The organism is Flavihumibacter sp. UBA7668, assembly GCF_002483205.1.
GTDB lineage: Bacteria > Bacteroidota > Bacteroidia > Chitinophagales > Chitinophagaceae > Flavihumibacter.
Window position 1 is genome coordinate 137,951 of the sequence record NZ_DLHM01000005.1, and the last position, 57,671, is coordinate 195,621.

Sequence of the window (57,671 nt, forward strand, 5' to 3'; positions counted from 1 at the left end):
GTATCTGACACCTCTCTAACGTTTTCCTAACACCTCTCTAACACTGTTCTAACACCTGTCTGACACTTAATAGGAACATTCAAAGTCGGCCAGGTCTAGCGCATCCCAGTAGGATAGCCAGTAATCGATTACATTGGCCTGTTCAATATATCCTTCCGTACGATTGTAGAAGGAACGCACACCAAAGCGGCTGAAATCGCCGTAGAGAACAGCACCTCGAACCGGAGCTAAGCCACCCCAGCTGCGAACCACACTATAGCCAAATCTTGTTTCCACAACAAAAAAATCACAATCGAATCCACTGTATACCACTACTCCTCTTTCTTTATTCAACCATACAGATTCATCAATCGGGGGCCGGGGATCAACATAGGTACGCGTACAGGAGGCAAATACCAGCAATACGGGTAAAACGAAGAGTAGCATTTTATTCATGGCCTTGAGTTTTATACATCATAGACCAGATAGTGCGATTCGGGATTAACAAGGGATTGTTAAAGTAACAACCAGAGCGATCAACGCCGCTCCTTAAAAAATCGCTTCATTAATTCAGCAGACTCCTCCGCCAAAACACCCGTCCGAATAATTGCTTTCGGATGAAAGGGTGATTGCGCCCCGGTAATGCGCGCATGGCCATTTTTTTCGTCCGCCGCACCCCATACCAGCTTGCCTAACTTGCTCCAGTAAATAGCGCCGGAACACATCAGACAGGGTTCTACCGTAACATAAAGTGTGGCATCCGGCAGGTATTTCGCTCCCAAAAAACTGAACGCCGATGTCAATGCAATCATTTCGGCATGGGCAGTAGGATCATTGAGCTGCTCCACCTGATTGTAACCCCTTGCAATGATCCGATCATTGATCACCACTACGGCTCCAACCGGAACCTCGCCTGCATCATAAGCCTGTTGCGCCTGCAGCAATGCCTGTTTCATAAAATGTTCATCCGATAACATACCATGAAGATAGTTATAGAAATTCGATCTCTTTTTCAAACCGATTGTTGTAATTTGATTATATGACCACCGAATCAACGATTGAAGCAATTCAAGCCCTCCGAACACAGTTTAACAAGGGTGCATTGTCCAGTTATGAAGCCAGGATTCAACTGCTGCGACAATTGCATGCTTCCATCCTCGGCCATGAGGAAGAAATTTATGCTGCCCTTCAAAAGGATCTTCACAAATGCAAAGAAGAATCCTGGGTAACAGAAATCGGAATCGTACTGTCAGATATTGATCAGGCTATCCGTAACCTGAAAAAATGGATGCAACCAAAACGAGTTTCCACCAATCTCGTCAACCTTCCTTCTTCCAGTTTTATTTATCCCGAACCATTAGGTGTGGTGCTGGTTATCGGCCCCTGGAATTATCCCTTTATGTTATTAATGGGGCCAATGATCGGAGCAATTGCCGCCGGCAATACGGTTGTGGTTAAACCCAGTGAGCATGCCCCTGCAACAGAAAAAATAATCGAAAAAATTATCCGTGATTCCTGCAAGCATCAGGAAGTGCTTTTTGTTTCAGGAGAAGGCGCTGAACTGGTTCCTGAACTTATGCAGAACTTTCGCTTCGATCATGTTTTTTTCACCGGCGGAACAAAAGTGGGTAAAAAAATTTATGAAATGGCTGCATCCCAATTGGTTCCGGTTACACTGGAACTGGGTGGGAAAAGTCCCTGTATTGTAGAGGCTGACGCAAATATTGAAGTGGCAGCCCGCCGGATAACAGTAGGTAAATTTTCCAATGCCGGACAAATTTGTATCGCTCCCGATTATCTGCTTGTGCACCATAGTGTAAAAGATAAACTTGTTACAGCCATAAAAAAATCTATCGTACAATTTTATGGCGATCAGCCCAAAAATTCACAAGAGTTCTGTCGGATCATTACCCCTGCACAATTCCATCGCCTTAAAACATATCTGGATGGCGTAACAATTTTACATGGTGGTTCAACTGATGAAAAAGAGTTGTTCATTGAGCCCACCTTGGTGGATGCCCCGCCGCTCCATCTTCCTTTGATGCAGGAAGAAATATTTGGTCCCATTCTTCCCATATTCAGCTTTAGCGCAAAACAGGAAGCAATGGAACTAATTCAACAGCACCCAAACCCTTTGGCATTTTATGTGTTTACTTCAAGTAAGTTAAAAGAGGAAGAGTGGATAAGAACAGTTCCGGCAGGAACCGGATGTATTAATAATACAGCCTGGCAGTTTGCCAATCCATCCCTTCCTTTTGGAGGTAGAGGCGATAGTGGAATTGGTTCTGCTCATGGAAAATTCAGTTTCGATCGCTTTACCCATTTCAAAGCAGTAATGAAAACACCCACCTGGTTTGATCCATCGTTGAAATATCCGCCGATGAAAGGAAAATTAAAGTTGTATAAAAAAGTTATCTGATGACCAATAAAAATGATACCATGACCGGCCGCCAGAAAATACTTCAAAAGGTTTATCCTTTTATAATGAAATTGGGAAAATGGCTGGGTACAAAAGCATCCGTGCACGAAAACGCCAACCATCAGCAACCTATTACGCCTCCCTATAACCGAACGGTTCAATTGAACTCCGGAAAGGAAGTTTCACTTCAGGAATTCAAAGGAAAAAAAATATTGCTTGTAAATACGGCCTCCAATTGTGGCTATACCGCTCAGTACCAGGAATTGCAGGAATTATCAGAACAATTTCAGAACAAGCTCGTCATCATTGCATTCCCAGCCAATGATTTTAAAGAGCAGGAAGCAGGAAGTGATGCGGAAATTGAACAGTTCTGTCAGATTAATTATGGAGTGAAGTTTCCCCTGTCAAAAAAATCGAAGGTAATTCCCGGTAAGGAACAGCATCCGGTATTTCAATGGTTGTCGAAACCCGAAGAAAACGGCTGGTGCAGACAGGCTCCGGAATGGAATTTTTCCAAGTATCTCATTAGCGAAGATGGCGTACTGATGCGTTATTTTGCTCCCGGTGTTTCACCACTTGACCCACAGGTTATGGATGCCATCAGGCAATAGGGCATCAACCACAATCATAGCTCAGGTTATTCATTTCCACCTGGCGACGTTCAAAAACATAACCGGTATACACACTGATGATCTCATCCAGAACAGCATCAATTTCTTCCACTGTTTTCAGCGTCACCAATTTAAAACGGTACTCTTTTATATTGGGTAAACCTTTTAAGTAATTATTGTAATGCCTGCGCATTTCATTGATGCCTGGTACCAATCCTTTCCATTCAACAGATTTATGCAGATGCCGACGGATCACTTCCACCCGTTGTTCAATAGTTGGTGGCGGAAGATGTTCACCTGTTGCAAAAAAATGCTTGATTTCATTAAAGATCCAGGGATAACCAATGGCAGCCCGGCCAATCATAATTCCATCTACACCAAAACGTTTTTTATAATCCAGCGCCTTCTCCGGAGAATCAATATCCCCATTGCCAAAAATTGGAATTTGAATCCGTGGATTTTCTTTAACGCTGGCAATATGCGACCAGTCTGCTTCTCCTTTGTACAATTGACTTCTTGTACGCCCATGGATTGCCAATGCTTTAATACCCGTATCCTGCAAACGCTCGGCCACTTCACCAATATTAATAGAATCGAAATCCCAGCCAAGCCTGGTTTTTACTGTTACCGGCAAATTGGTGGACCGAACACAGGCTGCAGTTAACCGCACCATCAGATCAATGTCTTTTAATACGGCCGCACCTGCTCCTTTGGTAACCACTTTTTTAACCGGACAGCCAAAATTGATATCGAGTAAATCGGGTTGAACTGCATCAACAATCCGGGCACTCATTGCCATAGCCTCTTCATCTCCTCCGAAAATCTGGATGCCAACCGGACGTTCCGTTTCATAGATGTCCAGTTTCTGGCGGCTTTTGATGGCATCCCGAATCAGCCCTTCACTGCTGATAAATTCCGTGTACATTAGATCCGCTCCGTTCAGTTTGCAAACTGCCCGGAAAGGCGGATCACTCACATCCTCCATTGGAGCCAGAAGGAGTGGGAAATCTGGGAGTTCAAGTTGTCCAATTTTTACCATACGGCTATCGAAAGCGGCAAAGTTACGCCTAAAATGGCCAGTTCTGCCTAAAATATCGCATCTTGCAGACGTAGTATGAACACTTATTTGAAGTACAAGCCCGCCTGGTTACAACTCGTCGTTTTCGGCAGTCTGACATTCGGGACTTATTTATCACTCGGACTGGTAGCATTTTATGGAATAGCACATGGGCTAGGGGTTTCGCTGGAGGATATCCAGCAATTGAACTTCGATAAACCAGGTGTTATTTCTGCCATGAAATGGTTGCAGGCAGTATTGAGCATATCCATCTTTCTAATACCCGCCATTATTTTTGCCTACCTGAGCGATCGCCGTCCGCTACCTTACCTGGGACATAAAACACCTCAGCCCGCTTCCTTCTGGTGGCTGGGTATGGTGTTAATGCTGCTTGCATTTCCTGCAGCATCCTGGCTGAATCAGATTAATCAGGAAATGAGTCTGCCGGCTTCCATGAAAACGGTGGAAGCGTCCATGCGTTTATCAGAAGACAATGCAGTTAAAATAATGAAGGCATTCCTGCAGATGGATGGTCCCGTTGACCTGATTGCGATGCTGCTGCTGGTTGCAGTATTACCTGCAATTTGCGAGGAATTTTTTTTCAGAGGTGTTTTACAAAGGCTCTTTATTCAAATCAGTCGCCGGCCCTGGGTAGGCATTATCATTACGGGGATATTGTTTTCAGCATTCCACGGACAGTTTTTCGGATTTTTCCCAAGGTTGTTACTCGGTATTTTGCTGGGTGCCATTTATTGGTACAGTGGAAGTATCTGGCCTGCAATTCTCGGTCATTTTGTGAACAATGCAGTTCAGGTAGTGATGGTTTATCGGGATAAAACCTTTATTGAAAAAGAACCTGTCATACAACCACTCTATGTTATTTTAAGTGTGCTGGCAATCATTGGAATCCTCTGGTATATGAATCGGATTACTCATACACATTTCGGAGAATTGTATGATACGGATGATGATCTTATTTTACCATCCCAACGAACGGACTCTGATCTATAACCGAATAATCTGGTATGGCATTTAATTGGAAAACATTCTGGACAAGGGCAACTACCGCATTGATCTTTGTAGTTGTAATGCTAACCGGCTTATTGTGGAATCAGTATGCTTTTTTTCTGTTGTTTACCATCATTCATTTCGGATGTTGGTTTGAATACCAAAAACTGATTGCAAAATTCGAACCCCGTTATGCCCAGATCACTAATTTTCATCGATGGGGAGTTCAGTTGGCCGGATGGTGTTTTATGCTCTATTTTACAAGTGATCAGTTTGGATGGGGTTCCCTCTCGCTGCATGCCATTGGCTGGTGGATCGGATTACTATTTTTATTCATTCTCCCCATTACGGAATTGTTATTCTCACGCAATATTGAACTGATTGCTATTCGATTTTCTTTTCTGGGTATACTTTATATATCACTAAGCTGGGGGCTTCTGATGGACATCAGAAGCCTGCCTCAAATTGGCTGGATCGCGCCACTGGCTATCATTTTCACTATCTGGATCAATGATACTATGGCCTACCTGGTTGGCTCTATGATAGGCCGGACACCTCTCAGTTCGATTTCTCCAAAAAAAACCTGGGAAGGTACCATCGGTGGAATAGTTTTGGCAATTGTAAGCATTTCTCTGTGGGCCAATTACCTCCATCAGCCGGTTTACCATGCTATGGCAATCGCTGCAATCGCTGCAATCGCAGGCACTTTTGGAGATTTACTGGAGAGTAAACTCAAACGACTGGCCGGCGTTAAAGACAGTGGTCAGATAATGCCCGGACATGGAGGTTTTCTGGACCGTTTCGACTCGCTTTTACTGGCTACACCCTTTGTTTGGTTGTATATCCGGTTATTTTTAATCGGGTAAGGATTATCTTTGCCGATATGGAAATGATCCTGCAGCAAATTGAAGCGTATAAAGAGGAAATCAATGCCCTGAAGATGAATGGGCCCGCTTCACTTGAAGAATATCGACTTAAGTTTCTAAGCACCAAAGGAATTGTAAAAACACTCTTTGGTGAAATGAAAAATATTCCCGCCGACCAGAAAAAAGAATTTGGAGCTGTATTGAATTCTTTCAAACAGTTTGCCGAAGAAAAATATGAAAACTGGAAACAATTGCAGGAGGATCAGGCTGAGCAGGCGCCTGCCGGAATTGATTTTAGTTTGCCGGGTGATCCTATGCCGGTTGGTTCCCGCCACCCCATTAGCCTGGTTAGCAACGAAATTGTAGGCATCTTCAGAAGGCTTGGATTTTCTGTTGCTGAAGGCCCTGAAATTGAAGACGACTGGCATAATTTTTCTGCACTTAACCTGCCGGAAAACCATCCCGCACGTGATATGCAGGACACGTTTTACCTGAGTCAGAATCCCGACTGGTTATTGCGTACACATACCAGTAATGTGCAGATCCGGGAAATGGAAAAAGGAAAACTTCCGATACGGATTGTAAACCCGGGTCGCGTTTACCGAAATGAAACCATTTCAGCCAGAGCCCATTGCTTTTTCCACCAGATTGAAGGACTTTATATTGATGAACATGTATCTTTTGCTGATCTGAAACAAACCCTTTATTTCTTTGTTCAGGAATTATTCGGAAGAGAGGTGAAGATCCGTTTTCGCCCATCCTACTTTCCTTTTACAGAACCCAGTGCGGAGATGGATATCAGTTGCCTGATCTGTCACGGTAAGGGATGTAATGTTTGTAAACATACCGGCTGGGTAGAAATACTTGGTTGTGGTATGGTTCACCCACAGGTCCTGGAAAATTGTGGAATCGATTCCAATAAATACACGGGCTTTGCATTTGGAATGGGTATCGAACGCATAACCATGCTGAAATACCAGATCAATGATCTGCGCCATTTTAGCGTAAATGATGTTCGTTTTCTCCAGCAATTTACCGCCAGTATATAAAGCGTACTGAAATGAAAAACCGTTCTCTGGTAGTATGTGGAGCCGGAACCATGGGTGCCGGAATTGCGCAGACAGCTGCACAGCACGGTTTTCCTGTACTACTGTTTGATCTTTCTTCAGAAGTGATTGAACATGCCAGGGAACAGATTTATCAACGCCTGGAAACCCTGGAACAAAAACAGAAAATCACCGCAGCAGCTCTTCTTTCAATTAAAGATTCCCTTCAGTTTACAACCAGTGTTGCGGACTGTAAAGCATCTGTAATTATTGAAGCGATTGCTGAAAAACTGGAAATAAAAACAGCCTTATTCAGTCAACTTGCTGAAATAAACGGGGGCGATAGCATCTATGCCTCCAACACTTCTTCCCTTTCTGTTGAAGACCTTGCGGCTCGCCATCCATTTCCTGATCGGGTGGTGGGTATGCATTTTTTTAATCCGGCAGCCTTAATGAAACTGGTTGAAGTGGTTAAAACATCTTATACCAGCGAAACCGTAGTTCATGCAGTTGCTGAGCTGGCTACTGATATGGGAAAGATTCCGGTGATTTGCAAAGACTCCCCAGGTTTTATTGTAAACAGGGTAGCGCGACCTTTTTATATTGAAGCATTGCGAATGGCAGAAGAAGGAGTACCGATTGAATTGATTGATCAGTTAATGGAAGCAGCCGGATTTAAAATGGGACCATTTAAACTGATGGATCTGATCGGTAATGATGTGAACTATGCAGTTAGCTGCAGTGTCTATGAACAATTGGGCCAGCCCGAACGCTTGCGCCCCTCCATCATACAGGAACAAAAAGTGAAAGAAGGCAAACTTGGCCGAAAAACAGGAGCCGGCTATTACACGTATTCAACATGATCGTTTCAGACTCCCCTTCAAATAAATCAACCGTACTGGTAACCGGAGCAACCGGTTTTTTAGGTGCTTATATTATTAAGGAACTCATTCGCAATGGATATCCGGTTCGTGCTATTAAAAGAGAATCCGCCACTTTGCCATTTTACATTGAGCAGGAAATTCTGCAACAGGTGGAATGGGTGGAAGGAGATATCCTGGAAATTGGAACATTGGAAGATGCATTGCAGGATATTGAACTGGTTATACATGCAGCAGCAATAGTTTCTTTTCATAAACAGGACCGAAATCGAATGTATGCCACCAATATTCAGGGAACTGCCAATGTGGTGAATCTTTCTATTGAACAGGGAGTACGACGGCTTGTTTATGTTAGCTCGGTTGCAGCATTGGGAAGAACAGCGAATGGGGAGGAAGTGAATGAGGAAAAAAAATGGGCCGATAGCCGGCTAAATACACACTATGCCTATTCCAAACATAAAGCTGAAATGGAAGTTTGGAGAGGAATGGCAGAGGGGTTGGAAGGAGTTATAGTAAACCCAAGTACCATCCTCGGTTATGGCAATTGGGATAATAGCAGCTGTTCCATTTTCAAAAATGCAAACGAAGAATTTCCCTGGTATACCAATGGTGTAAATGGTTTTGTTTATGTGGAAGATACTGCAAGAGCAATTGTTGAATTGCTTGAACATTCAGTTACAATGGAACGGTTTATAATTAGCGGGGAAAACTGGAGTTTCAGAAAATTATTGGAAACGATTGCTTCCGGATTGAATAAAAAACCACCTTATCGGGAAGCGGGCCCGCTTTTGGGTGAGCTGGCATGGAGATTGGAAAAAATCAAAGCTGTATTCACCGGAAAAAAACCTTTATTAAGTAGGGAAACTGCTAAAATTGCTCAGAGTAAAACCTATTTCGATAACCGGAAACTGCTCGGGGTTCTACCCAATTTTCAGTATAAACCACTTGATCAGGCTGTTCTGGACAGCTGCCAGCGGTATTTGCAATACTATTCCGGATAAATGGCCTCTTTTTTGCATCCTCCTTATACCATTGATCTCATTTTCACGTTTCAAACTACCAGAATCGATATCGTATGCGAAAACTTTTTTTAATAATCCTGTTCAGTTCAATTTTTCAGGCAGGATTGGTACAAGCGCAGGAAAAATTCCTTGTTAGCGGTAAAGTATTGGATTCAGCCACTCAGTTACCACTAAAAGGTGCTTCTGTATTTTGTCAGAATACCACTTTTGGTGTAATTACCAATAATGAGGGCGAATTTAGTTTGTCATTGCCAAAAGGTGGATATGACCTGGTCGTTTCCTATACCGGTTTCCAGTCGGGCGAAATGCGAATAAATGCATCCATTACCGAGCCCTTGCTTTTTCAATTACTGGCTAAAGATAAAAGTATGGAAGGAGTGGTTGTAGCAGGAAGTAATGAAGTGCCGGACGGCTGGAAAAAATACGGTAGTTTTTTTAAAGAGCAATTTTTAGGAACAACAGCCAATGCCAGACAATGCGAACTGGAGAACCCCGAAGCCCTGCGATTTTTCTATAGTAAAAAAAGAAATCGGCTCAAAGTGTTGGCAAAAGAAGACCTCCGGATAGTGAACCAGGCGCTGGGGTATAAAATCCGCTACCAGTTGGATTCACTCAGTTTTGAATACGGAACCAAAGTTTCCACCTATTCAGGATATCCGTTTTTTGAAACCATGACCGGATCACCTGAGGAGGAAGCACAATGGGCTGCCAATCGGAACAAATCCTATAAAGGAAGTAAACTTCATTTTATGCGCAGCTGGCATGCCAAAACTATTGAAGAAGAAGGTTTTGTTCTGGAACAGGTAAGCAATCAGGATGCGCGGGAGTTTGAATCCGCCCGTCTGCCCAATTATTATGATACCAGTTTTTATTATTCAGACAGTGGTGTGGTAGATATCCAGTTACCTGGAAAGTATCGTATAAAATTCCACCGCGAAATGCCTGATCCCGCTTTTGTTCGCTTCTATAAATTACCTCCGCATATCCGGGTTCAGTTAACCGTGCTGGATATTCTGGATGATTTTGTGATTGAAGAAAACGGCTATTGGTGGGAACAGGCAGATCTTATCAATACCGGCTACTGGAGTTATGAGCGATTAGCAGAAGCTGTTCCCTATGATTATACTCCGCAACAGGAATAGTTCTCAGGAATTCAGTTTTTTCCATATTTCGGGAATTCGTTTGATCCAAACGAGTTCCCGTTTTTTTATGGAGGCATCTTCCGCTGGTGAACCGAAATATATTTTTCCCGGAGCAATATCTCCTCCTACTCCTGATTGTGCCAATACCATACTGTTGGAACCAATCGTGAGGGTTTTACTAACACCTACCTGTCCCCATAATACAACTCCGTCTTCGATGGTAGTAGCTCCTGCAATTCCAACCTGAGCAGCAAAGAGACAGTTCTTTCCAATCACCGTATCATGTCCGATATGAATCATATTATCCAGTTTGGTTCCTTTTCCGATCCGCGTATCATGGCTCACACCCCGGTCGATGGTACATCCTGCACCGATCTCCACTTCGTCTTCAATGATCACCCTGCCGCAACTGGTCATTTTTTTATACCAGACTTCCCGGTTCTTTTTGGTGTTGTAATAAAAAGCATCCGATCCAATAACCGTACCTGCCTGAATCGTAACATCATCGCCAATGATACAGTGATCCAGAATGGTAACATTCGGATGGATACGACATCTCTTTCCGATCACCACCTGGTTGCCGATAAAAACATTGGGAGCTATATAACTGTCTTCACCAATTTGTGCAGAGGCGGCAATTGGCTGCATTGCCGGTTGAAAAGGACGAAAATGTGCAACGATCTGAGTGTATGCATCAAAGGGCTGATCCACAACCAGTAAAGCTTTCCCTTCCGGAACCGAAACAGCTTCGGTATTGATGATGATAAAAGAAGCATCGGACTGAATGCATTTATCATAATACTTGGGATGATCAACAAAAACAAGATCTCCGGATTCAACACGATGGATCTCATTAATACCAGTTGCCATTCCATTGGTATTCCCAATGAGCTTTGCATTTATCAGATCAGCAATCCAGGTAATGGCAACAGGAGAAGGAAACTGCATAATAGGAAATTTGAGCAAAGGTAATTGCATTGTATCGGAATGAATACAGCCAGGCTTTTCCACAGGCTAAAATAAAATGTGAATAAAATTTCTATAAATATTTTTTTCAATAGAGAAAATTATTTTTAATATTGTGTAGGGAATTTGTGTTCCCTACTTACTAACCCATCATAATATAAAGCTCGGTTTACTCCCGGGCTTTTTTTATGCCCATGTTTTATTACTTCATTTTATACAAGCCATTCGAAGTGTTATCTCAATTCAGCAGGGATGGTGATAAGCGAACCTTACAGGATTATTGCAAAGTTCCGAAGGATGTATATCCTGTTGGACGATTGGATTATGACAGTGAAGGGCTTTTATTCCTTACGAATGATAAAGCAATGAATGTGGCTTTACTGCATCCTTCCAAAGCACATGCACGCACCTATCTCGTTCAGGTGGAGGGTTTGATAACAACAGCAGCATTGCAACAATTGGAAGCCGGCGTTGAAATTGCACTGGATGGTATAGCATATAAAACCCGTCCGGCTAAAGCCAGCTTGTTAAAGGAAGAACCTGCTTTGCCTGAACGCATTCCGCCAATCCGATTCCGAAAAAATAGTCCAACCAGTTGGATTGAATTAACCCTTACGGAAGGAAAGAACCGGCAGGTTCGCCGAATGACAGCAAAGCTGGGTTTCCCAACACTTCGTCTGGTACGATATCAGATTGGAAAAATCAGGATGGATGGCTGGAACTCAGGAGAACTCCGTTCCTATTCAAAAAAGGAAATAGAGTCGCTCTTATTTACGCAATCATAGCCAATAGATTCATTACCTTGCCCAATAAAATCGATCTACATGCTGAAATCAATGACTGGATTTGGAAGAGCAGAGCAGAATGTCGGAGACAAAACTTTTCTGGTAGACATTAAATCACTGAACGGAAAACAGTTTGATTGTTCCCTGAAAATGCCGGCTTTTTTAAAGCCATTTGAATTTGATATCCGGAAACGACTTTCCGAAAAATTGCAAAGAGGAACCATTGATTGTACCATCAGTTTGAAACAAACCGGTTCTGCAAAACCGGTTAGTATAAATATCTCTCTGGCCAAAGCCTATTTCCAACCTATTTCTGAATTGTCGAAAGAACTTGGGCTGGATGATGCTCATATCCTTGGCAATATTCTAAAATTGCCAGAGGTGATTACACCCACATCCGATACGCTTACCGAGCAGGAGTGGCTGGAATTCAAACGTATTCTGGATGCTGCAGCGGATGATCTGAATCAACACCGGCTGGAAGAAGGAAAAGTATTGGAAGCAGATCTGATAACACGTATTGGTAATATCGAAAAACAGGAACAGATCATTGCTGAACTGGAGCCCCGCAGAAAACTAAAGATCAGAGAAGGGCTGGTTAAACTCCTGGAAGAAAATGTAGGTGCCGAGCAGTATGATAAAAATCGCCTGGAGCAGGAGATTATATTTTACATCGAAAAGATTGATATCAGTGAAGAACAGGTGCGTCTGAAAAATCACTGTGATTATTTCAGGGCCATGTTGCGCGATAATGATGCCGAAATCGGTAAAAAATTGTCTTTTCTTCTTCAGGAAATCGGAAGGGAAATCAATACAACAGGAGCTAAAGCCTATGATTCCACCATTCAACAATCTGTTGTAATGATGAAGGATGAACTGGAAAAGGCAAAAGAACAGGTATTGAATGTCTTATAAGTTATTTTTACAGGTATGAAAAGATTCCAATTGCCGGGATTTCTGATTGCAGTGGCAGTTTCCATAAGTTCCTGCCAGACCATTGACGTATATGAGCGAAATGCTGCATTGGAAAATCATCGCTGGCAGGCCGGGGATAAGCCAACATTTGATTTTACGATTCAGGATACGCTGGCGCGCTACAATATTTTTGTTGTTGTTCGACATGCAGATGCCTATCGCTATAATAACCTCTGGGTAAATATTCATACAAAAGCGCCAGGCGATTCTACTTCAAGGGTGCAGGCATTGGACCTGCAACTTGCAACCAGTGAAAAAGGCTGGCTTGGAGCTGGTATGGATGATATTTATGAACATCGGATTCGGATCTCCCAGGCACCCGTTTCTTTAAAGGCCGGCACTTACCAATTCAGCCTGGAGCAAATCATGCGGGATGATCCACTCGAACATGTATTGAATGTGGGCGTACGGGTTGAAAAAGAGCCTGACTAATTATGCCATTCCGCTTTTTACCAAAACAAAAACTGGCACTTGCTACCATCCTGTATTGGTTTCTGTTGCTGTATATAATAGCAGCGCTTTTTTTCTGGTATATCCGCCTACAACAGCAGAGTCAGCAAATGGCCAACTACAAGTTGATGGAATTGGTGGCGGATGATCCAAACTACCTGCAGAAAATTGATGCCATCAATCAGGAAGCCGACCGAAAAACACATCAATACAGAGGAGAAGGAGCTACTTTTCTACTCATCATTCTGGTTGGAGCTGTATTCGTTTTCAGAGCAGTACGTCGTCAGTTTAAAGTGGCTCAGCAGCAACAGAATTTTATGATGGCCATTACACATGAATTGAAGACACCCATCGCAGTAGCAAAACTTAATCTTGAAACACTGCAAAAACATAAGCTGGATGAAGCCAAACAGGAAAAGCTGATCCGCATGACCCTGCAGGAAACCAACCGTCTGAATACCCTGACCAATAATATCCTGATCTCCTCCCAACTGGAAGCAGGTGGTTATAAACTTGTTAGGGAAACAATTGATCTGACCGAAATGGCAGCCAAACTGGTGAAAGAGTTTCAGGTTAGGTTCCCTGACCGTGAATGGAATACGGGTATCAGGGAAGATATCCATATAATTGGGGATCCGCTACTGATTCAGATCCTTATAAATAACCTGCTTGATAATGCGATTAAATACGGCCCAAAGAATTCGGCCATATTTCTAACACTGGAAAAAGTTTCACAGGGTACACAGTTAACGGTAGCTGATCAGGGACCGGGTATTCCGGATAGTGAAAAGCCTCTGGTTTTTAAACGATTTTACAGAATCGGGAATGAAGCTGTCCGAAAAACACAGGGCACTGGATTGGGCTTGTATCTCTGCAAGAAAATTGCAGCTGATCATCGGGGTACCATTCAGATTAGTGATAATCAGCCTTCGGGTGCTACCTTTACGGTCCAATTTCCCAATAATTAAAAAGAATGGCAGAACAGTTATCCATATTACTGGTAGAAGATGAAGAGAACCTGCATGATGCCCTTAAGCTCAACCTCGAACTGGAAGGCTATGAAGTGAGTTCAGCATACGACGGACTGGCTGCACTTAAAGCAGTTCAGCAGGAATATTTTGATCTGGTGATCCTGGACATCATGTTGCCGGAAATGGATGGACTCACCGTTTTGGAAGGCATACGGATTCAATACAATGAAGTACCTATTCTGATCTTAAGTGCAAAGAACAGTAGTTCAGATCGGGTAATGGGACTTAAAAAAGGAGCCGACGATTATCTTACCAAACCCTTTAACCTGGAAGAACTGATCCTTCGGGTTCATAAACTGATCCAGAAGAACAAAAAATTAAAAGAGAAAGACAGTATCGGTGATTTTTATCAGTTCGGATCAAATAAAATCGATTTCAAGGCACAGGAAGCCACAACAAAATTTGGTGAACGAATTCAGCTGAGCAAAAAGGAAGCAATGCTGCTCAAGCTACTGATTGAAAATAAAAACGAAGTGGTTCCAAGAGAAAAGATTTTACAGACCGTATGGGGATATAATGTATATCCCACTACCCGCACCATTGATAATTTCATCCTGAATTTTCGGAAATATTTCGAAGAGGATAGTCGCAATCCACGCTATTTTCATTCGGTACGCGGAGTTGGTTATAAATATGCAGAAAACGAGTAATTAGCTGATCCGCACTTACCCGCACTTTCTATAGTTCCTGTATTTTTTTTACCAGACGATCTGCTTCCGCAAGGATGGCCGCACCGTCTCCACTGGTGAGGCTGGGTGCATAGAGTGCCCATTCACAGCGTTTCCAAATAGAACTCAGTATCTGACGGTCTTCCATTGAAAGTCCGCGTTTTTCCAACAAGGGCAATACCGTTTCTTTTTGCCAGTTGGAAGCAGTCAGGTTTAATTTTTGCCCCAGTAATTGCCAGATTCCTTCCTCCAGTTTCTTATACATGGAAGCGGTATCATTATTTTCGAATGCATGTCTTGCCGGTGCAAGATAATCAACGGTTTTTTCCGGTTCTGGCCTAACCGTAACTGTTGTAGGTTCAGGAATAACCCGATTGGTTTTGGAAGATTTTTTTCTGGCAAGGATCAGCCAGATCATACTGGCAAACACAAGGAAACCAACCCCGATAATCAGCAAGGTCTCTTTGTTAAGTACAGGTTTGGTAGCTATGGGCTTTGCAGTTGTTTCCTGTTTTCGGTTAAGTGCAGGTGTTACAGTTAAGGTTATACTATCTGTAAACAAGCTATGATAGGATTTTTTTTGCGGGTCAAAATAACTGAATGAAATTCCCGGAATGGTGAACCTGCCTTCCTCCGTTGGACTGATGGTATAGGTTATTATTTTTTTCCCTTCCATCGGACTCACGGCCTTGTTCAATTCTTCCGTTATAGTTGGGTCATATACCGTGAACATGGAAGGAAGGGTCCATGAAGGAGCATTTATCAGCGGCAAATTTCCGCTACCCTCAATTTCAAGTGTATAGGTAAATGTTTCTCCGGCTGCAACCGAAGCAACACTTGATTTCCCATTTATTGTAAAGCGGCCAACTGCTCCTGAAAAACTGGCAGGGGCACCTTCCGGTAAGGGCAGGATCGTAATCGTTTTTGGCTGACTTGCCAGAGTGATTTTATGTTCTTCCCAACTGCCTGTTTGGTCGCCCATCAGGTCATCCATTAATCGTTGCAGGGAACTTCGGTTGGATGAACCAGCTGTCTGATCTGTACGAAGAAAACGGACATTGTTCTCGAGTTCTACCGGCTCCAGTTCAAAACTCCCTTCCTGTAGGGGGAATAATTGTGTTTTGCGGATAATATGTGCCTGAAATTCTTTGCCATCTCTTTCTTCAATTGTAGGGCCTTCTCCATCCGGTTCAATCATATCATACACACTGAAGCCATTCATGGACGGACGTTTGCTGATTCTGGAATCGGAACGTAAACGGGTCAGCAATTTATAGGTTGATACAATGGGTTCTCCCACATAGGCTGTTGTTTTGTCGAGGTCTAAAACAACCAACAAGCCTTTTTTGATTTTTTCCTGTGGAGATTCATCTGGCTGAAGAATATAATCTTCCTGAATCTGCCTTCGGTATGCACTTACACCCGGATCTATTGGATAGGGATTCGCAGGTTTTGATTTAGCATCTCCCACATCAATCCGCAATTGATTGGATTTTATCTTTTTACCATTGATCAGTGCTGTTGCACCCTGAATGGTTAGGGTGCCTTTTCGATTGGGCCGAAGGATAAATGTTAATGCCTGGTACCTGGATATTTCTCCATTAACGAGGCTCATGCCATTGGTTTCTATTGGTCCCTGTAATACAGTGAAATCTTTGAAGCCGGGCGCCTGGAATGATTCGATCTGTTGTGCATTTTCGGCAATAAACTGAACCTGTAACAAATCAGTGAGCCCGATTGCCTGTTTATCAGAAATAGTGGAAAAGCTAACCTGTGCTACCGTATAAAACGGGAACAGGAAAAATAGGAAAAATGAAAAGATGTAAACAGATCGCACCTGCATAAGAAAAACAAATTACAAATCACCTAATTGCGGACGAAGAACAATGTCTTCAACGCATGCCTGGGCTGACAAACGGCTGGAGGAAGCAATCAGTACTGCAATATCTTTTGCTTCCATCAGACGGTTGGGATCAACTCCGCTCGAGGCCCAGCTGTCGGTATAGGCTGCACCCGGCAGGATGGAAGTCACTTTTATACCAAAAGGTTTCATCTCTTCCCGCAGGTTTTTACTGAAGCCCAACAAGGCAAACTTGCTGATACTGTACGCTCCTCCATTAGGATAGGCTGCTATGGAGGCGATGGAACAGATATTGAAAATATGTCCTGATTTGCGGCTCATCATACCTGGAAGAAAACTTCTGGTTAGATGATAGGCTGATAGAAGGTTAACGGAAAGGGATGTTTCCAGCGCGGCTTCGGGTTCATTGTGAATGCTTCCAGGAATAAATACGCCGGCATTATTCACCAGCAGATCAGGAGTTCCATAGGATGTCACCCATTCTGCGAAAGCGTTCAATTCCCCGCGATTGGATAGATCCGTAGGTTTGCCTTTTATTTCGCTGGATGGGAACCTGCTCTGTAATTCCTGAACGGTTTCATACAATTGATGTTCATTCCTGCTACATAAAAAAAGCTGATGGCCTTCTGCAGCAAATTCCTGCGCAACCGCTTTGCCAATGCCTTTACTGGCACCCGTTATCACAATAATCATTGCGTAAATGTACGCCTTCTTATGGAGTTGGGTTGGCTGCTTTTCTTTTAAAATTGCTAAAACCGCGAATGAAAATAAAGGTTCCAATCATTACTAATGAACCGGTTGCAATGGGCTTTGGTACAATGGAGAAGATGGTAGTTTCCTTTTTCCCCGATATGAGTTCCTCTAATTTCCAGGGATGTTCAGTTTTTGTTTGGTCTGGTTGGTCTGCATACCGGAAGCCTTCCAGGAATTCCGTTTGTGCAAGGATATAAGGCAAAACCTGTTTAATGGCGGGTAGCTGATCCATGGTGCCAACGGCATTTATTTTTAATACACCGTTTTTACCAAGCAGTCGGAGATTATAATTGATAAGTGCTTCATCGCTGCCATTCACTTTTAGTTCGGTTGCCCAGTACAATGCTTTTTTATAATTATCGAAATAGGGAACCATCACCCAGTTTTCTGCCTGAAGTGCATTGAATCCGTTTTCCAGCCTTTTTTTGTTGGATTCCTGCAATTGGTCCTGTATATCTTCCAGTAATTCATTGTGATCAAAATCCGGCGTTTCATCAGTTGGAATATAACCAACCGGTGAATAGCTGATAACAAAACTGTAATCGTTATTGATTTCACCTGGCAAAAAATCGGATCGAACAATCATGCCCAATACTTCTTCATCCGGTACGTTTCCCCAGATTGTTTCAAGTATATATCTTGATTGAACGGCATCAATAAAATAATAACCGGATGGAACCTTCATACGAATGGATTGATCGGAGAATCGAAGTTTTCCTGCATGAAAAGTTAGTTCCTGATCAATCGAGTCGGCTTGTTTTTTTAATTCAGTCTGGATTTGATCTGCTTGTGATGGAGCACTATGGATGCTGTCCACGGGTTCTGCAATAACGCACAAGCTGGATATCAGAGCGGTGCCTGCGAGTAGAATTTTGGTCATAGGGATCGAATGAATTTAGGGTGCTACGGATTGACAAGATAGTAATTCTATAGAATCATGCAATACCTTTGCAATTCAGATATGAAACAATATTCTCATTTATTCTTTGATCTTGACCATACACTGTGGGATTTCGAAGAAAATGCCCGATTAACGCTGGAACATATTTTTAAACAGCTGAATTTATCGACAATTGGAGTAAGTGATTTTACTTATTTCCACGAACGTTATAGTTACCATAATGACAAGCTCTGGGAGCGTTATAGAAAAGGATTTATCAAAGTGGATGAACTCCGCTGGAAAAGAATGTGGCATACTTTACTTGATTTTAAAATAGGCGATGAAAAACTTGCCAGGGAATTAAGTGCCGCATTTCTGGATCATCTTCCCTTTCGTAACCGGTTATTTCCATATGCGGTAGAGCTGCTAACTTACCTTACTGATAAAGGGTATTCCTTAAATTTAATCACCAATGGCTTTGAAACCGTCCAGCATGCAAAATTGAAAAATTCCGGAATCGATCATTTCTTTGGAAAGGTAATTACCTCAGAGGGAAGTAATAGCCTTAAGCCGAATCTGGAAATTTTTGAATATGCGTTCCGCGTTGCGGGCGCAATGCCTTCCTCCAGTATCATGATTGGCGATCATCTGGAAGCCGATATCCTTGGTGCTAAAAATGCCGGCATGGACCAGGTCTTCGTTAACCATATTCGCGAAACCCCATCATTTACTCCAACGTATACGGTTTACGGATTGGAGGAAATGAAGGAGATCTTTTAGGTGAAAGGTGAAAGGTGAGAGGTGAAAGGAGAGAGGAGAAAGGAGAAAGGTGAAAGGTGAAAGGTGAAAGAGGAGACAACGGAGGAAAGGGGAAAGGGGGAGGAAAGGGAAAGAAAAAAGAAATGGATGCAGCGTAGTAAACGCATTCCAAAAGCTTGTGGAAAAAACAGTTTTTGTTCTGGATCTGAGGCAGGGCAGCCTGGTTAGCGTTGCTGAACGATTCCGAATTAAACTTAGAAAAGCTGGATTGGAATACTAGTGATTAATAATGAATGACCTAAAGATCAAGATGACTCGTCCTAAAATAGCTGGAAGCAAAAGCTGATTTGTGAATTGGGGTGAATATTCACTATTCACCCCATTCACCCCATTCACCCCATTCACCCCATTCACCCCATTCACTATTTTCACCTCTCACCTTCTCCCCTCCACATCGCCAACACATCCACGCCGCCTTTTACAACCTGGTTGAGGCTAACATTTACCTTCGTTCCTAAGGGCAGGAGCACATCAACGCGGCTGCCGAATTTGATAAAGCCCAGTTCATCATTCTGCTTCACCTTCATACCCGGTTTCAGATAATTGACAATACGTTTGGCTACCGCACCGGCAATCTGTTTAACCAATACTTCGGTGTTTCCGGTTTTTAAAACAACACTGTGGCGCTCATTCTCAGTGGAAGATTTTGGATTCCAGGCAACCAGAAATTTGCCTTTATGATAAGTGCTGTAAACTACTTCGCCGGAAAAAGGATTGCGATTTACATGCACATTAGCCGGACTCATGAAAATACTTACCTGAATCCTTTTGTCGTGGAAGTACTCTTCATCAAATACCTCTTCAATAACAACTACTTTGCCATCAGCCGGACAAATAACCTTGTTTTCATCAAAAGTGTGGGTTCGGTTGGGGATTCGGAAAAAAGAGATGATAAATAATAAGAGAACCAGCAAAGCAATGAATATAATCCAGCTAAGCAGGGGTAAGGATGCACTGATAAAAAAGAATGAAATAAGATTCAGGAGTACAAAAACCAGGGTTGCAATAGCGATTGATTTATAACCTTCTTTGTGAATTGTCATGTTGATGCGTTGAATCGCAAAATTAGGTATAACCTAAAAGTGACCAATTATTATATTGCAGTCATGATTGAATTGCAACATTTAATGGATTTCCTGAATCCTGTATCACTGGCAGAAATCAGCGATGACCAGGGCTTTCGTTCAGGCCAGATGGGAAAACAGGTACTGGTTTATGAAGAAGATGAATTTCCTGATCTCGAACAGGCCGAACTGATTCTGGTTGGCTGTGGTGAGGAGAGAGGGCTGGGAATGGGACGTCCTTTTTCTAAAGGACCTGATCAGATTAGAAAAAGTTTTTATAGAAGCTTTTACTGGCATACCGATATAAAACTGGCAGATATTGGAAATATTAAACCAGGTGCGTCCCTTAGTGATACCTATGCAGCTTTGAAAATGGTACTTTCCGAATTGACGGATGCCGGGAAACGGGTAATTATTCTCGGAGGTTCTCATGATCTGACACTTGCTCAGTATCACTCGTATGCAAATCGGGAGCAATTAATTGAAGCAGCCTGTATCGATGCCAAAATTGACCTCGATATGGAAGCGCTGCCCCAGGCCGATCATTTTCTGATGGAAATGCTGACGGGCGAACCAAACTTCATGAAACATTACAGCCATCTTGCCTTCCAGAGTTATTATGTTCATCCATATATGCTGGAGAATATGGATAAACTTCGATTTGATTGTTTCAGGGTTGGAACCATTAAAGAACAGATAGATGAAATGGAGCCCGTTCTCCGGAATTGCAGGATGGTGAGTTTTGATTTATCAGCCATCGCCCATGCCTATGCTCCGGGATCAGCCATTTCACCAAACGGACTTAATGGAGAAGAAGCCTGCGTGCTTGCCCGATATGCCGGTATGAGCCCGATGGTAAATAGTTTCGGTATTTATGGGTATCAACCCGGTACAGATTCCAATCAGTTAACTGCCCAGCAAATCAGTCAGATGATCTGGTACTTTGTTGATGGTGTCAGCAAAGGAAAGAGAGAAGCAACAATAAAAGAAAGGGAATCCTTTTACGAATACAATACGGCTTTTGCAGAAGTGGAAACGGTCTTCCTGCAGAGCAAAAAAACCGGTCGTTGGTGGATGCAGTTGCCCGATGCGCGTTTTATCGCCTGTTCCTACAAGGATTATGTCATTGCCAGCAACAATGATATCCCGGAAAGATGGTTGAGAGCGCAGGAAAGAAGCTGATCTTTTTTTAGTTATTTTTATCGAATGCGTTTACACACACAGCTGGTATCACTGGCGGTACTGGGGATTTTTTTATCCGCCTGCTCCACCCCAAAAAAACTCAAGCGATCAGCACAGGATCTTCTGCTGAATCAGGAGGGACTTCAACATGCTCATATTGGAATCAGTGTATATGATCCGCAGAAGGGCAGCTATTTGTATAATTATCAGGCAAATAAATACTTTGTTCCGGCCAGCAATACAAAGCTCTTTAGTTTGTATGCAGCCCTTAAATACCTCGACGATTCCATACCCGGAATTCGGTATGCAGAAACAGCAGACAGTATCTATCTGGAGGCAACCGGTGATCCCACCTTGTTACATCCGGATTATCCGGTTCATCCGGTTATCGACTGGCTGAAATCCAATAGAAAAGAATTGGTAATTCACCAGGACAACTGGAAGGAAAAAGAATTGGGATATGGCTGGTCATGGGATGATTTCAATAGTTCCTATATGCCGGAAAAAAGTCCCTTACCTGTATATGGAAATACAATCCGGTGGACACAGGTACTCGAGAAAACAGAATCAGAGGATGGAGCCATTGTGAATGAAGCCTTTGTTTATTCTGAACCGGAAGTGTCGTGGAAAGTAAATTTCAACCCATCCAAAACAGCCAGTTTTTCGGTTATCCGCGATCGGTATACCAACCAGTTTACGATTTCGGAAGGAAAAGAGATTTTACGAACGATTGAAATCCCCTTTGTTACCAATGGCGTTTTTTCGGCCCTTGATTTATTACGTGATACTATTGGCAGATCGATTTTGCTGGTGCCTGTTGAAAATACCCGCAAGGCAGATAAAATTATCTATTCCCAATTACGTGATAGTGTACTAAAAACAATGATGTATCGCAGTGATAATTTTTTTGCCGAGCAGGTTTTACTGATGGCTGCACAGAAAGAATTTGGCTGGATGAATACATATAAAATAATTGATACGCTTTTAAAATCTTCCTTAAAGGGATTGCCGGATCCTCCTAAATGGGTAGATGGATCGGGTTTAAGCAGGTATAATTTATTTACTCCACAGGATTTTATCTGGCTGTTGGAAAAAATGGAAAAGGAAATGGGAAGAGAACGGGTATTCAGTATTCTGCCAGGCTCGGATCAGGGCACCCTTTCCAATTATTATACCGGCATGGCAGGCGCCATTCACGCTAAAACAGGAACATTAAGCGGACATGTTGCCATTAGTGGATACCTGACTACAAAAAAAGGCACCAATCTGTTGTTTTCCGTTCTGGTGAATAATCACCAGACCAGTGCTGTTAAGGTCAGAAGATCAGTGGAAGCCTTCCTGCAAAAACTATGGGAAATGAATTAAGCGCAGGTGCTATCTTTGCCGAAAGGAGAGTGACCATTGGCTGATACCATACAATTATTGCCCGATCATATAGCCAACCAGATCGCGGCAGGTGAAGTGATTCAACGTCCGGCAAGTGCAGTGAAAGAATTGTTGGAAAATGCCGTGGATGCCGGGGCAACTGAAATTCGTCTGTTGGTAAATGAAGCCGGTAAATCACTGATTCAGGTAATAGATAATGGCAAGGGTATGAACGAGACCGATGCCCGTCTCTGTTTTGAACGGCACGCCACCTCCAAAATTCGTCAGATCGACGATTTGTTTCATATCAATACTATGGGTTTCCGCGGAGAAGCACTGGCATCCGTTGCTGCGGTAGCCCAGGTTGAACTCAAAACCCGGCGTCCTGAAGACGAACTGGGCACCTATATCGAAATAGAAAATAGTGTGGTGGTTCGGCAGGAGCCTTGTGCTACGGCGTTGGGAACCAGTATTGCAATGAAGAACCTGTTTTTTAATGTTCCTGCTCGCCGCAACTTCCTCAAAAGTAATGCTTCAGAAATGAGGCATATCATTGATGAATTTATTCGGGTGGCCATGGCCTTTCCGCAGGTGTTTTTTTCTTTGACCCATAACGGGCAGCAGGTTTTTCACCTGGATAAGGGATCCCTGAAACAACGGATTGTGCAGTTGTTGGGAAATGCCTACAATGCAAAGATGGTTCCGGTTCAGGAACAAACAGATTACCTGAATATCCAGGGTTTCATTGGTAAGCCGGATGCTGCCAGAAAAACGCGCGGCGATCAGTATTTTTTTGTCAATAACCGATTTATCCGCAGCGGGTACCTGCACCATGCCGTGATGCAAGCCTTTCAGGACCTTATCCCGGCAGATAGTTTTCCATTATATGTATTGTTTATTGATCTCAATCCGGAACAGATTGATGTGAATGTGCATCCAACCAAGCAGGAGATCAAATTTGAGGATGAAAAAATCGTGTATGCCTTTGTTCAGGCGGCGGTTAAGCATGCCCTGGCACAATTCAGCATAACGCCAACCCTGGAATTCGATATTGATGCAGGTATTCAGCAATCGGATGCCGTTGCCAAGCCTTTTACGCATGATCAGCGTACTGCTGCCAGTAATTCAGGCTTGTTTCAGTCCTTTTCCAAATCGAATCAGGCACACCTGATTGAAAAAGGAGGGTATTCTGGAATTGGCGGTTCAATTCCCGCTGAAAACCCTGACTTTTCTGCTGGATCCGGTGAGAAGTCGGCTAAAGGTATTCCTTCCTGGAAAGCGTTTTTTGAGCAACCGGTTGCCGGTTCTGGTCTTGCCGGTAAATTGAATAATGAGGAGGATGATTTGTATTTTGATTGGGAAAAGCCCCGCAAGAAATGGCAATTGCTGGAACACGGAGAATTATTGCAAATTCAGTTACAATATATTATTGCACCAACTACCCAGGGTTTTTTATTGATTCACCAGCAGTTTGCCCATGAGCGGGTTTTATATGAACGATACGCTGCTGCATTGGTTGGTAAATCGATGGCATCCCAACAGAGCCTGTTTCCGGTTTCATTGGAGCTGGTTCCGGCAGATGCTGCCCTGCTTTCAGAATTGCTGGAGGATATGGTATTGCTGGGTTACCAGATCGAACCTTTTGGAAACAATAGTTTTGTTATACAGGGGAGTCCCGCTGATATAGTACAGGGTAATGAGAAAGCTGCTATTGAGCGATTGCTCGACCAATACAAACATTTCAGCAGCGATGTAAAATTTTCCCGCCGGGAAAAATTGATCCGTTCCCTGGCTACTCAGCATGCTATCAAATCGGGCACCGGGCTTACGCAATCTGAGATGCGCCGGCTCTCCGATGACCTGCTCCGTTGCGCGCAACCCAATATCACCGCTACCGGTCGCCCTACCTTCATTGAATTCAACCAGGATTACCTTTCGCGCTCCTTCGGTCTCTAAGTTCACCGGTCGGGTGCCACCCGACCGGTGAAAAAAATAATTTGTATAACTAAATAAATAGTTTTAGTTTGGTGTAACTAAATTGTTAGTTATATGAAAGGATTGACTAAAGCGGAAGAGGAAGTAATGCAGGCCTTGTGGAGTATCGGACAGGGTTTTCTCAAAGATATAATGGAAGCCACTGCCGAACCCAGGCCACATTCCAATACCATTGCCACTATTCTGAAAATCCTGATGGAAAAGGGATTTGTCCAGGCCATTCAACAGGGGCGGAATAATCTTTACAGCCCCCTGGTCAGTAAAGCAGACTATGGCAAACGCTCCGTTCAGCAGCTTGTCAAAGGGTATTTTGAGGGATCTGCCTCCAATCTGGTAAGCCAGTTTGTAAAAGATGAAAAGATCTCGATCGAGGAGCTGGAAGCCTTATTACAACAAATTCGTTCATCAAAAAAATAGGTTATGTCCTTTTTATTGATCACGATAACCAAGATGCTGATCTGTTCCGGTATTCTTCTTGCCTACTATTGGTTGTTTCTGAGAGATCATCGGTTTCACCAATACAACCGGTATTATCTGCTGAGTGTGTTGGTATTGTCACTGGTTCTTCCGTTTCTGCAAATAATTCTGCCAATTCCAGGGGGCGGGGCCATTGACCGTACGGTTATACGTACAATGGAGGTGATTACCGTATATGGAGAGGGGGAGGAAGCCGGATTTCTAGCCGGGAACCGTTCTTTTAATTGGTCGCAACTGCTTTGGCTGGTTTATCTCATTGGAATCTCGGCAGGAACGGTTACCCTGGTAAAAGCCATCCGAAGCATTGAACGAATGCGAAAACAATACGAAGGAGAACAACTGGACGATATACAGATCTACCATACCAAAGAGCAGGGAACTCCATTTTCTTTTTTCCGGTCAATTTTCTGGAATGATCAGATTGAATTGCACAGCAGAGCCGGCCAGCAGATCTTCCGGCACGAGTTGTTTCATATCCGGCAGTACCATAGTCTGGATAGTCTATTTACAAATCTGGCTATTATTCTGTGCTGGTTCAATCCATTTTACTACCTGATTAGAAATGAATTAAGAACCATTCACGAATACCTGGCGGATCAACACGCGGCCGGAACAGGAGAGCAGTTGGAATATGCGGAGGTATTGCTGGAAAGAAGTATTCGGGCCAGGCAGTTCACTCTTTCCCATCATTTTTTTCAACATCAACTTAAACGAAGAATCCATATGCTTACTAACATTCAATTTAAAAAAACAAGTTATTGGAGCCGGTTAATGGCGCTGCCGCTGGTAATTGGAACCTCCCTGTTTTTGCTGGCATTCGTAGCCAGAAAATCAGGCAACCAACTCATGGCTAAGAAACGTATAACAATTGTAGTGGATGCCGGTCATGGCGGAAAAGATCCAGGGGTTAAATCGGCTGATGGAATAACGGAACAGTTACTGGCATTGCAACTGGCCAAAAAAACAGCTGCTCTCGCTGAAGCGTATAATGTAGAAGTGGTGCTTACCCGAACAGGTGAAGAGCTGCCCAACGGATTAACGGATCCGAATGAAGCCGCCCGTTGGAGGGCCGAGCTGGCACGAAAAATAAAACCAACCTTGTTTATTTCACTTCATATTGATGGGGTTGTGCCTAAAAATAATGGGTTCAATATTTATGTTCCCAGAGAAATAAGTCCCAATCCGGATAAAAAAGAATCCCGGGATGCGGCCCAGATTTTCCAGCATCAGCTTGGTGTGGTGGTCAATGTAAATGAAATTCGGGAACGGAAAAACAGCGGGATCTGGGTTTTGGATCAGGTGAATTGTCCGTCTATTTTGATCGAATGTGGCTCCATCCTACATCAGGAAGACCTGAATTTTATCCGCCAGGAAGCCAATCAGGAAAAAATTGCCCGAAAATTATTGGAATCAGCTGTGTTATTCGCAGAACACCAGAAAAAAAACGGAATGGTTGTACTTGAAACAATGGATAATCAGTTTCTACAACAAGATACCGGCTGGAGGACCGCTTTGGCCCGGCATTTTCAGTCCAATTTAAAGGTTCCTTCTACTGCTGTGGCAGGCTCCGGTTCAGATAAGGTGGCTGCTACAGTAAAATTAAAGAGCGATGGCAGCTTTGAATCCATCAGCTTCCATGGAGATGAAACCGCGTTACAATCCGGTTATATTTCTTTAGTAGTGGTTGGCTACCAACCGGGTGGCGGGAGATTAAATAACCACTCATTAAAAACGGAAGTGAAGCGGGTTGCAGCGGGTTATAAAGCCCGTACCGGGGCTCCTGATCAATATGATATATTGGTACATTTTGTTGATGGTCCAAAAACCGGCTCTCCAGGCGAACATAATCGTAAAGAAATTGAAAAGACGTTCACCCAAGCAGAAGTTATGCCTGCTTTTCCCGGTGGGAAGGAAGCCTGGCAGAAATTTCTAAACACCACTTTACATTATCCACAGGAGGCAATAGATAAAGAAACATCCGGCACGGCTATCATTGGATTTATTGTAAAAGCAGATAGTTCCATTTCAGATATTCAAATAATCAAAGATCCGGGTAATGGCCTGGGCGAAGAAGCCCGTCGCGTGATTGAGGCAAGCGGGAAATGGTCACCCGCCATCCAAAATGGTAAAACTGTCCACTGTTATTTCAAACAGCCCGTCACCTTCCTGCTCGAACGGGAATAATCCCCTTTCACCCGCCGGGTGGCACCCGACCGGTACTACCGGTCGGGTGCCACCCGGCGGGTGAAAGCTGCGGGAATTTGCTGAATTGTGCGGTATTTTTCAATAACTTAGGCAAATGAAACAGACTTGGTTATTGGCAGGAGTGATGCTGGCAGCCACCAGCCTTTCCGCGCAAAAAAAATCCGCTTTAGGGGCAAATCAATGGGTGGACAGTGTTTTCAAAACCCTGACGAACGATCAGAAAATTGCCCAGTTGATGATTATCCGTAGTTCAGGAATGAAAAACGGTGTCCCGATTTTCTTTGACAAAGAAGTGGAGGAAGCCATCCGGAAATACAATATCGGAGGCATTTGTGTATTCCAGGGCGGACCAGTACAGCATGCATTAAGAATTAATAATTTCCAAAAGACAGCTCAAACACCCTTACTGGTAACGGTAGATGGTGAATGGGGACTCGGCATGCGATTCGACAGTGTTCAGAGCCTGCCACGTCAGGTAATGCTGGGTGCAACCACCGATCCAACCCTTATGTATGATTATGGAAAAGCCGTGGCTGAGCAATGCCGCAGGGTAGGAATTCAGGTGAATTATGCCCCGGTAGTGGATATTAATAATAATCCGGCCAATCCGGTTATCGGAGAGCGTTCCGCCGGTGAAAACAAATATAAGGTGGCGGAATTGGGTATTCAATATATGAAAGGAATGCAGGATAACGGTGTAATGGCCTGTGCCAAACATTTCCCCGGACATGGAGATGTTGCGGTGGATTCACACTATGATTTGCCACTGATTGGAAAAACAAGACAGGAATTGGACTCTATGGAACTCTATCCCTTTCGGGAGCTGATCAATGCGGGTGTTGCCAGTGTAATGGTTGGTCATCTGGCGGTTCCTGCCATCGATGATGCAAAAAATCGCCCCAGTTCCGTTTCTGCCAAACATGTAAACCAGCTCCTAAGAAATGAACTTGGTTTTAAAGGACTGACATTTACCGATGCCCTTGAAATGAAGGGAATTGCCAATTATTATCCCGATGGAGAAGCCTCTGCACAATCTCTTATCGCAGGAAATGATATGCTTTGTCTGCCTGGTGATATCCCGGGAGGTATTGCCGCCGTCAAAAAAGCGATCCGGAAAAAACAGCTCACATGGGCCAGTATCAATGAAAAAGTGAAAAAGGTTTTACAGGCTAAATATGAATATGGACTGGCGAATCTATCACCGATTGAACTTCATAACCTTACAAATGACCTGAATAAGAATATTCCCGCCCTCCGCCGAAGAGTGGCGGAGGAGGCAATAACCCTGGTCCGCAATGAAAATCGCGCAATATTTCCACTGCAACCGGGTACCAACCGCCGGGTAGCCTATGTGGCAATTGGAACGAGTGAAAATAATGCAATGGCAGACCGGATGCGGAAAGATTATGGAGCGCATACTTATTTCTTCAGTAATCGCCTGGATGAAAATGCCGCCAATGCCCTCATCCAGTACATGATAGGACAATATGATGTGGTGATTGCAGGCATTCATTCCTATAGCCGGACCCCCGCCAGAAATTTTGGTCTGAATGCTGCCGGGCTCCATCTGCTCGGACATTTGAAAGATAACCTGCCTACTATTACTGTATTTTTTGGTAACCCCTATGCCATCACGAATTCCTGTAACAGTCAGGTATTACTGGCAGCATACGACGATGACCCCATAACCCAGGAAACAGCAGCTGACCTGATCAATGGCCGGATCAGTCCAAAGGGGAAGTTGCCGGTATCTGTTTGTCCGGAAATTCCTTCCGGAACCGGCCTGGTTTCGACGCGATTATTACCTGAAACATGGGCTGGCAAGCTGGGTTTCGATTATCAGCAACTGGCAAAAATTGATTCGGTTTGCCTGGATGCTATCAAACAACAGGCCATTCCGGGTTGCGTGGTATTAGTGGCGAGAGATGGAAAAATTGCCTATGAGCGCGCCTTCGGTACATATACCTATACCGATTCCACGCCCATGTATTGTGAAACCATCTTTGATATGGCATCCGTTACCAAAGTGATGGCTACTACTCTCTCGGTTATGAAACTCTTTGATGAAGGGAAACTGGATATCAACAAAACCATTGGTGATTATATCAGCTGGACCAAAGGATCCGATAAGGCAAAGCTGGTAATCAAGGATGTTTTGCTGCATGAGGCCGGACTAAAATCATTTATCCCGTTTTATCGGGAAACAATTGATCCGGCCGATGGAAGTCCGGATGGATCCATCTATTCAAACAAGCCCGATACCCTATTTAATATTCGTGTAGCGGAACATATGTTTATGCGGAAGGATTTTACGGATACCCTCTACAAACGCATACTGAAGAGCGAATTAGGTCCGTCTGGCAAATACATTTACAGCGACAATGATTTTATTTTTCTGGGAAAAATAGTGGAAGCAATCTCTGGTATGAGCCTGGATGAATATACCCGTAAGACGTTTTATGAGCCGTTGGGATTACAATACACTGGTTTTTTACCCCGTAATCATTTTCCTGCCAACTATATGGCACCTACCGAACAGGAAGCCATATTCCGCAAACAGCGTCTCCAGGGAGATGTGCATGATCCGGGAGCTGCGATGTTTGGCGGAATAGCCGGACATGCAGGTTTGTTCAGCACAAGTTATGATTTGGCTGTTCTGTCTCAGTTACTGCTGAATAAAGGATCCATTGATGGTAAAACTTTTTTCAAACCATCTACAGTTGATTTATTTACTGTATATGCTAGCGGCATCAGTCGCCGGGCCCTTGGTTTTGATAAACCGGAGCGGGATAATGCCATCCGGAAAGAACCCTATCCTGCCAGTTATGTTTCCGCTGAAACCTTTGGCCATACCGGCTTTACCGGAACCTGTGTATGGATTGACCCAAAATACAACCTGACCTATATTTTTCTCAGTAACCGGGTGGTGAATAACGGAGATCCCAATAAGTTTTTGAGAATGAGCGTACGGCCCAAGGTGCAGGACATAATTTATAAGGCAATGCAGGGTAGTGAATGAGTGAATGAGTGAATAGTGAATGAGTGAATAGGGGAGTGTTGCATTTTTTACTTTTTACTTTCTACTTTTTACTTTTCCTTACATTTGTGACCGCTTGCTGTGCACACATTCATCTCAAAATCAAACAAGCAAAAACAATGAGTTACATTTCCGAAGTACATGCCCGGCAGATTTTAGACAGCCGTGGAAATCCCACTATTGAAGTTGATCTTATAACGGATGAAGGCGCTCTGGGTCGTGCCGCAGTTCCAAGCGGAGCCAGTACCGGTATCCACGAGGCGGTTGAACTGCGGGATAATGACAAGAAAAAATATGTGGGAAAAGGTGTGTTGAAAGCAGTTAAAAATGTAAACACCATTATTGCTGAAAAATTATTGGGATGGGATGTTTCTGACCAGGCAGGTATTGATAACCTCATGATTCAGCTGGATGGTACACCTAATAAAGGAAAGCTAGGTGCAAACGCCTTACTGGCTGTTTCCATGGCTGCTTCAAAAGCCGCAGCAATTGAAGCCGGATTGCCCTTATACCGTTATATCGGTGGAACCAATGCCAAAACATTGCCGGTTCCTATGATGAATATCTTAAATGGTGGTGCACATGCTGATAATAAAATCGATTTCCAGGAATTCATGGTAATGCCGGTTGGCGCTTCCAGTTTTTCTGAAGGGCTGCGATGGGGCGTTGAAATCTTCCACACCCTGAAATCAGTTCTGAAGAAAAAAGGATACAGCACAAACGTAGGTGATGAAGGCGGGTTTGCTCCCAATATTCAGAGCAATGAAGAAGCAATTGAAACAGTACTGGAATCAATTGCTGCAGCTGGTTATAAAACCGGATCTCAAATCATGATTGCTATGGATGCGGCCAATTCCGAATTATGGGATGCCAAAACCAAAAAATACATTTTTCATAAGAGCGATGGCAAGAAAATGAGTCCGGATCAACTGGTGAAATACTGGGAGAGTTGGGTTAAACAATACCCTATTGCTTCCATTGAAGATGGTATGGCGGAGGATGACTGGAATGGCTGGAAAGCGTTGACAGAAGCTGTTGGCACCAAATGCCAGCTGGTTGGAGATGATCTTTTCGTAACCAATGTTACCCGTTTACAGCAGGGTATCGACAAAAGCATTGCAAACGGTTTGCTGGTAAAAGTAAATCAAATCGGAACCATAACTGAAACCATCAATGCCGTAACGCTGGCTCAACACAATGGTTATAATACTATTATGAGTCATCGCAGTGGAGAAACGGAAGATACCACCATCGCTGATCTGGCAGTTGCACTGAATTGCGGACAGATTAAAACCGGTTCTGCAAGTCGCTCTGACCGGATGGCAAAATACAACCAGCTTATTCGTATTGAAGAAATGCTGAATGAAACGGCCGTGTATCCGAAAAATCTTAAATTCGGTAAATAATACGGGTTATCAGGAAGGGTAGTAATTCGGTTGCAGTTTTGATTGCTCCGGTTTACTACCCGCCCAACCCATAACAAATGCAAAATATACTATCCCATATTCCTTCTTACCTGAAAAATAAATACCTGCTTGCAGTTTTACTGTTTGCGGTATGGATGGTATTTTTTGATGATCGGGATGTTATCACCACCCATTTTCGCTACAAAAAAGAATTGCGTAATCTGGAAGAAAGTAAGGAATATTACCAGCAGCAGATTGCAGAAACCCGCGCAGAATTGCAACTTCTGGAAAAAGATCCCAAAACGCTGGAGCGGTATGCAAGAGAACGATATCGCATGAAGAAAGCAAATGAGGATGTATATATAATTGAAGATTAATTAATTATATCCACTTAAAAGGTTTCAAAACCCTAATTGCTGATTTTACAATTTGTTGATTTATCCCTTCGTAGAAAGTTTTCTAAAAAAATGTACAATTATTTTTAGGTTATCGCAATAATCTTCTAATAATACCCGTTTTAGATATGGACGAAATCCCGGACTGGACCCCGGGTAATTTATTTACTGGACAAAAATGGTTTGCTTATGTCAATCTTTACACAGGAAGATTTACTACTTTATTTGTACAAAGAAACTTCCACCGAACAAAACACTTTAATCGAAGCGGCACTGCAACAGGATTACGAACTCCGCAAGAGTTTAGTAGATTTGCAGGAATCCATCCAATTGCTCGATCAGCCAACAATTGAACCTCGCACTGAGGTGGTATTGTCTGTTCTGAATTATGCGAGAGAGGCGGTGGAAACTGGCGCATGACGATTAAAGAACGGTATTCCAAAGTATTAGCTTTTTTTCAACAACAGGCCCCCAATGCCGAAACGGAATTATTGTATGATAATCCCTTTCAGCTTTTGGTGGCCGTTGTTTTGTCTGCCCAATGCACAGATAAAAGAGTCAATCTCACTACCCCGGCTCTTTTTGAACGATTTCCCGACGCACAGGCGCTTTCAACAGCCACCATAGAAGAAGTTTTTACCCTGATTAAAAGTATTTCCTACCCAAATAATAAAGCCCGGCACCTGGTTGGATTGGGCAAAATGCTGGTTGAACAATTTAATGGTCAGGTGCCCATGACGGTGGAAGAACTTGTCAAACTTCCCGGAGTTGGGAGAAAAACAGCTAATGTAATTACCTCGGTTGTTGATGCTCAACCAAATATGGCAGTTGATACCCATGTTTTTCGGGTATCCGCCAGGCTCGGCCTTACCCATAATGCCAAAACACCCCTTGCAGCCGAGAAACAATTGGTCAAACATCTTCCCCGGGATCTTATTCATATCGCACATCACTGGCTGATTTTGCATGGAAGGTATGTTTGCACCGCAAGATCCCCACAGTGTAATTCCTGTGGACTTACGGAGATTTGTAAGTTTTACAAAAAGCAGCAAGCAAATCAACTAATCAAAACTACTCATGGTAAGTAGGTATTTTAAGGGGATTCCTGTATAAAAAACTACTGTTTATTCGTCGAAAATATTTTGCCATTGGTCGAAGCTGCAAAATATAAACTGCTCATAATCAATAAAATAAACTCGTTCGTAACTTTACTATAGGGCAATTCCAGCCCCTTTTACCTTGCAGGCAAGCATAAAAGCTAATATTTTTCGTTTTAGAATTAATCCGCATTCTGTTAAAAACGAAAAAGTACCCCTTATGAAGACAAAGCTATACGTAGCTGGAATTAGCGGCTGTCTGTTATTGCTTATTGCAATTTATCAGCCGTTTGTTCGATTCACTTCTAAATCCGTAGCACAATCCACTGAAGATTTATCAGCTGGCCGATCTGTTCTTAATTATGAGCAGGCTGCCATACCCGGACTGGAGGTTAAAACTCCCGCCAAAGTTGCCATTGTTAACAAACAGGCAGTGGCTGAAGTCCGCAAAAATCCCAAAAAGGCAAAAGCTATTCTTGCCAAAACCAATTTAAGGAAGGAAGAAGATATTAAAGACCTGGAGCCGGTAATGAAAAAATCGGAAGAAATGCTGGCTGATCTCCTTAAAACGGATGCGGAGTTAGAAAATCTTCATCCCTATGTGGCCAGTAGTAAGAATGCGAGTCGCAGAGTTAAAACAAAACAGCCTAAACCTGAAGTAGAAATTCCGGAAGACGTGCTGGTAAATGCAAGTCCAAAACGCGCAGGTCGTACTGTAATCAACTATAATACAGAAGAAACAGCGGTTAACACCTCTTATAATGAGAATTCAGAGGTAACCACTGTTGCAAAGAAAGACCGTTTCCCTCATGGAAATGAAACAGCCGAAAATACGCAAATTGAATCCGGAACCCTGTCTTCCGAAACGGTAACAAAAGCGGAAAAAAAGGAAAAAACCTACAGTTTTAGGGGTAAAACTGAAGTTAAATCAAGCCTTTACAAATATATTCCTCCTTTTTGGGATGGATTTTCACCAGAAATCGGAAATGAATCGGCAGATCGCACGGAAGTAATTCAGAAAGCCAAAAAACTGGCTGCAATGGCAAATAAGGGCGGGTACAATAATGAGTATGCATTTTTGCTTGATATGAGCGTAAAATCAAACAAGTACCGGTTTTTTATTGTGAATCTCAAAACCATGCGGATTGAAAAAAGTGCGCTGGTTGCACAGGGCAGAGGCAGGGAAAACCTGAATCTTGACAAAGAATATTCCAACAAACCGGGTAGCAACTGCAGTTCGCTGGGGGTTTATAAAATAGGAAAATCCTATGAAGGTGATTTTGGACATTCCTACCGCCTGCATGGATTGGAATCTTCCAATAGCAATGCGCTGAAGCGTTATATAGTATTACATGCAATGGGTACGGTTCCGGATATTGAAACCAATTTCCCCATCTGGCAAAGCGAGGGTTGTCCATCTGTTGCGCCAAAAGTGCTGGATCGCCTGGGCAATATGATCGACAACAGCAAAAAGCCGATGCTGATGTGGATGTATGACGATACCTATATTCCTGTAATCTAGGAATTGGTTAACTTTGTATCCGTTTGCTCTAACGCAACGGTCAACAAAATGGAGACCAATTTTTTTGGGGAAATGGAAATACATTCCAAATTATCCTTTGCCCCCCTGGTAGATGCATGGGCCAGAACGGCTGCTGAAGGCCGACCCGGAACCCGGAAATTATACCAGACATTACTGGATCGTATCATGCGGCATCCGGAATTACTGGAGCCGATCGAAGATATTTCACTACTTAAAGAACATGAAGAGTGGGTAGACATGCTAATGGCTACCCTTTTTCCTGTTTCTTACTCTGACAAAGAAGATATTTATGGTGTAGGCATACCCTTTGGCCAGGATGTAATATATTCCAGCAATCGTTTCAGAGAATTATTTCTGAATGAACAGGGAAACCTGAACAGAATTCCAGTCGAAATAGCCAATCAGCATCTGGAAAATGAAAAATGTGCCTCTGCCTATAAATTAATCTTATCCCAATTATATGGACATAAGATTGATGGAAATGTCACCAGTATTTTAAAAGTTCCTAATCCAAAAACTGGACTGCTCAATTTTTATGAACTGGACCTGGATACTACCTTTATCAAAGTCCATGCAAAAGGTGACCTGCCGGATATTTCCGGTTTGGAACATTGTTGCAATGTGTCAGATGTTTTGCATCATGAAAGATTGCAGAAACTCTTTCCTCTGAATCAATTCAGATTCGAAGGAATTACCATCGTGCGAATTAAAAATGTCACCCATCGGGAAGTAATCAACACGATCAAAAATATTCTTCTTGAACAGCATGATTTTGGTGATACAGATGTGTTCTATCAACTGGAAAATCAGCTTCAGGCTTTGATGGGAATCCACAATGTACGGATGGGTATTACTCCATTTTTCAGAGTAAATGATCACCAGATTGTGGTAGAACAATTTACGCAGCACAGCCTCCTGCTGAAATCGGTCAACAGCAATACCGGTGAAGAATCTATTTGCAAGGTATTTCAGGATTTATTCAAAGAAACGGATCAGCCATTGCTGATTTCATCCATTGATTCCTTTTGGTTGGAACGGTATCCTTTGTTGGATAAAGTTACCAGTCAGGGTTATAAAAGCGCCGCCTTTTTTCCATTGAAAAGCAATGGAAAACTGATCGGCGTTCTTTCACTGGTGCATGAAGAGGACGGTAAAATTCAACATCAGCATCTGGTAGAAGCAACCGAGTCTATTCCCTTGTTTGTATTGGCTATGGAAAAAGCCTCTGAAACACTGGATAATGAAGTAGATAGAGTAATCAAACAGCATTTTACAGCAGTTCAAAGTTCAGTTGAGTGGAAGTTTACGGAAGCAGCCCTGCAGTTTATTGCATTAAAAGCGAAAGGTGCAAAGGCTAAAATTGAACCTATTGTATTTGACCATGTTTTTCCACTGTATGGGGCAATTGATATCCGGAATTCATCCATTGAACGAAATAATGCGATTCAACTGGATTTACTGGAGCAATTAAAACAAGCCGGTGAAGTAATCCGTATAGCACAGGAAAAAACCAATATGCCGCTCCTGCAGGAAGTTGCCTACCGTATTGAAAAATACAGTTATAATGTTTCCAATATTTTGTTTTCCGGAGACGAGGTACTCATCGATCAGTTTCTCCGAAATGAAGTAGTGGAGTTATTTGAGCATCTTCGCGTTCTTCTGCCGGCTATTGGACCAAAGATTGATGATTATTTCAAACAGATTGATCCTTCCATCAAGCTGCGGGTAAATCACCGCCATGATTTTGAAGAAAGTATTACCCTGATCAACCAGGAACTATCCAGGTTTATAGATGCTGAACAGGAAGCTGCACAGCGGATTTATCCCCATTATTTTGAGCGATTTGTAACCGATGGGGTTGATTTCAATATGTATATCGGTCAGTCCATTACACCGGATAAACCCTTTGATACGTTTTATTTGAAGAACCTCAAAATGTGGCAGATTACAACGCTAACCAAAGCGGCACAACTGGCGCATCAGTTACAATTGCGGTTAAGTAATCCCTTAAAAACGACCCAGCTTATACTCGCACATAGTATTCCAATCTCCATCAGTTTCCGTACAGCTGAACGGAAATTTGATGTGGACGGTGCTTATAACATTCGATATGAAATCATTAAAAAGAGGATTGATAAGGTTCATGTTAAAGGAAGCAATGAGCGATTGACACAACCGGGGAAACTTGCCATTGTGTTTTCACAGACAAAGGAAGCTTCCGAATACCTCGATTATATTGAATTCCTGCAGAACCAACGATTATTATTACATGATCTTGAACAGCTGGAATTGGAAGAACTGCAGGGTGTGGTTGGATTAAAAGCACTACGTGTCAGCATCAATATGGAGATGCCGGAAAAACAAAATCAGGAAGGCCATCCGGAGGTCATAGAAATTGCTCAGAACTGAAACCCAAGACTGATAAAGGGAAGTCCGCCTTCGTCCGACTGACCATAACAGGCCGCAATAACGATCCTGTTGGCCGGGGCAATCCACAAGCCAGCGCCGTATCCCAGGTGCCAGCGGCGGGAGTCTTCTGATTTCCACCACACTCTTCCGATATCCTGGAATAGTAACATGCCTAGCGTACCAGGCAATATATATCCCCTGATTTCGGTGAGTCGGATCCTCAGATCAAGGTTGTTGAAGAATCGGTGATCTCCTGCAAACCGGTAATTCCGGTAGCCGCGCAGGCTTTCATTGCCGCCCAGGTATTGCGCCTGGAAGAATTCATAATTGCCATAATTGCCACCACCGCCAATCCGGCCTGCCAGTACTACCTTATTACTGCCACCCAGTCCGATATAGTAACCGAATGCTGATTCCCATTGTCTGAAAGAGCCTGCGATACTGCTTACCCCCTGAACAATACGGCCTGTATTAACCCAATGTACTCCGCGGTAGGGAAGATTCGTATTATTTCGGGTATCCAGCACCGTCTGAACCTGTAAGCCCAGGTAGGTCTTTTTCATTTTTAAACGGTCCTGGTCAAGGCCGCTTTCCGGCTTGGTTATAAATCGGTCTTCATTGTCATCGTAATCGATCCAATAATGCTGAAAAATAGGACCCGCATTTAATTGCAGGGAGGGAACAGGATGGTATTTTGCCAAAGCAGCAAGTTCAAACAAATTGAACCGGGACCTGTAATACGTAATATTGATCTCCTCGTTTTTTATAAATTTGGTCTGATTGCCAAAGCCAAAAAAGTTTCTGGTATTATTGGGTGCTTTGAGATTGGCATAAAACCGAAATACCGGGGCATCAAAAATATATCGGAATTGATAGGCTCCGGTTGCTACTGCATAATAGGCATTGAACTGATGCTGGTAGGCATAGGGCTGCTTTCGGAATGCGTGATGGGTAGTTTTGATGCCGGCTCCCAGAAATACGCCATCATCCCGATTGTAAGCGGCCAATACAAGGGGCGCTGTTATATTATAATGATAAGCCTTCCGGTTATAGTTGTGAATCGATTCCCGTTCGGAGAATTTTTGAACAAGCGGGCCATCTCCCGTTAAACTGTTTTTTTCATAACTGGCATCATACCATTTCAGCCGGGATCTGTTATTGCCGGTTTGTTGAGCAATCAGACTATCATTCCCTTCTCCTCCAATTATCCGGATAGTAAATCTTTTAGGCATTTTGCCACTTATATGAAATACATCACTTCCTTTTAGTCCGTATAAGCGAAGCTCTTTTGTGATGTCCGGGTCAATTTGTTGTTCGGAGATTTTATCTGAAGGTTGGCCTTCTTTATTGATATCGTAAATGGTAAGCTTTAATAATCCTTTCTTTTTCCATTCCAGCTCAAACCAGTCTTTTTTATTGGAACCCGGAATGTCGATAAATCGATGTAAAAAAGCCTGGTAAGAAAGCGCTTCTTCCAACAAAAAGGCTTTTCTTTTTTTCAGTGTTTCCGCAATTGAGCCTGCAGCCAGCAATTTTATTTCTTTCGGCTGATCGGCCAAAGCCTGATCAATGATACTGTCGTTTAATTTAAGCAGTAATTCGCGTGCTATTTTTTCCCAATCGGCCCGGTTTGTTCTGTTCAGGAAACTCCGGTCAAAGTATCGGGCATTAAAATTAAAGGTGTTGATGTTTTGTGCCCGGGTACGGAAGCCCTGAAATTTGGGAAGTAACCAGGATCTGCTGATCAGCCAGGGAATAGCACCCTGACTGGTGAAAAATGCCTGATCCCGATCTCTTGGAATCGGGTAGTACAGTTTTCCTTCTTTTTTTGAGGAGCTTCCCCATCTCCACTGATCATCATGCCTGTCAAAATCCATTATAAAAAGATCCAGTAGCCGCGCCTTTAACACGGCAGCCTGATCCACCACATTATCATTGTCTTTCTGAATTGCTTCCAGTACTTTGTCTGTGCTATAGGTTTTAGGAATTCCATCCGGCTCTCTTGAATCAAAGAGGTAGAGTTTTTTGCCAAAATCTGTCCGATACGGACCCAATGCCGGATCATCCGGTAAGTATACGATGGATGGATTGGTGTGCGGAATTCCGGCAGCCTGAGTTAGCCTGGGTATAGATAATGCTGCATAAGGATAGGAGGCAGAAATGCCATCCACAATAGCATCTTTTACAAAGGTTTGCCTCAGTTCTTCAGGTAGTGTTTTATCGGGATATTTTTCAATACTGCGTAATACATATTCTCTTCCTGAACTGTCTTCTAATCGAAGCGATCTGCTTTGCATTCCTCCACCTCTTTTTGTAGGCTTTAAGCCACCGTTTACTTTACTAATAGAAATTGAGGGAACCGTGATTGGAGTGGTCCATTCTTTTCTGTAATTGGCACCAAAGGCCCATTTTTTGAAAGATTTTGCTTTAAAGTAAGGGGCTGCCGCAAGTTGGATAGAGTCAGGCCAGTTCGGATAGAAATGGCCACTTACTGATACCTGTTCAGGGGGGTCCAGAGGCAGTACCTGGCTGTATAATTCCTTATGGCTTTTTTCGGTAGCTTCCATCAAAATCAATCGGACAGTTCCTGATTTTGAAAATTGTAACTTTGCATAGCCGGTAGTGGAAAAACTGATGCGCCCGGGTATGGATTTTCGATGACGGGTTGCTTTTGAGCCGGCTCCGCTAACTATATAATGCTGACCGTTTTGGGTAATATGCTGAAGCCCGTGTTCATGTCCGGCTATTCTGATAACTGCAGGATGTGTGGCAAGTATGGAATCTACCTGAGAGGACATGCTCTGGTACAGTGGATGTTTATTGTCCTGAATATTCCCGAATCCACCCCGCACCAGCGGATAAATTGAGCCAATAACAGGCAGTGGAATGTATAAACCCGGATTGAATTCTGTCAGAGGGAATATATGCTGTTTGAATTGATAATACCCCCCATGTATACCCGAGGATAGAAACGGATGATGGCTAAGAAAGAGAATTGTTTTGTTCTGATTACGATAAATTATTTCCTGCAATCGAAACAGAATTTCATCGGAGTTTTTGCAATCACAAGCACTGCTGATTCCGGGTTTCTCATTTTGTTGCAACCACCATTGGCTATCCATAATAACTGCTGTAAGCTGTTCATTCAGCTTTATTTCTTCCGGTCCCGGACAGCCATCAGCAGGTAAAAAATTCAGTTTGGGAATTTCAAGGTCCCGAATATAATCGCCCTGGTTTTTGACCTGATCCAGACCATATGAACGACCTTTTGCCCAATCATGATTGCCTGGTAAAAAAAACACCTGCTCAGCCAATTGTAAGCCGGCTTTCCACTGTGTATCAAGAATCGCACGGGCCCGTTTAAAATCCGGATGCCCTGAATCAGGCAATCCGGAGGGATAAATATTATCACCCAGGAAAAACAAGGTGGCAACTCTGGCTTGCTGATCTGATTTTTTTTGTAACAAGGCATCCAGTACCGGATGACGGTTATGATTTAATTCGCCGCCATCACCGATCAGAAGAATTTCGGTTATTACAGAATCGGATTGCGCCAGGACAAACCGTCCCATCAAAAGCATAACCCATAATAGCAGCAATCGGATGAATGGGTAAATCATGCAGTTCAATTTTATCTGGTCATTGCAGCAGGTGCTGGCTGGTACGGAAAAAACAAGAGACTGGCTTTCGATTGTCTGCCTTCATTACTGATGAATAAATCTCCATTGGGACTAAAACAAAGACCCTCTGGTTGTTGGAAAAGATCCGGATTTAGTCCGGTTGCCAATTCCGGAATTCCTTCGGAAGAGCATTGAAGCAGTAGTTTGGCAGTGGAAGACAAGATAAACAATTTACCCGTGACAGGGTGAAATTCAGCAGCGGAAGGAAGGAATTCGATGGTGTCGTCTTTGCCCAGCCGACGGATTTCTTTCCAGTCGATCCGAAAAACGGGCTGCTCTTCCAGTTGATGGGTGTCAAGATTAAAAGCCCAGGCGTAAACAGCCGGTTCATTTCTTCCACATGATTTGCAAATCAACAGAAGTCTGTTTTTTTTGCTGTCAAAACAAACACTTTCGAATTCTGTGAACTTTCCGAATCGAAGTGGGTAAACCGTTATTTCCTTGCCGGTTCTGCCATCCAGTAAGTGAAGATTACCATTACTCTTAAGTACATAATAGCCTTCCGGAGTGCGGGTTATGTCTTCATAATCGCCTTTTCCGCCAAAACTAAGTGTATTGAATTTTCCATTTGAGGTTGTCAGGATAAAAAGCTTGCCCTGTTCGTCATTGACAGCAGCCAGTTGGCCGGGGTTATGATAGCTGATTCCTGAAATCTCTCTGAGCGGTTTTTTTAGCAGGATTGTTGAACCGGGCTGATTTGGATAGCCATCCAAAGCAGGTACAAAACAGACTCCGTTTAATTGATTGCAGGAAATAAACGGGATGGCAATCAATGCCAGAATAAATAATTGTGTTCTCCGTGAAAACATACCTGCAAGTTAGTGGGACTAAGAATTCAATGCTTGAATTGCGTTAATTTAGTTTTATAAACAGCTACATGAAGGATTTTTCCAGCATCATAGAAAAGGCTACACACACAGTCCGGCAGATTTTCGCCGACAAAGTTCCCTCTGATTATTATTTTCATGATCTGCATCACACACTTCAGGTGGTAGAGGCGGCTACTCAGATTTCTGCTTCAATGTCATTGCCGGAAGAAGATCGTTTTGCACTGTTGCTGGCTGCCTGGTTTCATGATACTGGTTACAGCCTGATTTATGAAGGGCATGAGAATGCCAGTGCGGAAATTGCGGAACGTTTTTGTGTATCGCAGGGGGTTGATCAGGCTATTCTTTCGAAGGTAAAAGCCTGTATTTTGGCCACAAGCATGCCGCAATCACCAGTTACATTAATCGAGGAAATCCTGTGTGATGCGGATATGTCTCACCTGGGCTCCGGTCAGTATGCGGAGGAAAGCAAATTGTTGAGAAAGGAGATCAATTCCGTATTTAATAAAGATATCGGGAAAAAAGCCTGGAGAAGGACCAATATAAATTTCCTGCAGGGGCATCGATATTTTACCCCATTTGCCCGCCAGCATTTTGAGCCGGTTAAGCAGGCCCATTTGCGAGCCCTGCTGGAAAAAGATGCTGCATCCAAAGGAACTGTAATTGAAACACCAGTGGGTAAAATTGAAGATGTTCCGGATTCTGCTGAAAAACCAGCTCCGGTAAACGAATCAAAGCAATTGGTCGGTGAAGAGAAGGTGAAAAAAAACCGGGATAAAGCCGCACAAACAAGAACAGAGCGGGGCATTGCTACCATGTTCAGGATCATGAGTGAAAATCATGTAAGCCTGAGTCAGATGGCCGATACGAAAGCCAATATCATGATTTCGGTGAACACCATTGTTTTGTCGATACTGGTTTCTGTTTTATTAGGCAAGCTGCAATATTATCCGCAGTTCATATTGCCGACTGCTATACTGGCCCTGGTTTGTTTAACCGCTGTCATCTTTGCCATCAGAGCAACGCGTCCAAACGTAAACAGTGGCATTTTCAGTGAAGAAGATATCCGTCTGAAAAAAGTCAACCTGCTGTTTTTTGGTAATTTTTTCAATATGGATTTGAAGGACTATGAATGGGGTATGAAAGAAATGATGAACGACAGTGAATATTTATACGATAGTATGATTAAGGATATTTATTATCTGGGGAAGGTGCTCGCAAAGAAATATCATTTTCTTCGCATCTCATACAATGTATTCATGTTCGGCCTTGTATTGGCGGTTCTTGCTTTTGGTATTGCAAGTTTTATCGGCATGAAATAACCTGGAAAATATGATTGAATATATCCGGGAATATAAAAAATATAGTAGCAGTTATTATGTTTCGGAGGGCGTCCGGACAACAGCCGGTGTTATGCTGCCCCTTCTTACTGCAAGCTATTTTGGTCATTTAGATGTTGGTATTGCACTGGGGCTTGGAGCGCTCTGTGTAGGCATTACGGATAATACAGGACCTATTCATCATCGTGTAAATGGAATGGTTGCAGCATTATTGCTGATTTTTATATCCACCCTGGTAACCGGTTTTTGTATGCCATATCCCTTGCTGCTAGCCGGACTAATAACCGTGATGGGATTTGTTTGTTCCATCATAGGGGTATATGGTGTTCGTGCTGCTGCTATTGGTGTGGCAGGTTTGTTGGTAATGATTCTCAGTATTGATGAACGTTATGATAACTGGCAGGTTGTTCGTAATGCATTACTGGTTTCTGCAGGTGGACTGTTTTATTTGACCATCAGTTTATTATTGTATCGCCTTCGCCCCTATAAACTTATTGAACAGGCACTGGGCGATTCTCTTCTTTCGATGGCAGACTACCTGCGCACAAGGGCAGGATTTTATAATGAAAAAGTCGACTACGACAAGAATTATAAAGAAGTTTTGGAACAACAGGTGCTGGTGCATAATAAACAGAGCCTGCTTCGGGAAATGCTGTTCAAGACACGTGATATCGTTCGTGAGTCTACGCATAAGAGCCGCATATTAATGATGATTTTTCTGGATAGTGTGGATCTCTTTGAGCGAATAATGACATCCCAACAGGACTATCGGCAAATGCATCTGGTGATGGATAAAACAGGATTATTACCCGCTTTTCAATCGCAAATTCTTTTGTTGGCAGAAGAGGTGGAAAAAATTGGACTGGCTTTGCAGGAAGGAAGGGTATCCATTCCGAAAGAGGAACTGGAAGAGTTGCTGAAAAAACTGGAGGCAGATTTTGTTGATGTCAGAAATGCATCCATGGATGATAGCAATATTGAGGGCTTTATCAGTCTGCGCCATGTACTGAATAGTGTAAAAGATATTCAAAGCCGAATAATGACGATTCACCGGTATACCAGTTTTGATAAAAAAATTGGTGATGCATTTTCCCGAACGGTTGACTATACAAAGTTTGTTTCGCCTTCTGATTTTAATCTTAAATTATTAATCAATAACCTGAGTATCCATTCCACGATTTTTCGGCATTCAGTTCGGGTAGCTCTTTCCTTGCTGGCTGGTTTTTTTCTGAGCCGGATTTTTCCATTTGGACATGGATACTGGATTTTACTCACCATTCTGGTAATTCTGAAACCAGCATATAGTCTTACCAAACAACGGAATATTGAACGTTTGACGGGTACTTTTTTCGGGGCTATTCTCGGAGTGGTGTTGCTTTGGCTGATTCGTGACGATCGGTTGTTGGTAGCTGTGATGATTGTGGGAATGATCATAGCATATAGCTTGGTTCGGATAAAATACATGGTCAGTGTGGTGGCCATGACCGCCTATATTCTGATTGCATTTCATTTTCTTAAGCCGGGCGATTTTTCTGAAGTATTAAGAGATCGCCTGATAGATACATTTGCGGGTTCGGTCATTGCATTTATTGCCAGTTTTGCTGTGCCACCCAAATGGGAACATGAACAGATTCAGGAATTGCTGGAAGAAGCAATTCTTGCCAATGCACGGTATTTTGCTGCCATCAGCCGGCTTTTTCTGAATCAACCGCTGGGAAATGAGGAATACAAATTGAGCAGGAAGGAAGCCTTCGTAAAACTGGCTAATTTATCAGATGCTTTTCAGCGTATGCTAAATGAGCCCAAGCGCCATCAGAAAAAAGTTCAGCTGGTTCACCAGATGGTGGTGAATAACCATATGCTTGCTTCTCATATTGCCACTTTATCTTCTTACCGGAAAATGGCGGAGCGATATGCATCTGAGAAGTTTCAGCCAATTGTTCAGGCTTCTTTGGGACACCTTCAGGGTGCAGCTGATATGGTACGTCAGTTACCCGGAGAAACGCGCTTGCTTAGTGCAGAAGAGAATTTTGTTATCAGGGATGAATTGAAACAGTTACTGGAACAGCGGTTAAAAGAATTGGCAGGGGGTGAAATGGATACCAGTACAAGGCAACGGTTTTCAGAATTGAAAACCATTGCCGATCAGTTTGAGTATATCAATAAAATCAGTATTGAACTGGAGAAACTGGCTGCCCGTCAGCAACAAAAAATTGTTTAAGCAGGAATGGTTAGTCCCAGCATTTCCCTCAGTTTTACCAGTAGTTCGGTTTTGGTAATAGGAACTCCCATTATTTTGTTATACCCTTTTGCATCAATCAGGTATTGATCGCGAATAATTTTTATCAGTTGGCCATTATTGATTTCAGGAATCAGGACCTGCTCAAAATTATTCAGGATAGTTCCCAGGTTTTTGGGAAAAGGACGTATGTAACGAAGCTGTGCATGACTGATTTCATGGCCTTCTTCCTGTAATTCCTTTACTGCACTTTTGATGGCACCGTAAGTTGATCCCCAGCCGAGTACCAATACTTTCCCTTTTTCCGGACCACTGTCGAGTTTTTGTTCAGGAATATAATCAGCGATTTTATCCACTTTTTCCTGGCGGATTTTAACCATCAGCTGGTGGTTGTCCGGATCATAGCTGATATTACCGGTAATGTTCTGTTTTTCGAGCCCGCCTACCCGATGCTCCAGTCCGGGTGTACCTGGGATTGCCCATGGACGAACCAATTTTTCATCGCGCAGGTAGGGCATAAATTTTTCTTCTCCATGTCCTAGTTCCTTTTTGAAACTGGTTTCGATGGGTGCCAGTTGGTCGCTGGTAGGAAATTTCCAGGGTTCGGCACCATTGGCTATATAACCATCACTGAGAAATATTACAGGGGTCATATGTTGTACGGAAATCCGAACAGCTTCATATACTGCAGCGAAACAATCACTGGGAGTGGAGGCGGAGATTACGGGCATAGGACATTCACCATTCCGTCCATAATAGGCCTGCAGCAGATCGCTCTGTTCCGTTTTTGTCGGCAATCCGGTTGAAGGTCCGCCTCTTTGAATATTGATAATCAGTAAAGGAATTTCAAGCATCACAGCAAGCCCCATGGCTTCTGTTTTAAGCGCCATTCCCGGCCCCGAGGTGGTTGTTACCCCAAGTGATCCTCCATAAGCGGCACCAATAGCTGATGTGATTCCTGCAATTTCGTCTTCGGCCTGGAAAGTTCGGATACCAAAAGTCTTATAACGGCTTAATTCATGTAAAATATCAGAAGCGGGTGTAATTGGATAGGTTCCCAGAAATATGGGGAGCCCGGATTTTTGTGAAGCGGCGATCAATCCATATGCCAGGGCCTGGTTACCCATTATATTTCGGTAGGTGCCTGCTTCTATTCTTGCTTTGTCAACTTTATAACGGGTGGTAAATGTTTCGGTGGTATCCCCATAATTATAACCGGCCTGAAGGGCTTTGATATTACTATTGAGCAGATCGGGTTTTTTGCCGAATTTATCCGTCAGGAACTGGATACTGCTTTCCATATCCCGATTGTACATCCAGTAAAGGAAACCGAGTACAAACATGTTTTTGGCACGGTCTTTCTCTTTAGTGCCCAAAGTAAATTCTTTAAGTGCTTCCCGGGTCATTTTGGTAATATCCATTTTAATGACCTCGAAATTGGTAAGACTGTCGTCCTCAATTGGATTTACGCCATCCGGATAATTGGCCAGACGAAGATTTTTGGGGTCAAATCCATCCGTATTTATGATGATTTTCCCGCCTTTTTTTAATGCTTTAAGATTGGTTTTCAAGGCAGCGGCATTCATCGCCACCAGCACATCACATTCATCACCGGGTGTAAAAACAGGCTCACTGGAAAAGCGTAACTGATAACCACTGACACCGGGAATAGTGCCTTGAGGGGCTCTGATTTCTGCCGGGAAATCGGGGAAGGTAGCCAGGTCAATGCCCAGCATGGCGGTATTATTCGTAAACTGGGTTCCGGTTAACTGCATGCCATCGCCACTATCACCGGCGAATTTTATAACTACCTCAGGTAGAAGTTCCTCTTTGTGCATCATCACGCAAAGATAAGTTAGAAGTGAGAAGTTAGAAGTGAGAAGTTAGTTAGCGGGAGAAGCCGGTTAAATCCTTTATCCTTGATTTAAGCTGGTGGGGAAGAAGGGATTTTAGCCAAAGAAGCAAGTTGAAGGTTTTTTTGTAGTAGGCGAGATCGATTTTTCCCATAGGATAGGGGGTAACGCTGGCATGAATATCAAACCAGGGATCCGGGATCTGGTGATATAAATCCAGGATATGGCTTTGGTTTAACCAGGGACTTTTAATGTCAGCACCAAATGGCCCGGCTGTATCGATACCAGAATATCCATAAATGGATTTGAAATTATAAAACGAAACCAGGTTAAATGAACTGAAAATTTTTTTTTCCAATAAAGCAGTTAAAACAGGGAGCCCCCAGTTTTCAACACTTATGTAGTCGGGAATCTGGTTGGATGCCAGAATCGAATTCAAAATCAGGAGATCTGCACCTTCCAGATCGATTTTGACCATATCAGGCTTACCATATTTTTCAGTTAAATCCGGGTAAGAACAGGCGGGAATTTGAATTTTTTTAAAATCGCCGGTATGCTTATCCGGAGCCGGAAAACGGCTTAATCCGGAATGATAGCGGTGAATATAAAAATCCACCGATTGGTTCCGAAAATCCGAAGAAGTAATACACTTGTTTTCAATATGAAGCTTACCGGACTCAATTTGTGTGGCAAACTCTTTCATTAGACTGGCTGCCAGTGCAGGGTTAGCTTCTACAGCAACTACTTTTTCTGCTTTCGACAGATAGTAGGGAAGGTTTTTACCCGTATTGGCCCCTAAATCAACGATGAGTTTCAGCTGGCAGAATTTTGGTTATTGGTCAAAGATCGGAACACGTCTTCCAGGCTTTGGTCGCTGCTTTGAAGAGAAACAATATTCAGATTCTGTGCCACACTCAGTGCCAGCAATTGTTTTTTTGCTTCAGCGGGATCGGCAGCTTCCAACTCCCATTCCGTACTACTGATTTTTCTGAGACTTTGCAGACCTGGAACGGCTCTTTCAATCCACTGCGTTTCCAGTGTTTCTTTGAATTGCACACGGATAACTGGTTTGCTGTGGTTTGCCTGTAATTCAGAAAGGCTGTTATCGGCTATCAGTTCCCCTTTATTGATAATGATAACCCTGCTGCAAACAGCTTCCACTTCCTGCAGGATATGGGTTGAAAAAAGGATGGTTTTATTTGCGCCAAGTGAACGGATTACCTCCCTGATTTCAATAATCTGATTCGGATCCAGTCCGGTTGTTGGTTCGTCCAGAATCAGAACTTCCGGATCGTGAATTAAAGCAGCAGCCAGGCCCACCCGCTGTTTATAGCCTTTGGAAAGTTGCGCAATTTTTTTGTGACTTTCGGGGGTCAATCCAACCTGTGTAATAACAGCTTCAATTCTTTCTTTTTTGTGGGGAACTCCATGGACTTCTGCCATGAATTGCAGGTATTCCCGAACATACATATCATAATAAAGCGGGTTGGATTCTGGCAGGTACCCGATTTTGGCCTTGGTGGCTAAAGGGTTTTGAGATACATCCAGCCCGGAAATGAATGCTTTTCCTGCATCGGGTTGAAGAAAGCCTGTCAGGATTTTCATAGTAGTGGATTTCCCGGCACCATTAGGGCCGAGAAATCCAACTATTTCTCCTTTGTTTACGGAAAAACTGATATTATTAACGGCTTTCTGCTGGCCGTATAATTTTTGTAAGGATTGAACCTGGATTGACATAGTTCAACAAACCTACTGAATTATAGGTCATCATACTCGTAGATGTCTTCAATTCGGGTATTGGCCGGCATTTCAAAAACCGGATTGATTATTCCGTCTTTTAGTCCATACACCCAACCATGGAGGTGGGGAGCCTGGTTGTATTTCCATGCTTTCTGGATGATGGAAGTTTTGGCCAGATTCATTACGCCTTCAATAACATTCAGTTCAACCATGCGATCGGTTCTTTTTTCTTCATCACCAATGGCATCAATTTCATCTCTGTGAATGCGGTATACATCCTTAATATTTCTGAGCCATTTATTGATGATGCCAAAATTATGGTTGGTCATAGCGGCCTTTACACCACCGCAACCATAATGACCACAAACAATCACATGTTTCACCTTCAGGTGAACTACGGCATATTCCAACACACTTAATAGGTTAAGATCCGTATGCACTACCATATTGGCTATATTCCGGTGAACAAAGATTTCTCCCGGCTGGGTGTTGGTGATTTCATTGGCCGGTACCCGGCTGTCGCTGCAGCCGATCCACAAAAAATCAGGTTTCTGGATATTGGCCAGACGATTAAAAAAATCTTTGTCTTCTTCTACAGCTTCGGCTGCCCAGGCTTTGTTTTCGAGTAATAAACGTTCGTACTGTTTCATATGCACTAGCATTATTGGTTTTCGTTATTATTATTAAATCCCTGTGCTTTGTTGGCACTTTTTTTAAGTTCAACCCGGATGTTCTTGAGTGGCGCGCTGATCATAAAGTCTTCAATCACTTCAATTACATCTTTATCCAGAAAATCGGCTCTGGTGGCGTCAATCAGCACATAAGAATCATCGGGTACTTTGGCAAGATTTCGTTTGATAATTGGTTTGTTGAGAAAGGATACATCTTTTCTCAATCGGAACAGGTAATTTTTTTCATCATTTACTATAAAAACAGCGGATCTGAAATTGCTTCTTAAAACGAAAAATAAGCCCACTACGCAACCTACCATAATTCCTTTCAACAAGTCAGTAAGCAGGATGGCTATTATTGTAACTACAAAAGGAACAAACTGATCCCAGCCTTTGGTATAGAATTTTTTGAAGATGGATGGTTTTGCCAGTTTAAAACCTGTGAAAATCAAAACCGCAGCCAATGCAGGCAGGGGAATCAGGTTCAACATGGAGGGAATTAAAGCAACGCAAAGCAGCAATAAAATACCATGCAGGATAGCCGACATTTTTGTTTTTGCCCCTGCGTTTACGTTGGCAGATGTCCGTACAATTACGGATGTAACCGGCAATCCACCAATAAGGCCCGATAAAAGATTGCCAATTCCCTGTGCTTTCAACTCTCTGTTGGTTGGGGTAATTCGCTGATATGGGTCCAGTTCATCAGATGCTTCAATATTCAACAGGGTTTCCAGACTGGCTACAATAGCGATCGTAAATGCAACAATCCAAACATTTACGTTGGTAAGGTGACTAAAATCCGGAAACTGAAAAAAGGTAAAGAACTCCTGCACGTTTTCAGCTTTGGGAATATTTACCAATGCATGTGCAGGTAGTGCAAGGGATGAATTGGATGCGATAAAAAACTGACTAATACCTACAGCAACCAAAACTACTACCAGCGGTGCTGGCACCAATTGCAAAAACTTAGCCTGTTTAACCACAAATTTTTCCCAAACAATTTGAATTCCTAAAGACAATAGGCCAATAATTGCAGCACCAGGAACTATGTAATTCAATGATTTGAAGATGCCCGAAAAGGTATTGGATCCGTCTGGTTGTATAAAGCTCTCATCTCCTTCGAAATCGGCATCATAACCAATCAGGTGGGGTAATTGTTTGAGGATCAGAATAAGGCCGATAGCAGCCAGCATGGCTTTGATTACCGAGCCGGGAATATAATCTCCCAGAATGCCGGCTTTCAAATAACCCAGGATCAATTGCAAAACGCCGGCAATAACCACACTTACAAGGAAGGCTTCGAAGCTGGGTAGCTTGGTTAGCGCGGCCACTACAATGGCGGTTAGTCCGGCGGCCGGACCACTTACACTCAATTGAGATCCGCTTAGGGCGCCAATAACAATGCCTCCAACAACTCCGGCGATAAGACCCGAAAATAAGGGGGCATTGGAGCCCAGGGCAATACCTAAACAAAGAGGAAGAGCTACAAGAAATACAACTATAGAGGATGGGATATCTGAAGCCAGATTCCCAAACGGATTTTGTACACGTTTGGACATACAGGTTGATTGATTCAAAAAAGAAATGGGTAGCCAGTCTTCAAAAGGAAGGGTGGCGGAAAAAAATAATAATTAGTAAATGAAGAATCAGGCCCGGTCCGGAGGCTGGATCAATGTCTGGCTATGCTGATCATCCGGTATATTTTCAGAAACCGGTATAAGCCGGCGAATATCTTCCGCATCCAGCTTGCCCAATAAGGTTGTATAATCTATGATGGAAATTGAATACGGTTTTCCGCTTTTATGTTCTTCATTAAGCGGATTATTACTGCCGGCTTCTTCTTCAACTGTATTCAGCACACATGCTTTATTCTGTTTGGAAACCAGTGGCAACATGATAAGTGTAGTACCCATCAAAACCATAAATAGCAGGGTAACGCCGGTAACCAGCTTTTTCCAACCGAATAGATTCGGTCCGCCTGCTATAAATGAATTTTTCATGGCCGTCGAAATTACAGTTATCCAGTGAAAGTTAGACAATTGTTAACTCATTTAACAAAGGCTTATTCTAATAATTGATTTATTTCTTTAATAAGTGTTCTGGTTGAAAAAGGCTTGAAAACATACAGAGCAGCACCCAATTCAATGCCTTTTTTCTGATCAGATTCCCTGGTTTTTGCACTCAGGAATACAATTATTATGTTTTTTAAAACCGGATCCTCTTTGATAACCTTGCAAATGGCAAAACCGTCAACATCCGGCATCATGATATCCAGTATTACGAGCTCGGGCTTTTCTTCATTTACCAGATCAAGTGCTTCCCTGCCATTTCGGGCAACAATCACTTCATATCCGTTTTTCTGCATCAGAAATTCGAGCGACATCAGGATATAGGGATCGTCGTCCACGACCAATATTTTTTTAGCTGCCATTTGAATTAAAATTTGCCACTATTGGTAAGGTAAAGATAAAGCGGGCACCTCCTTTTGTTCCATTGGATGCATGGATCTTTCCATTATGGAGTTCGATGATTTTTCTGGATATAGCCAGTCCTAGTCCGCTTCCCTCAGGTTTGGTTAAGGTCTGATTGGGTGCCTGATAAAATTTATCGAAGATCAGATCAATTGATTCAGGCGGAATGCCTTTTCCCTCATCTGTTATAGTTACTGAAATTAGCTGATCCTCTTTTTTTGCAGACAGACTTATTAATCCGTTTTTAGGTGAAAATTTTATTGCATTGGTAAGAAGATTATACAAAACCTGATGAATGAGATGAGGGTCGCAATCAACTATTATTTCAGGAGATGAATAAGTTGGTTTTATTGTCAGATTCTTTTCTCGGGACAAAGGCAGAACAGCTTCCATTACTTTGCTGATTAGCTCATTAAGATGAATCGAACTATACTGGAGTACATGCTTCCCGGATTCATATCGCTCCAGATTCAAAACCTGTGTAATAAGAAAACTGAGTCGTTCTGATTCTCGGATAACGGCTGAAAGAAATTGAAGTTTTTGTTCCGGCGGCATGTCCTGATTGTCGTGAACAAGTTCGGTAAGGGCACGTATGGAGGTAAGCGGTGTTCTTAGTTCATGGGTTACGGTATATAGAAATTCGTCTTTCAGTTCATCCATTTCAATCAGCTGCCTGTTTAGTTCCCTTATTTCCTGCGATTCACGCAACATATTGATTACTTCCTCCATGCTTAATTCTTCTGCATGGGCAACTCTTGAAACAAGAATATGCGCCGATGCGGATCCGATAATACCGGCCAGAATTTTTTCAGTGAAGGTTACCAGCCGGGGATCGGCTTTTGGAGATTCTAAAGAGATCTGGTGCTGTTGTGCATACTTCTCCAATAAATTTCCTGCTTTTTCGGGTCCTGTAAAATTTTGCAATAAGGAACGGAGCGCCGGCAGACTGGCATTGTCTTTCCATACAGCACGCTCTTTTATCGTATTCTCCTTTTTAAATACATCCACAAAAACTTCTCCCTGATAAATTTCCTGGATTCCTTTCCTGCTTCGTATGGATACCAATACAAATAGTCCGGTATTCAAAAGAAGGCTCCAGAACAAGGAATGTGAAACAGGATCCAGCGATTGTAAGCCAAGCAGCGCTGTTGGTTTTAGCCAGCTTTGTCCAAAAAAACCTGTTTCTATAAAGTCCGTGTTCAGCAGGCCGGCACCAGCCAGGGATGGGAATAATAAGGTAAGCATCCAACAAAGAAAACCTGCGGTTAATCCTGCCAGGGCGCCATTTTTGGAAGCACCTTTCCAGTAGATGCCGCCCAATACGGCGGGTGCAAGCTGGGCAACTGCAGCAAATGACACTAATCCAATAGATACCAGTGAATATTGTTGGGCCACTGCTTTATCATAAAGCAGGGCCAGCCCAATTACCAGTATTATACTGCAGCGTCTGACCCATAAAACAATGATTCGGAGGGATCCGTCCGAGCGGTTTTGTAAATATCGTCCGGATAAAAGCAGCGGCATTGCCAGGTTATTGCTGATCATGGTTGTTAAGGCAATCGTTTCCACGATTATCATTCCTGTAGCAGCAGAGAAACCTCCAATAAAGATGAACAGACTCAATGCATACTGGCCCTGGGATAAGGGAAGACCGAGTACAAACAAGTCAGCATTGCCTGAATTGTTGGGGTATAAAATGGAACCTCCGAGCGCAATTGGAAGTACAAATAAATTGATAATAAAAAGATAGAGAGGAAATAACCAGGCTGCTTTGTTCAGGTGTTTTTCATTCAGGTTTTCGACCACATTTACCTGGAACTGTCTTGGTAAAAAGATGATGGCAAAAAGTGAAAGTACCAACATGGAAAACCAGCTTGTATTGGAAGAGGACTCATCCAATACATATAGTTTATTTAATTGATCATTTTGAGATGCCAGCTTAAAGATATCAGTGAAACCATCAAACATTCCATAGGTGATGAAAATTCCTGCAGCCAGAAATGCGATCAGTTTGATCACTGATTCAAACGCAATGGCTGCAACAAGTCCTTCATGTTTCTCTGAAGCATCTACAGATCGGGTTCCAAAATAAAGAATGAATGCAGTTAGCAGAAGGGTACCATAGAAATTGCTGTCTTTCCAAATCGAATTGGTTGCTGAATTATTTCCTGCCAGCAGATCAAAGCTGGTTGAAATTGCTTTTAACTGCAAGGCGATATAGGGTATAACACCCAGCACACAAAAAATGGTTACAATTACTGCGAGTGAAAAATTCTTGCCATAGCGGGTTGAAATCAAGTCTGCAATACTATTGATGCGTTGTGTTCTGCAGATGCGGATAATTTTTCGGAGTACCGGCCAGAACAATGCACACATAATGGTTGGCCCCAGGTAAATTGTCAGGAAATCAAGTCCGTTTGTTGCTGCCCTTCCCACGCTTCCGTAATAAGTCCAGGCTGTGCAATAAACAGCCATCGAAAGCGCATATACCGTGCTGTTATTAATCCGGGATTTGCCTTTTTTTCGGCTTGCTTCTGCCAGCCAGGCAATTATGGAAAGCAGTATAAGGTAACCCAGTGCGGTGCCTGCTATAATCCAGCTATTCATGCTTCACCGGAATTGTTGTTAGGATGGGTATTATTTTTCAAGATCAGAAAAATAAAGAACAGCCATCCTGCAAACAGATAACAATAGAGCAGCGGGATGGGGCCGATGCTTATTTTTTTATTTGCAATGGACAGTATAGGAAAGCTAAAAAACAAAAGGCATCCAATGCTGATGAGGATGGCCTGTTGGTTTTTTTTGTTGGCTGACATAGCCACAAATTTAGTCGCTTATTTCATCCGAGCGTTCAGGCAACTGATCGTATTCGCCCTTTACTGCATAATATCCAAAAATAGCCAGGCCAATTGCAATAGGGATGAATACCACAACAAAAACGCCCCATTGAATTTTGGTATCGATTACTGGTTTGGCTGCAATTTCAGCAGCGGCGGTTTTGATAAGATAAACAATGGCGAGTGGAGCCAGGATGATCCAGACTATGCCGAAATATCGTTTGAGCTGATTCATGGTGGAAGGTTTACAGATTAATCATTTACGTTGGGGTCAATTTTATTATTGATATAGAGGGTTCCGATAACCAGACAAACTGCTGCAATCAATATCGGGTACCATAAACCTACCAAAGCATCCTGGGTATAAATGGTAGTAAGCAGGGTGGCAATGAAGGGGGTTAATCCGCCAAACACACCATTTCCGATATGATAGGGAAGCGACATGCTGGTATAGCGGATTTTCGTTGGGAAGAGCTCAACCAGAAAGGCGGCTATCGGTCCATAAACCATAGTTACAAAAATGACCTGAATAAAGATGAGGCCTACAAATTTCCAATAGGTAAAGTTGTCCAGTTTTTTCTCCGTATATAGTAGTTTACCGGGTCCTGCAGGAGTGGTTGTATTTGATTGAATGGTATCGGTTCGGAGTTCGGTGAATTGCATGCCGGATGGCAGTGTGTAACGGGTGCGCGTGATCTTAACGGTTCCTGCTTCATTTGGTAACTTAGCGGATTCCTGCACTGGTATTCCTGCAGTAGGAGTGGATTGTGCTATTCGTGCAGGGATATCTGTCAGACCTATGAATTCCTTGTAAATGGGACGGTAGGAAAAGATGGCGAGAAGCATTCCGGTCATCATGATCCATTTGCGTCCTACTTTGTCGCTCCAGGATCCAAATACGACAAAAAACGGTGTTGCAAAGAGTATGGCCCAGATGATGATTGTCCTGCTTTGATCGAAATCGATTTTGCAAACATTTTCGATAAAGGATTGCGCATAAAATTGTCCGGTGTACCATACAACGCCCTGCCCCATGGTAGCACCAAATAAAGCCAGGAGTACCATTTTGAGGTTGGTGCGATGGCCGAAGCTTTCTTTCAGCGGATTTACCGACACTTTTCCCTCTGATTTTAGTTTGGCAAAAAGAGGGGACTCGTTCATTTTTAGCCGGATATAAATTGAAACGATTACCAGTACGATGGATACCAGAAAGGGGATTCGCCAGCCCCATTCATTGAATTTCCGGATAGATGTTTCAGGATCAGCGTCGAGGCTGTGCCGGGTGAGCAGGATAACACCCAGGGATACAAAAAGTCCCAATGTTGCGGTAGTCTGGATCCAGGAAGTAAAATAGCCCCGTTTATTTGGTGGTGCATGTTCTGCAACATAGGTAGCTGCTCCGCCATATTCTCCACCCAGTGCAAGCCCCTGCAGGAGGCGCAGGATCAATACAAGGATGGGAGCTGCAAAGCCGATGGTTTCGTAGGAGGGGATAAGTCCAATAGCGAACGTTGATCCGCCCATCAGCACAAGTGTCAGCAGGAAAGTGTATTTCCGTCCGATCAGGTCACCCAGCCGGCCGAAGACCAGTGCACCAAAAGGGCGAACGATAAAACCGGCAGCAAAAGTGGCCAGGGTACTGAGTAAGGCGGCAGTAGGATTGGTATTCGGGAAAAACTGGGTGGCAATAACAGTAGCCAGGCTTCCGAAAATGTAAAAATCATACCATTCTATTAATGTGCCGACTGAAGAGGCACCAATAACTTTCCAGATTCCCTGGTTGGGTTGGTTGGACATAGCTAAGCAATCTTGTTGGTTCTAAGAAACAGTGAACAGTTTCAAATATTACGCATTCTTGGCCAGTATACAAATTCTGATGGTCAAAGTGTTAATTGGTATAGTTATTTGGGATTTATTTTCTGAAACGTTCCCATCTGATGACCATGAATTTATCTCCCAGTTCGGTAATCATACAACCTGTATTCCGCAGGTTTTCGCGGCAGCTAAGGAAACTTGTCAGTTCCTCATGTGTCAGTACTTTATAGGAGGGTTTATAGGAAAATTCGGCGGGTATCTGAACCCCTGCTTTTTTTACCCAATTGTACACACTGACATGACTGATGCCCAGGAGCCGTTCAATTTCACGAAGGGAAACACCCTCCAGATAAAGCTGCAGTGCTTTGATGATATAATAAGGATCTGTTGATTTTCCCTGTTTCAGGACGGTGAATGAATAGGTGCAGGATTTGCAACGGTATCTTTGTTTCCCCTTTACAATTCCGCTTTTAATGGGGCCTTGTGTTTGGCAACGGGGACAGCTCACTGAATGCATAAATAAATATACTAAATTAGCAAACTTCTTTGTTTTTGGCCCGAACAACTTTTCTACTTTTAACCCGCAAACAAAACGATGCTATATGTCATATCCCTACCAGATCAAATCTTTCGATGAATACAAGTCAGTTTATAACAAGAGTGTGCTCGATCCCGAAGGTTTCTGGGGTGATGTAGCCGGTCATTTTTATTGGAGAAAAAGGTGGGACAAGGTATTGGAATGGAATTTCAAAGATCCAAAAATAGAATGGTTCATTGGTGGTAAGATGAATATCACCGAGAATT

Annotated in this window: 51 protein-coding genes (1 of these 51 cut by a window edge); 29 read left to right on the forward strand and 22 right to left on the reverse strand. The window is 43.1% G+C overall.

The genetic code is table 11. From position 1 onward, the window contains the following. Positions 1-66 precede the first annotated feature (66 nt). Positions 67-435 carry a hypothetical protein gene (locus tag B2746_RS12670; RefSeq protein ID WP_290794419.1) on the reverse strand — a complete coding sequence of 123 codons (369 nt, stop codon included), beginning with the start codon at positions 433-435 and terminating at the stop codon, positions 67-69. Positions 436-515: 80 nt separating this feature from the next. Then, positions 516-995, reverse strand: a complete 480-nt coding sequence (locus tag B2746_RS12675) for a nucleoside deaminase (protein ID WP_290794422.1) — start codon at positions 993-995, stop codon at positions 516-518. A gap of 23 nt (positions 996-1,018) precedes the next feature. Between B2746_RS12675 and B2746_RS12680 the strand changes: the two genes are divergently transcribed. Together B2746_RS12680 and B2746_RS12685 are read left to right on the forward strand one after the other, a co-directional pair. Then, positions 1,019-2,398, forward strand: coding sequence for an aldehyde dehydrogenase family protein (locus tag B2746_RS12680; RefSeq protein WP_290794425.1), 1,380 nt, complete (start codon positions 1,019-1,021; stop codon positions 2,396-2,398). Then, a complete protein-coding gene (locus B2746_RS12685; RefSeq protein ID WP_290794427.1) occupies positions 2,398-3,009 on the forward strand; it encodes a glutathione peroxidase in 612 nt (203 codons plus the stop codon). The genes B2746_RS12680 and B2746_RS12685 overlap by 1 nt, the downstream gene beginning before the upstream one ends. Before the next feature lie 4 nt (positions 3,010-3,013). Here B2746_RS12685 and dusB read toward each other — a convergent pair whose 3' ends face one another. After that, the gene (dusB, locus tag B2746_RS12690) at positions 3,014-4,048 is read right to left on the reverse strand and encodes a tRNA dihydrouridine synthase DusB (RefSeq protein WP_290794430.1); all 1,035 of its coding nucleotides are present in this window, start codon (positions 4,046-4,048) and stop codon (positions 3,014-3,016) included. Positions 4,049-4,123: 75 nt separating this feature from the next. On the opposite strand from dusB, the gene B2746_RS12695 reads away from it, so the two are divergent. The 6 genes from B2746_RS12695 to B2746_RS12720 all read left to right on the forward strand — a co-directional run bounded on the left by B2746_RS12695 (position 4,124) and on the right by B2746_RS12720 (position 10,031). After that, positions 4,124-5,077 carry a CPBP family intramembrane glutamic endopeptidase gene (locus B2746_RS12695; RefSeq protein WP_290794433.1) on the forward strand — a complete coding sequence of 318 codons (954 nt, stop codon included), beginning with the start codon at positions 4,124-4,126 and terminating at the stop codon, positions 5,075-5,077. A gap of 14 nt (positions 5,078-5,091) precedes the next feature. After that, positions 5,092-5,940, forward strand: coding sequence for a phosphatidate cytidylyltransferase (locus B2746_RS12700; RefSeq protein ID WP_290794435.1), 849 nt, complete (start codon positions 5,092-5,094; stop codon positions 5,938-5,940). 17 nt (positions 5,941-5,957) lie between these two features. Then, a complete protein-coding gene (gene pheS, locus B2746_RS12705; protein WP_290794438.1) occupies positions 5,958-6,989 on the forward strand; it encodes a phenylalanine--tRNA ligase subunit alpha in 1,032 nt (343 codons plus the stop codon). A gap of 11 nt (positions 6,990-7,000) precedes the next feature. Next, a complete protein-coding gene (locus B2746_RS12710) occupies positions 7,001-7,849 on the forward strand; it encodes a 3-hydroxyacyl-CoA dehydrogenase NAD-binding domain-containing protein (protein ID WP_290794441.1) in 849 nt (282 codons plus the stop codon). Then, positions 7,846-8,868: an SDR family NAD(P)-dependent oxidoreductase gene (locus B2746_RS12715; RefSeq protein ID WP_290794443.1), complete on the forward strand. Its 1,023-nt coding sequence runs from the start codon at positions 7,846-7,848 to the stop codon at positions 8,866-8,868. Before B2746_RS12710 ends, B2746_RS12715 begins: the two co-directional genes overlap by 4 nt. Positions 8,869-8,942: 74 nt before the next feature. Beyond that, on the forward strand, positions 8,943-10,031 hold the full coding sequence (locus B2746_RS12720; RefSeq protein ID WP_290794445.1) for a carboxypeptidase-like regulatory domain-containing protein: 1,089 nt from the start codon (positions 8,943-8,945) through the stop codon (positions 10,029-10,031). Between the two features lie 3 nt (positions 10,032-10,034). On the opposite strand, the gene B2746_RS12725 is transcribed toward B2746_RS12720, so the two are convergent. Then, complete coding sequence (locus tag B2746_RS12725) at positions 10,035-10,979, reverse strand: UDP-3-O-(3-hydroxymyristoyl)glucosamine N-acyltransferase (RefSeq protein WP_290794448.1); 945 nt, start codon at positions 10,977-10,979, stop codon at positions 10,035-10,037. A gap of 212 nt (positions 10,980-11,191) precedes the next feature. On the opposite strand from B2746_RS12725, the gene B2746_RS12730 reads away from it, so the two are divergent. From B2746_RS12730 to B2746_RS12750, 5 genes are read left to right on the forward strand one after another with little or no spacing between them, the layout of a single operon-like run. Beyond that, on the forward strand, positions 11,192-11,782 hold the full coding sequence (locus tag B2746_RS12730) for a pseudouridine synthase (protein WP_290794450.1): 591 nt from the start codon (positions 11,192-11,194) through the stop codon (positions 11,780-11,782). A gap of 39 nt (positions 11,783-11,821) precedes the next feature. Then, positions 11,822-12,697: a YicC/YloC family endoribonuclease gene (locus B2746_RS12735; protein ID WP_290794452.1), complete on the forward strand. Its 876-nt coding sequence runs from the start codon at positions 11,822-11,824 to the stop codon at positions 12,695-12,697. 15 nt (positions 12,698-12,712) lie between these two features. After that, positions 12,713-13,189: a gliding motility lipoprotein GldH gene (locus tag B2746_RS12740; protein WP_290794455.1), complete on the forward strand. Its 477-nt coding sequence runs from the start codon at positions 12,713-12,715 to the stop codon at positions 13,187-13,189. A gap of 2 nt (positions 13,190-13,191) precedes the next feature. Then, positions 13,192-14,175, forward strand: coding sequence for a sensor histidine kinase (locus tag B2746_RS12745; protein WP_290794457.1), 984 nt, complete (start codon positions 13,192-13,194; stop codon positions 14,173-14,175). 5 nt (positions 14,176-14,180) lie between these two features. Next, entirely contained in the window at positions 14,181-14,888 is a 708-nt protein-coding gene (locus tag B2746_RS12750) for a response regulator transcription factor (protein WP_290794460.1), read from the forward strand. Positions 14,889-14,916: 28 nt separating this feature from the next. Here the strand turns inward: B2746_RS12750 and B2746_RS12755 are convergent, their stop codons facing one another. From B2746_RS12755 to B2746_RS12765, 3 genes are read right to left on the reverse strand one after another with little or no spacing between them, the layout of a single operon-like run. After that, entirely contained in the window at positions 14,917-16,749 is a 1,833-nt protein-coding gene (locus tag B2746_RS12755; RefSeq protein WP_290794463.1) for a BatD family protein, read from the reverse strand. Between the two features lie 12 nt (positions 16,750-16,761). Beyond that, the gene (locus B2746_RS12760; RefSeq protein WP_290794466.1) at positions 16,762-17,460 is read right to left on the reverse strand and encodes an SDR family oxidoreductase; all 699 of its coding nucleotides are present in this window, start codon (positions 17,458-17,460) and stop codon (positions 16,762-16,764) included. A gap of 19 nt (positions 17,461-17,479) precedes the next feature. Continuing rightward, a complete protein-coding gene (locus B2746_RS12765) occupies positions 17,480-18,400 on the reverse strand; it encodes a DUF2167 domain-containing protein (RefSeq protein WP_290794469.1) in 921 nt (306 codons plus the stop codon). Between the two features lie 57 nt (positions 18,401-18,457). Between B2746_RS12765 and B2746_RS12770 the strand changes: the two genes are divergently transcribed. Beyond that, positions 18,458-19,180, forward strand: a complete 723-nt coding sequence (locus tag B2746_RS12770; RefSeq protein ID WP_290794472.1) for a YjjG family noncanonical pyrimidine nucleotidase — start codon at positions 18,458-18,460, stop codon at positions 19,178-19,180. Positions 19,181-19,587: 407 nt separating this feature from the next. Here the strand turns inward: B2746_RS12770 and B2746_RS12775 are convergent, their stop codons facing one another. Beyond that, entirely contained in the window at positions 19,588-20,262 is a 675-nt protein-coding gene (locus B2746_RS12775; protein ID WP_290794475.1) for a phosphatidylserine decarboxylase family protein, read from the reverse strand. A gap of 63 nt (positions 20,263-20,325) precedes the next feature. Between B2746_RS12775 and B2746_RS12780 the strand changes: the two genes are divergently transcribed. From B2746_RS12780 to B2746_RS12835, 12 genes are all read left to right on the forward strand, one after another. Next, on the forward strand, positions 20,326-21,465 hold the full coding sequence (locus B2746_RS12780; protein WP_290794477.1) for a formimidoylglutamase: 1,140 nt from the start codon (positions 20,326-20,328) through the stop codon (positions 21,463-21,465). 24 nt (positions 21,466-21,489) lie between these two features. Continuing rightward, positions 21,490-22,830 carry a D-alanyl-D-alanine carboxypeptidase/D-alanyl-D-alanine-endopeptidase gene (locus B2746_RS12785; protein ID WP_290794480.1) on the forward strand — a complete coding sequence of 447 codons (1,341 nt, stop codon included), beginning with the start codon at positions 21,490-21,492 and terminating at the stop codon, positions 22,828-22,830. Between the two features lie 36 nt (positions 22,831-22,866). Then, positions 22,867-24,786 (forward strand): DNA mismatch repair endonuclease MutL, encoded by a 1,920-nt coding sequence (gene mutL, locus B2746_RS12790; protein ID WP_290794482.1) that lies wholly within the window; start codon positions 22,867-22,869, stop codon positions 24,784-24,786. A gap of 93 nt (positions 24,787-24,879) precedes the next feature. After that, the gene (locus tag B2746_RS12795) at positions 24,880-25,242 is read left to right on the forward strand and encodes a BlaI/MecI/CopY family transcriptional regulator (RefSeq protein ID WP_290794485.1); all 363 of its coding nucleotides are present in this window, start codon (positions 24,880-24,882) and stop codon (positions 25,240-25,242) included. Positions 25,243-25,245: 3 nt separating this feature from the next. After that, positions 25,246-27,486, forward strand: coding sequence for an N-acetylmuramoyl-L-alanine amidase (locus tag B2746_RS12800; RefSeq protein ID WP_290794488.1), 2,241 nt, complete (start codon positions 25,246-25,248; stop codon positions 27,484-27,486). A 115-nt stretch (positions 27,487-27,601) separates the two neighbouring features. Further along, positions 27,602-30,526, forward strand: a complete 2,925-nt coding sequence (locus B2746_RS12805; RefSeq protein WP_290794491.1) for a glycoside hydrolase family 3 N-terminal domain-containing protein — start codon at positions 27,602-27,604, stop codon at positions 30,524-30,526. Positions 30,527-30,663: 137 nt separating this feature from the next. Beyond that, a complete protein-coding gene (eno, locus tag B2746_RS12810) occupies positions 30,664-31,950 on the forward strand; it encodes a phosphopyruvate hydratase (RefSeq protein ID WP_290794494.1) in 1,287 nt (428 codons plus the stop codon). Between the two features lie 77 nt (positions 31,951-32,027). Next, positions 32,028-32,327, forward strand: a complete 300-nt coding sequence (locus B2746_RS12815; protein ID WP_290794497.1) for an FtsB family cell division protein — start codon at positions 32,028-32,030, stop codon at positions 32,325-32,327. 207 nt (positions 32,328-32,534) lie between these two features. Next, positions 32,535-32,765: a hypothetical protein gene (locus B2746_RS12820; protein ID WP_290794500.1), complete on the forward strand. Its 231-nt coding sequence runs from the start codon at positions 32,535-32,537 to the stop codon at positions 32,763-32,765. Beyond that, on the forward strand, positions 32,762-33,433 hold the full coding sequence (gene nth / locus B2746_RS12825; RefSeq protein ID WP_290794503.1) for an endonuclease III: 672 nt from the start codon (positions 32,762-32,764) through the stop codon (positions 33,431-33,433). Before B2746_RS12820 ends, nth begins: the two co-directional genes overlap by 4 nt. Positions 33,434-33,662: 229 nt before the next feature. Continuing rightward, positions 33,663-34,964 (forward strand): murein L,D-transpeptidase catalytic domain-containing protein, encoded by a 1,302-nt coding sequence (locus B2746_RS12830; RefSeq protein ID WP_290794506.1) that lies wholly within the window; start codon positions 33,663-33,665, stop codon positions 34,962-34,964. Positions 34,965-35,036: 72 nt separating this feature from the next. Continuing rightward, a complete protein-coding gene (locus B2746_RS12835; RefSeq protein ID WP_290794509.1) occupies positions 35,037-37,394 on the forward strand; it encodes a hypothetical protein in 2,358 nt (785 codons plus the stop codon). Here the strand turns inward: B2746_RS12835 and B2746_RS12840 are convergent. Both B2746_RS12840 and B2746_RS12845 read right to left on the reverse strand, forming a co-directional pair. Beyond that, positions 37,385-41,014: a BamA/TamA family outer membrane protein gene (locus B2746_RS12840; RefSeq protein ID WP_290794512.1), complete on the reverse strand. Its 3,630-nt coding sequence runs from the start codon at positions 41,012-41,014 to the stop codon at positions 37,385-37,387. The two genes, B2746_RS12835 and B2746_RS12840, sit on opposite strands and share 10 nt — an antisense overlap. Before the next feature lie 11 nt (positions 41,015-41,025). Next, positions 41,026-41,883, reverse strand: a complete 858-nt coding sequence (locus tag B2746_RS12845) for an SdiA-regulated domain-containing protein (protein ID WP_290794514.1) — start codon at positions 41,881-41,883, stop codon at positions 41,026-41,028. A gap of 68 nt (positions 41,884-41,951) precedes the next feature. On the opposite strand from B2746_RS12845, the gene B2746_RS12850 reads away from it, so the two are divergent. Continuing rightward, the gene (locus B2746_RS12850; RefSeq protein ID WP_290794517.1) at positions 41,952-43,223 is read left to right on the forward strand and encodes a Pycsar system effector family protein; all 1,272 of its coding nucleotides are present in this window, start codon (positions 41,952-41,954) and stop codon (positions 43,221-43,223) included. Positions 43,224-43,233: 10 nt separating this feature from the next. After that, complete coding sequence (locus B2746_RS12855) at positions 43,234-45,462, forward strand: FUSC family protein (RefSeq protein ID WP_290794520.1); 2,229 nt, start codon at positions 43,234-43,236, stop codon at positions 45,460-45,462. Here B2746_RS12855 and B2746_RS12860 read toward each other — a convergent pair. From B2746_RS12860 to B2746_RS12915, 12 genes are all read right to left on the reverse strand, one after another. Beyond that, positions 45,459-47,321 (reverse strand): 2-oxoacid:acceptor oxidoreductase subunit alpha, encoded by a 1,863-nt coding sequence (locus B2746_RS12860; RefSeq protein ID WP_290794522.1) that lies wholly within the window; start codon positions 47,319-47,321, stop codon positions 45,459-45,461. The genes B2746_RS12855 and B2746_RS12860 overlap by 4 nt on opposite strands. A 46-nt stretch (positions 47,322-47,367) precedes the next feature. Next, positions 47,368-48,150 carry an FkbM family methyltransferase gene (locus tag B2746_RS12865; RefSeq protein WP_349680614.1) on the reverse strand — a complete coding sequence of 261 codons (783 nt, stop codon included), beginning with the start codon at positions 48,148-48,150 and terminating at the stop codon, positions 47,368-47,370. Beyond that, positions 48,147-49,070: a gliding motility-associated ABC transporter ATP-binding subunit GldA gene (gene gldA, locus B2746_RS12870; protein WP_290794524.1), complete on the reverse strand. Its 924-nt coding sequence runs from the start codon at positions 49,068-49,070 to the stop codon at positions 48,147-48,149. Before gldA ends, B2746_RS12865 begins: the two co-directional genes overlap by 4 nt. Before the next feature lie 20 nt (positions 49,071-49,090). Continuing rightward, a complete protein-coding gene (gene can, locus B2746_RS12875; protein WP_290794527.1) occupies positions 49,091-49,723 on the reverse strand; it encodes a carbonate dehydratase in 633 nt (210 codons plus the stop codon). A gap of 11 nt (positions 49,724-49,734) precedes the next feature. Next, positions 49,735-51,303, reverse strand: a complete 1,569-nt coding sequence (locus B2746_RS12880) for a SulP family inorganic anion transporter (RefSeq protein ID WP_290794530.1) — start codon at positions 51,301-51,303, stop codon at positions 49,735-49,737. Between the two features lie 87 nt (positions 51,304-51,390). Further along, on the reverse strand, positions 51,391-51,744 hold the full coding sequence (locus B2746_RS12885) for a hypothetical protein (protein ID WP_290794533.1): 354 nt from the start codon (positions 51,742-51,744) through the stop codon (positions 51,391-51,393). A 62-nt stretch (positions 51,745-51,806) separates the two neighbouring features. Beyond that, positions 51,807-52,175: a response regulator transcription factor gene (locus tag B2746_RS12890; RefSeq protein ID WP_290794536.1), complete on the reverse strand. Its 369-nt coding sequence runs from the start codon at positions 52,173-52,175 to the stop codon at positions 51,807-51,809. Continuing rightward, positions 52,165-54,822, reverse strand: coding sequence for a sensor histidine kinase (locus tag B2746_RS12895; RefSeq protein ID WP_290794539.1), 2,658 nt, complete (start codon positions 54,820-54,822; stop codon positions 52,165-52,167). The genes B2746_RS12890 and B2746_RS12895 overlap by 11 nt, the downstream gene beginning before the upstream one ends. Next, complete coding sequence (locus B2746_RS12900; RefSeq protein ID WP_290794542.1) at positions 54,819-55,031, reverse strand: hypothetical protein; 213 nt, start codon at positions 55,029-55,031, stop codon at positions 54,819-54,821. The genes B2746_RS12895 and B2746_RS12900 overlap by 4 nt, the downstream gene beginning before the upstream one ends. Positions 55,032-55,041: 10 nt before the next feature. Then, a complete protein-coding gene (locus B2746_RS12905) occupies positions 55,042-55,287 on the reverse strand; it encodes a DUF6814 family protein (RefSeq protein ID WP_290794544.1) in 246 nt (81 codons plus the stop codon). A gap of 17 nt (positions 55,288-55,304) precedes the next feature. Further along, a complete protein-coding gene (locus B2746_RS12910) occupies positions 55,305-56,849 on the reverse strand; it encodes an MFS transporter (RefSeq protein ID WP_290794547.1) in 1,545 nt (514 codons plus the stop codon). Positions 56,850-56,964: 115 nt separating this feature from the next. Further along, positions 56,965-57,384 (reverse strand): IS1/IS1595 family N-terminal zinc-binding domain-containing protein, encoded by a 420-nt coding sequence (locus B2746_RS12915; protein WP_290794550.1) that lies wholly within the window; start codon positions 57,382-57,384, stop codon positions 56,965-56,967. A gap of 85 nt (positions 57,385-57,469) precedes the next feature. Here B2746_RS12915 and acs point away from each other — a divergent pair, with 85 nt between their 5' ends. Further along, a protein-coding gene (acs, locus tag B2746_RS12920) for an acetate--CoA ligase (RefSeq protein WP_290794553.1) crosses the window boundary here: on the forward strand, positions 57,470-57,671 show its 5' end (the start). 1,712 nt of this gene lie beyond the right edge of the window; the window shows 202 of its 1,914 coding nt (coding positions 1-202); its start codon is at positions 57,470-57,472; its stop codon lies beyond the right edge, outside the window.

What these genes read in the sequence shown, in the direction of transcription:
- gldA (WP_290794524.1), bottom strand. Translation starts at nt 49,070, where the DNA reads ATGTCAATCCAGGTTCAATCCTTACAAAAATTATACGGCCAGCAGAAA.
- B2746_RS12775 (WP_290794475.1), bottom strand. Translation starts at nt 20,262, where the DNA reads ATGACAATTCACAAAGAAGGTTATAAATCAATCGCTATTGCAACCCTG.
- B2746_RS12670 (WP_290794419.1), bottom strand. Translation starts at nt 435, where the DNA reads ATGAATAAAATGCTACTCTTCGTTTTACCCGTATTGCTGGTATTTGCC.
- B2746_RS12890 (WP_290794536.1), bottom strand. Translation starts at nt 52,175, where the DNA reads ATGGCAGCTAAAAAAATATTGGTCGTGGACGACGATCCCTATATCCTG.
- B2746_RS12860 (WP_290794522.1), bottom strand. Translation starts at nt 47,321, where the DNA reads ATGATGCACAAAGAGGAACTTCTACCTGAGGTAGTTATAAAATTCGCC.
- B2746_RS12770 (WP_290794472.1), top strand. Translation starts at nt 18,458, where the DNA reads ATGCAATACCTTTGCAATTCAGATATGAAACAATATTCTCATTTATTC.
- nth (WP_290794503.1), top strand. Translation starts at nt 32,762, where the DNA reads ATGACGATTAAAGAACGGTATTCCAAAGTATTAGCTTTTTTTCAACAA.
- B2746_RS12835 (WP_290794509.1), top strand. Translation starts at nt 35,037, where the DNA reads ATGGAAATACATTCCAAATTATCCTTTGCCCCCCTGGTAGATGCATGG.
- pheS (WP_290794438.1), top strand. Translation starts at nt 5,958, where the DNA reads ATGGAAATGATCCTGCAGCAAATTGAAGCGTATAAAGAGGAAATCAAT.
- B2746_RS12855 (WP_290794520.1), top strand. Translation starts at nt 43,234, where the DNA reads ATGATTGAATATATCCGGGAATATAAAAAATATAGTAGCAGTTATTAT.
- B2746_RS12885 (WP_290794533.1), bottom strand. Translation starts at nt 51,744, where the DNA reads ATGAAAAATTCATTTATAGCAGGCGGACCGAATCTATTCGGTTGGAAA.
- B2746_RS12780 (WP_290794477.1), top strand. Translation starts at nt 20,326, where the DNA reads ATGATTGAATTGCAACATTTAATGGATTTCCTGAATCCTGTATCACTG.
- B2746_RS12785 (WP_290794480.1), top strand. Translation starts at nt 21,490, where the DNA reads ATGCGTTTACACACACAGCTGGTATCACTGGCGGTACTGGGGATTTTT.
- B2746_RS12720 (WP_290794445.1), top strand. Translation starts at nt 8,943, where the DNA reads ATGCGAAAACTTTTTTTAATAATCCTGTTCAGTTCAATTTTTCAGGCA.
- B2746_RS12830 (WP_290794506.1), top strand. Translation starts at nt 33,663, where the DNA reads ATGAAGACAAAGCTATACGTAGCTGGAATTAGCGGCTGTCTGTTATTG.
- B2746_RS12755 (WP_290794463.1), bottom strand. Translation starts at nt 16,749, where the DNA reads ATGCAGGTGCGATCTGTTTACATCTTTTCATTTTTCCTATTTTTCCTG.
- B2746_RS12730 (WP_290794450.1), top strand. Translation starts at nt 11,192, where the DNA reads ATGTTTTATTACTTCATTTTATACAAGCCATTCGAAGTGTTATCTCAA.
- B2746_RS12695 (WP_290794433.1), top strand. Translation starts at nt 4,124, where the DNA reads ATGAACACTTATTTGAAGTACAAGCCCGCCTGGTTACAACTCGTCGTT.
- B2746_RS12740 (WP_290794455.1), top strand. Translation starts at nt 12,713, where the DNA reads ATGAAAAGATTCCAATTGCCGGGATTTCTGATTGCAGTGGCAGTTTCC.
- B2746_RS12840 (WP_290794512.1), bottom strand. Translation starts at nt 41,014, where the DNA reads ATGATTTACCCATTCATCCGATTGCTGCTATTATGGGTTATGCTTTTG.
- B2746_RS12895 (WP_290794539.1), bottom strand. Translation starts at nt 54,822, where the DNA reads ATGAATAGCTGGATTATAGCAGGCACCGCACTGGGTTACCTTATACTG.
- B2746_RS12845 (WP_290794514.1), bottom strand. Translation starts at nt 41,883, where the DNA reads ATGTTTTCACGGAGAACACAATTATTTATTCTGGCATTGATTGCCATC.
- B2746_RS12700 (WP_290794435.1), top strand. Translation starts at nt 5,092, where the DNA reads ATGGCATTTAATTGGAAAACATTCTGGACAAGGGCAACTACCGCATTG.
- B2746_RS12800 (WP_290794488.1), top strand. Translation starts at nt 25,246, where the DNA reads ATGTCCTTTTTATTGATCACGATAACCAAGATGCTGATCTGTTCCGGT.
- B2746_RS12765 (WP_290794469.1), bottom strand. Translation starts at nt 18,400, where the DNA reads ATGACCAAAATTCTACTCGCAGGCACCGCTCTGATATCCAGCTTGTGC.
- can (WP_290794527.1), bottom strand. Translation starts at nt 49,723, where the DNA reads ATGAAACAGTACGAACGTTTATTACTCGAAAACAAAGCCTGGGCAGCC.
- B2746_RS12745 (WP_290794457.1), top strand. Translation starts at nt 13,192, where the DNA reads ATGCCATTCCGCTTTTTACCAAAACAAAAACTGGCACTTGCTACCATC.
- B2746_RS12910 (WP_290794547.1), bottom strand. Translation starts at nt 56,849, where the DNA reads ATGTCCAACCAACCCAACCAGGGAATCTGGAAAGTTATTGGTGCCTCT.
- B2746_RS12795 (WP_290794485.1), top strand. Translation starts at nt 24,880, where the DNA reads ATGAAAGGATTGACTAAAGCGGAAGAGGAAGTAATGCAGGCCTTGTGG.
- B2746_RS12850 (WP_290794517.1), top strand. Translation starts at nt 41,952, where the DNA reads ATGAAGGATTTTTCCAGCATCATAGAAAAGGCTACACACACAGTCCGG.
- B2746_RS12710 (WP_290794441.1), top strand. Translation starts at nt 7,001, where the DNA reads ATGAAAAACCGTTCTCTGGTAGTATGTGGAGCCGGAACCATGGGTGCC.
- B2746_RS12905 (WP_290794544.1), bottom strand. Translation starts at nt 55,287, where the DNA reads ATGAATCAGCTCAAACGATATTTCGGCATAGTCTGGATCATCCTGGCT.
- eno (WP_290794494.1), top strand. Translation starts at nt 30,664, where the DNA reads ATGAGTTACATTTCCGAAGTACATGCCCGGCAGATTTTAGACAGCCGT.
- B2746_RS12735 (WP_290794452.1), top strand. Translation starts at nt 11,822, where the DNA reads ATGCTGAAATCAATGACTGGATTTGGAAGAGCAGAGCAGAATGTCGGA.
- B2746_RS12715 (WP_290794443.1), top strand. Translation starts at nt 7,846, where the DNA reads ATGATCGTTTCAGACTCCCCTTCAAATAAATCAACCGTACTGGTAACC.
- B2746_RS12805 (WP_290794491.1), top strand. Translation starts at nt 27,602, where the DNA reads ATGAAACAGACTTGGTTATTGGCAGGAGTGATGCTGGCAGCCACCAGC.
- B2746_RS12820 (WP_290794500.1), top strand. Translation starts at nt 32,535, where the DNA reads ATGTCAATCTTTACACAGGAAGATTTACTACTTTATTTGTACAAAGAA.
- B2746_RS12760 (WP_290794466.1), bottom strand. Translation starts at nt 17,460, where the DNA reads ATGATTATTGTGATAACGGGTGCCAGTAAAGGCATTGGCAAAGCGGTT.
- B2746_RS12750 (WP_290794460.1), top strand. Translation starts at nt 14,181, where the DNA reads ATGGCAGAACAGTTATCCATATTACTGGTAGAAGATGAAGAGAACCTG.
- B2746_RS12900 (WP_290794542.1), bottom strand. Translation starts at nt 55,031, where the DNA reads ATGTCAGCCAACAAAAAAAACCAACAGGCCATCCTCATCAGCATTGGA.
- B2746_RS12725 (WP_290794448.1), bottom strand. Translation starts at nt 10,979, where the DNA reads ATGCAGTTTCCTTCTCCTGTTGCCATTACCTGGATTGCTGATCTGATA.
- B2746_RS12880 (WP_290794530.1), bottom strand. Translation starts at nt 51,303, where the DNA reads ATGTCCAAACGTGTACAAAATCCGTTTGGGAATCTGGCTTCAGATATC.
- B2746_RS12915 (WP_290794550.1), bottom strand. Translation starts at nt 57,384, where the DNA reads ATGCATTCAGTGAGCTGTCCCCGTTGCCAAACACAAGGCCCCATTAAA.
- B2746_RS12680 (WP_290794425.1), top strand. Translation starts at nt 1,019, where the DNA reads ATGACCACCGAATCAACGATTGAAGCAATTCAAGCCCTCCGAACACAG.
- B2746_RS12815 (WP_290794497.1), top strand. Translation starts at nt 32,028, where the DNA reads ATGCAAAATATACTATCCCATATTCCTTCTTACCTGAAAAATAAATAC.
- dusB (WP_290794430.1), bottom strand. Translation starts at nt 4,048, where the DNA reads ATGGTAAAAATTGGACAACTTGAACTCCCAGATTTCCCACTCCTTCTG.
- B2746_RS12685 (WP_290794427.1), top strand. Translation starts at nt 2,398, where the DNA reads ATGACCAATAAAAATGATACCATGACCGGCCGCCAGAAAATACTTCAA.